A 57,671-nucleotide genomic window follows, 5' to 3' on the forward strand; every position below is an offset into this window, starting at 1 on the left:
TCCTCGCGACGCATCCCATCGACCTCAACTGACCCCCGCTCCTCGCGACGCATCCCATCGACCTCAACTGACCCCCGCTCCTTGAGTAGCCCCGGAGCTTGCGGAGGGGCGTATCGAAAGGACTCGTGACCCGCATCACTCCCGATGCTAAGTTGTGATCGCTTGATCAGGTTCCCGCCGCGTCGACGCGCTGACGTCGTCGCGGCGCATCACACGCGGGGGTGTGCATGGGCAGGTCGTCGAGAAGCGTTCGTCTGCTGGCGGGGGTGATCGCACTCGTCGCGGTGCTGGTCGCGCCGACCGCGGTCGCGGGGGCCGCACCGAGCGGACCCACGGGAGGGGCCGCCGCCGCGCGCTGGGCCGCGGGCCACGACGGCCCGCAACCCTATGCCGGCGTGAACGTCAGCTGGGACGTGCCGATCAGGATGAGTGACGGCACCGTCCTACGCGCCAACGTCTACCGGCCTGCTGATGCCCGCGAACGACCGACGTCGACGAAGACGCCGGTCATCGTCAACATGACCCCGTACACCAAGCTGATCACCACGGTCGGATCCGCGGTCACGCAGCATCCGGTGCTCGAGCCGTTCCTGCTGCAGATCGCCCGGTCCATCAACCTGTCCGGCACGCCGATCGACGGCATCAACGACATCGCGCACACCCTGCGCGACGGGGGCGCCAAGACTTTCCTCGTCGACTTCGACCTCGTCCGCAGCGGCTACACACAGGTCGTCGTCGACGTGCGCGGAACCGGCTTCTCCCAGGGCAAGTGGGACGTCTTCCAGGACCGCGAGCAACGCGACACCATCGAGGTCATCGACTGGGCGTCGAAGCAGCGGTGGTCCAACGGCAAGGTCGGCATGTCCGGTGTCTCCTACTCCGCGATCAACCAGATCCAAGCCGCCAACAAGAACCCGAAGGCACTGAAGGCGATCTTCCCGGTCGAACCGGGCGGTGATCTCATCCGAGACATCGTGGCGCCGGGTGGGGCGTTGGGTGTCGGCTTCCTGCCGCTGTGGCTGACTCTGGTCAACACCACGAAAATGATCCCGAACGTGGCGTCGATGCTCAACGGCACCTTCGACTGGAAGTGGCTGGCCGACCGGATCTCCGACCCGCTGACCTTCTATCCGCAACTCTTCGCAGCACTGCTCACACCCGACGTCGCGTCGGTGCCGCCGGAGCTGAAGGCGTTGCTGGAGAACAACTCCGAACCGCGGTCCGCCTGGCTCGACCGTGCCGAGAACATCACCACGCCGACCCTCATCTACGGCGGCTGGTTCGACCTCTTCACCAACTCCGAAGTCCGTATGTACAACAAGATCCCGCTGCCGCCGGGCCGCAAGCAGCTGATCATGGGCGACGGCTATCACCTGACCATCGGCGGCGGGCAACAGGGACGCGACGGCACGCCGCCGCGACTCGACGTGCTGCAGAAGGCGTGGTTCGACAAGTGGCTCAAGGGAATCGACAACGGCATCGACTCCTATGGTCCGGTGAACCTCAAGCAGGTGGGCGATTCCTGGATCACCGCCCGGCAGTTCCCGCGCGCCGGGATGGAGCGTCAGCGCCTCTATGTGAGCGACCGGCGTAGCGGTACCGCGGCACACGCGGTCCGCGACGGCAGCCTGACCACGAAGGCCCCCCAGTCGCGGGCACGCATGACCATCGCACCCGGGCTCGCACCCATGTGTTCACGCGACGCGGCACAGCAACTGGCCGGTGCGCTGGCGATCTTCCCGTTCTGCGCCGACGATGCCCGCATCTCCGAACGCGCGGCACTGTCGTTCACCACTCCCCCGCTCACGACGACCCGCAGCGTGTCCGGGTACTCCAACATTCGGCTGAACACCGTGCTCGACGCCACCGACGGCTACTGGACGGCCACCCTCAACGACGTCGCGCCCGACGGCACGTCGAAGGTGATCTCGTCGGGACAGGTGATGGCGTCGCTTCGTGGATACGACCGCGCGGCATCGCAATTCGCGCCGAACGGAGACGTGATCGACCCGTTCTACAACCTCACACTGTCCTCACGGCAGCCGGTGGCTCCGGGACGTCCGGTCAGCATAGACATCGGGCTGCTGCCCACCGAGGCGATCGTGAAGCCGGGTCATCGCCTGCGGGTCGACGTCTTCGCTATGAACTTCCCACGCGGTCTGCCGCTACGCCCGTTGCTGAACGAGTCGGGCCTGAAGCCGCAGCACATCCAGCTCGACCCGAGCTGGCCGAGCTTCGTGAACCTGCCGCTGTCGACGCCGGTCGGTGGCTGACACGTCAATCGGTGACTGACACGGCGAGGGTCGCTCGGCGACAGTCGATCTGAGACGGACCAACACACTGACGACACCGCTGGAGCCGTCGACCTCCTGGTCGACGGCTCCAGCGTGTGCGATCTGTGCGGGCGCGGTTTCGCCGACTGCGATGCCGGTGTGCGTCCGCGGTTCAGGCGTCGTTCGGATCAGTACCGACCAGCGTCGTCCTGCGGTTCTGGACTGCCCGACTTCGCCAGGCCTCTCGCGATCATGTACCCGACGGTCAGCCACGTGATGTACTTGAGCGCGTCGGCAGCACCGAACGGATCGACGTCGCCATCTCCGCCGCCCACCACGAGCGCGGTGATCACCACGGCGAGTACGGCGAGCCCATACGCGATCAGTTCACTCGTCTTCGTCGAAGCCTTTGTCTCTACATTTCGGCGGAACCCTACGGGGTTGGGCGTGGCGATCGGGGGCGCAGAATTGCCGGGCGCGGCACCGGGATTGGGCTGCCGGTACGGTTCGGGGTTGGTCATGAGAAGGCCTTTCCTCGAATTGCTCACCCTTCTCCGGTGACCCCGGAGAAGGTGCACCTCTGTGCATCTCAGGGTCCCCCGATCAGGATGCCGCCAAACACCGGGCAAAACAGTCAGGCGTGCCGTGTGCTCGCCCGTATCCGTACCTGACCGCATCGAACAGGCCGCGGCCCGTGACTTTTTCGACCGTGGACCCCGGTAATCGTCAGGAGGTCTCCGCAGCCTCCGCCTCACGTCCGTACCGCGTCGCCAGCCACGAGCAGATGATGAGCTGGATCTGATGGAAGATCATCAGCGGTAGGACGATGAGGCCGACGGTCGAACCGGCGAAGAGCACGGTGGCCATCGGGAGTCCGGTGGCGAGGCTTTTCTTGGTGCCGCAGAACTGGATGGCGATGGTGTCGGCACGGTCGAAGCCGAGCTTCGTGGGCAGCCATCCGGTGACCACGAGCATGACCACGACGAACACCAGCGAGATCAGCGACACGGCGATCACCTGCACTGCGTCGACCGACGACCAGATGCCGTTCTCGACGCCCTCGCTGAAGGCGACGTAGACGACGAGCACGATGGCGCTGCGATCGGCCAGCTTGGTGATGTGGGCGTGGCGTGCGAAGAACGGCCCGACCCACGGTCGTGCCAGCTGACCGACGACGAACGGCACCAGGATCTGCGCCACGATCTTCAGGATCGCCGACGCGTCGATGGTGGCGTCTCCGGTGTTCTGCATCAGTGCGACGACGAGTACCGGGGTGAGGAACACACCCAGGATGTTCGACGCGGAGGCGCTGACGATGGCGCCGGCGACGTTGCCCTTGGCGATGGAGGTGAACGCGATCGACGACTGCACCGTCGAGGGCACCAGACACAGGAACAGCAGCCCGGCATAGAGGTCGTCACCGATCAGCGGCTCGACGACCGGTTTGAGGGCCAGACCGATGATCGGGAACGCGACGAAGGTGAACGCGAGAATCGTCAGGTGCAGCCGCCAGTGCTTGAGGCCGTCGAGAGCCTCGCGCGGGTGCAGCCGCGTGCCGTAGAGGAAGAACAGAGCACCGATCGCGACGACGACGATCCACTCGAATGCGTCCCCGGCGGTCCCGCGGACGGGCAGGAAGGCGGCGACGACGACCGCGGCCACGATCGCGAGGATGAATCCGTCGATCGGCGAACGGTCGAGGAGGTTCTTGAACGCGCGCATATGTCAGAGCTGCCGACGGCGGGTGACGCTCAGGCCTGCGCGGTGTCGTTCGCGCAGACGCCGCGCAGCGAGCACGCACCGCAGCTGCTGGTGCCGCAGTCGGCAGCCGGGTCGGACTCCGCCCCGGCCGGCTTCTCGGCGGAATGCGCGTCGTCATGACCCGAGCAGCAGGAGCAGCCCGCGTCCTCGGCCGGTACGGTCGCAGCCGCGCGCACGCCGATGGCGCTGACCAGGCCGATGATGACAAGCGCGGCCACCAGGGCGACGACACCGAAGAGGATGGACCAACCGCCGTCGACGGCCAGGGTGGCGACCGCACCGAGGACGAGGATCACACTCGCGCCGAGCGTTCCGGGTGCCGCGACGCGGTTCGCGACGCGGAAGGCCTCATCGGAGCGCATGGTCTCGTCGGTGCGAACACCGAGACGGCGGTTGCGGGGAAGAGTGCCGCGGAGACCGCGGACCCCGACCGTGGTCCAGAGCCCGGCCGGTGCGAAGAGCAGGACGGCAACGACGACGGACAGGGCATTCACGACCCACAGCATACGACTGCGTCCGCTGTGCAACCGAATCGAGCGTGCCCGGGTGAACTGCACCTCATGGACGTGCCTGCGCTGGCGGGGTGACGAGCTGACCGGATTTCAGGCTGGTCGGGCACAGGATTTACCCTGGTCGGGTGACTTCAGTCGACACCACCAGCACCAACGGCTCCGCCGGGGCGACCGCTCATCGCTACACCGCGGAGGTCGCGGGTGAGCTCGAGCAGCGCTGGCAGCAGGCCTGGTCCGACGAGCATGCCTACGAGGCACCGAATCCCGTCGGACCGCTCGCCGGTGACCTGAGCGCCTTCGGCGGCGGCAGCGCCGACGCTCCCGACAAGCTGTTCGTCCAGGACATGTTCCCCTACCCCTCGGGTGCGGGTCTGCACGTCGGCCATCCGCTGGGGTTCATCGCCAGCGACGTCTTCGCCCGCTACCAGCGGATGACCGGCAAGAACGTTCTGCACACGATGGGTTTCGACTCCTTCGGTCTGCCGGCCGAGCAGTACGCCGTCCAGACCGGCACCCATCCGCGGACCACGACCGAGCAGAACATCGAGCGCTACCTCGGCCAGATCCGACGACTCGGCCTCGGCCACGACGAGCGTCGTCGCGTCGCGACCACCGACGTCGACTTCTACCGCTGGACGCAGTGGATCTTCCTGCAGATCTACAACGCCTGGTTCGACGCGGATCAGGGCAGGGCCCGGCGCATCTCCGAGCTGGTCGACGAGTTCGCCGCGGGCACCCGCGAACTCGGCGGAGAGCACGCCGGGAAGTCCTGGGCGGATCTGACGCCGGCCGAGCGCACCGGGGTGATCGACGACCATCGCCTCGTGTATCTGAGTGACTCCCTGGTCAATTGGTGCCCCGGCCTGGGCACGGTGCTGGCCAACGAGGAGGTGACCGCCGACGGTCGCAGTGATCGCGGCAATTTCCCGGTCTTCCGCAAGCATCTGCGGCAGTGGATGATGCGGATCACCGCCTACTCCGACCGGCTGCTCGACGACCTGGACCTGCTGGACTGGCCCGAGAAGGTCAAGACCATGCAGCGCAACTGGATCGGCCGTTCGCGGGGTGCGCAGGTCCGGTTCGGTGCGCCCGGTGTCGGCGACATCGAGGTCTTCACGACCCGCCCGGACACCCTCTTCGGTGCCACCTACATGGTGCTGGCCCCCGAGCATCCGCTGGTCGACGCGCTGACCGCCGACGCCTGGCCGGAGGGCACCGACGACCGGTGGACACGCGGCGGCAGCGATCCCGCGACGGCCGTCGCGGAGTACCGCGCGTCGATCGCGGCGAAGTCCGACCTCGAACGCCAGGAGAACAAGGAGAAGACCGGCGTCTTCACCGGGTCCTTCGCGATCAATCCGGTGAACGGACACCAGGTTCCGGTCTTCATCGCCGACTACGTTCTCATGGGTTACGGCACCGGCGCCATCATGGCGGTCCCGGCGCACGACGCCCGCGACCACGAGTTCGCGACCGTGTTCGGCCTGCCGATCATCGAGGTGATCGGCTCGGACACCGACGTGCAGGTCGAGGCCTACATGGGCGACGGCCCGTTGGTGAACTCGGACTTCCTGGACGGCAAGAACGTCGAGGACGCCAAGGCCGCAATCGTCGAACGCCTCGAGGCCGACGGCGTGGGCACCGGCAAGATCCAGTACAAGCTGCGTGACTGGCTCTTCGCCCGCCAGCGTTACTGGGGCGAGCCCTTCCCGATCGTCTACGACGCCGACGGCCAGCCGCACGCGTTGCCCGAATCGATGTTGCCGGTGGAACTCCCGGAGGTCGAGGACTACGCGCCGGTCTCCTTCGACCCCGACGACGCCGACAGCGAGCCGTCGCCCCCGCTGGCCAAGGCCGGCGAGTGGATGACCGTCGAGCTCGATCTCGGAGACGGTCCCAAGACCTACACCCGCGACGCCAACGTCATGCCGCAGTGGGCGGGCAGCTCGTGGTATCAGCTGCGCTACATCGATCCCACCAATCAGGAAACCCTGTGCGACAAGGACAACGAGGCCTACTGGATGGGTCCGCGTCCCGAATTGCATGGTCCGAACGATCCGGGTGGCCTCGACCTCTACATCGGTGGCGTCGAACATGCCGTGCTGCACCTGCTGTATTCGCGGTTCTGGCACAAGGTCCTGTTCGACCTCGGCTACGTCACCAGCCGCGAGCCGTATCGAAAGCTGTTCAACCAGGGCATGATCCAGGCGTACGCGTACACCGACTCGCGCGGTATCTATGTGCCGGCCGAGGAGGTCACCGAGGAGAACGGCAAGTTCTTCTACAACGGTGAAGAGGTGCGCCAGGAGTACGGCAAGATGGGCAAGTCGCTGAAGAACTCGGTGACCCCCGACGACATCTGCCGCGACTACGGTGCCGACACCCTGCGCGTCTACGAGATGTTCATGGGTCCGCTCGACCAGTCACGCCCCTGGGCGACCAAGGACGTCGTCGGTTCGCAGCGGTTCCTGCAGCGCATCTGGCGCCTGGTCGTCGACGAGGAGTCCGGTGAGCTGCGCGTCGCCGACGCCGAGTCCGACGACGACACGAAGCGGTTGCTGCACAAGACGATCGCCGGTGTCCGCGAGGATTACGCGGCACTGCGCAACAACACCGCCGTCGCCAAGCTGACCGTGCTGACCAACCACCTCACCAAGAACTTCGAGAAGGCCGGTGCGCCAAGGGATGCCGTCGAAGCGCTGGTGATCATGCTCGCGCCGCTGGCACCGCACATCGCCGAGGAACTGTGGCATCGCCTGGGCCACGACACCCTCGTCGTCCGCGCGCCGTTCCCGGTCGCCGACGAGGCGTGGCTGGTCGAGGACACGATCGAGATCCCGGTGCAGGTCAAGGGCAAGGTCCGCAGCCGGATCACCGTCGCCGCCGACGCCGACGAGGACACCCTGCGCACCACTGCCCTCGCCGACGAGAAGATCGCCGCACTCCTCGACGGTGCCGAACCGCGCAAGGTGATCGTGGTGCCCGGCCGGATGGTGAACATCGTCCCCTGACGCCTCGCGACTTCGTTACGGTGACGGTCCTGGCTCCCTGATCCAGCCAACCGCTGCTGCCTGAGGTGTGAGGAGCGATAGCGACGAGCCTCGAAGGGCTCGCGACCCGAACTGCGTTGCCGCCAAATGACTTCGCTCACGGTGTGACGATGGCGAACCCGGGATCGGGGTCATCGACCAATCCGGTGATGGTCGAGATCGCGGACGTATCGCCCTCCAAGGTGGCACCACTGGCTGCCGTGCCGGTGAGAAGGCCCAGCAGATCGCGCTTGGTGAGTGTCACGACGAGATCGGCGGGATCCTGTCGCCGCGTCGGGTGGTGGATCAGGACACCGTTCGAGAGCTCCATCCGATAGGTCTCGTCGGTGTCGGTGAAGTGCCATCGGATGGACGTCGACAGGTCCCACGCTCGCGGGCCGTCGATGCGGATGGCGAGACTGTCGAAGAGTTGGGTGATGGTGAGCGCGCTCGCGATTCCGGACCCGCTGACCGGTGCGGGATGCGGCCGGCCGACGAGCTCGTCGGCACCGACCAGGAAGTTGTTGCGCCAGGTGGCGCACTCGGATCCGTATCCCAGTTTCGTGAACACCTGCGCGAGGAGCTTTTTCGCGCCCGCATGGTCCGGCTGGGCGAACACCGCGTGGCCGGCCAGTTCCGCGGCGAATCGAAGATCTCCCTCGTCGGCGAACTCCTGCGCTTTCGCGACCGCTGCCTCGACCCCGCCCAGCGCACGCACGTACCGAGCGGCCGACGCCTCCGGTGGGTGCTGCCACAGATGGGCCGGATTGCCGTCGTACCAACCGAGATACCGCTGATAGATCGCTTTCACGTTGTGGCTGACCGAGCCGTAGAACCCGCGGGCGTGCCAGGCCGCGTCGAGGACCGGCGGCATCGGGAAGTCCTCGGCGATCTCGCTGCCCACGTATCCCTGATTCATTCGCCGAAGCGTCTGATCATGGAGGTAGGCGTACAGATCGCGCTGCTGGGTCAGATAGACGAGCAGTTCGTCGGTGCCCCAGGTGGGCCAATGATGGGAGGCGAAGGCGACATCGGAGTCGTAGGCGAACATCTCGATGGCCTCGGTGAGGTATCGCGACCAGATGCGGGCGTCGCGCACCTGTGCGCCCCTCAATGTCAGCAGGTTGTGGAGATTGTGAGTTGCGTTCTCGGCCAGACACAGTGCTCGGTGATCGGGGAACCAGAAGTTCATCTCCGACGGCGCTTCGGTACCCGGCGTCACCTGGAAGATCATCCGGACACCGTCGAAGGTCTCTTCCTGTCCGGTGTGGGTGATGTCGAGCGTCGGGGCGATCAAACCCACTGTCCCGGTGGATGTGCTGGGACCGAGTCCAGCGCCGAGGGTCCCGGTCGCGCCGACCGGCAGCACGATCCCCGTGTGATACATGCTCCGCCGCAGCATCGCGGTGCCCGCGTAGACGTTCTCGGAGACGGCATGTTCGAGAAAGTGTTCGGGCGCGACGATCGGCACGGTGGTGTCGACATCGACGACGCCGAGAACGCCGCCGAAGTGATCGACATGGGAATGGGTGTAGATGACTGCGCTCACCGGTCGTTCACCGCGATGCCGACGGTAGAGGGCAAGGCCGGCCGCCGCGCATTCCGACGAGACCAGGGGATCGATCACGACCACGCCCGTGTCGCCCTCGACCAACGTCATGTTCGAGAGGTCGTAGCCGCGGATCTGATAGATGCCGTCGGTGACCTCGAATAATCCGTGAACCGACGTGAGCTGGGCCTGCCGCCACAGATTCGGGTTGACGGAGTCGGGACAGTCACCGGCAGTTGCCTCCGCGAAACCCACGGCGTCGTAGACGACACGGCCGTCACCACCGTGGATCATCGCGGGTTCCAGGACCCCGATCAAACCCCGGTTGGCGTTGTCGAAGTCTGTTCGGTCGGAGAAATCGGCAGGCATCGGATCTCCTCTTCCGGCAGGCTCGGCGGACTGCGCGGATCAGATCGATGTTCGGTTCCCGACACCATTGACACCAGTTGCGGTCACAGTATCGCCCACCGGCCGGGCTGTGACAGCAGGATCAGGGAGTTCGTGGGCGGGGCCGACCGCCCCTCACTTCGGCGGCAGCTTCCTGGCGTAGTCGGAGCCGATGGTGACCCAGCGGGTCAGCTGACGATCGCTGGCGATCCCTTCCTCGAAGACGCGGAGCCAGCCGAGGGTCTCGCGCGCCGACATGTACATCGGCGCGGTGTGGGGGTACTCGAGAAGGGTGTTGGTCTCCTCGGGCGGCACGTGCACCATGATCCCGCCCTTGCCGCTCACGGCCACAGCCATGTTGCCGTTGATCAGGAACGCCAGGCCGCCGAACATGGGAACCTCGTCGACGCCGGCCTCCGCCGCGAGCAACGCGCGGATGCGGAAGGCGAGTTCCTCGTCGTAAGCCACGTCCCCAGGCTATCGGCGGGTGTGACGGGGAAGGACTTGGCAACTAACTTACCCAGCAGTAAGGTCATGCCATGGCGATCAACCTGGAGCTCCCGAAGAAGTTCGATTCGACGGTCGAGCGCACCCACCTGGCTGCCGAGCACATCTTCCGGCCGATCTCACGGAAGTATGACAAGGCCGAGCACGAGTACCCCGTCGAACTCGACGACCTCGCGAAACTGGCCAAGCAGGGTCGCGGGTCGGAGCAGTCGGCCGACTCGTCGAGCGGCGACGACGGACCGTCGGTCAACGGCGCCAACATGCGCGGCCTGATCTCGGCGCTCGAGATTAGCTGGGGCGATGTGGGCCTGCTGCTCTCCATTCCCGGCCAGGGTCTGGGCAATGCCGCCATCGCGGCGGTCGCCAACCCCGAACAGCTCGAGAAGTTCTCGGACGTGTGGGCGGCGATGGCCATCACCGAGCCCAGCTTCGGGTCGGACTCGGCAGCCGTCTCCACGACTGCCACCCGCGACGGCGACGACTACCTCATCAACGGGGAGAAGATCTTCGTGACCGCCGGCTCGCGAGCCGATCACGTGGTCGTCTGGGCCACCATCGACAAGAGCGTCGGTCGTGCGGCCATCAAGAGCTTCGTCGTGCCGATGACGACCGAGGGGGTGACGGTCGCCCGGCTCGAGCACAAGCTCGGCATCAAGGCCTCCGACACCGCCGTGATCCGCTTCGAGAACGCCCGCGTGCCCGCCGAGAACCTGCTCGGATCACCGGAGATCGACACCAAGAAGGCGTTCGGCGGGGTCATGCAGACCTTCGACAACACCCGCCCGGTCGTCGCGGCGATGGCGATCGGCCTAGGCCGTGCCGCACTGGAGGAACTGCGCCGGATGCTCGACGAAGCCGGCCACGAGATCGACTACGACCGCCCGGCCTCATCCCAGCATGCGACCGTCGCCGAGTTCATCCGACTCGAATCCGAGTGGGAGGCATCGTGGTTGCACACCCTGCGCGCCGCGTGGATGGCCGACAACAGGCAACCCAACTCCACTGAGGCCTCGATGTCGAAGGCGAAGGCGGGTCGTACGGTCACCGAGATCACCAACAAAGCGGTGGAAATCGGTGCGACAGCTGGCTTCTCGGAGACCTCGCTGCTGGAGAAGTGGGCCCGGGACTCCAAGATCCTCGACATCTTCGAGGGAACCCAGCAGATTCAGCAGCTGATCATCGCGCGCCGCGTCCTCGGGAAGTCCAGCGCCGACCTGAAGTGAGGCGCACCGGGTTGTCCGTCCGGGAAGGATGAAACCGACGCATGCGGACCCTGCCGCGTGTGACGATGGGGTCGGGCCGGAGATCCGGTCCAGACGCCCGCCGTTGGAGGTCGTGGCATGACCACTCCTGTAGACATCCCGATCGACCCTTCGCTCGTCGACCTCTACAAAGACCTCCACAGACACCCGGAACTCGGCTTCCAGGAACAACGGACCGTCGGCTTGGTTGTCGAAAGGCTCGAATCGGCGGGTTTCGATGTCACGACCGGCGTCGGCAGGACCGGAGTGGTCGGCATCCTGCGAAACGGGGACGGTCCGACGATCGCGATGCGCGCCGACATGGATGCCCTACCCGTCCTCGAGGACACCGGACTCGACTACGCCAGCACCGTCACGGCGACCGACGAGAACGGTAAGACGGTCCCGGTCGCCCATGCGTGTGGTCATGATCTGCACACCACATGTCTCCTGGGTGCGGCGGCAATCCTCGCATCCGATGTATCGGGATGGTCGGGCACCGTCGTCGTCATCTTCCAGCCCGCCGAAGAGCTCGGTGCCGGCGCTCAGGCGATGGTGGACGACGGACTGTGGGATCGGTTCCCCAAACCCGACGTCGTGCTCGGTCAGCATGTCTCGCCATTGCCCGCCGGCAAGATCGCCGGGCACCCCGGCGCGTCGTACGCCGGGTCGGACTCACTCCGGGTGCGACTCGTGGGTCGTGGTGCACACGGCTCGATGCCCGAGGCCTCCGTGGATCCCATCGTGCTGGCCGCTGCCACGGTCCTGAGGCTGCAGACCGTCATCTCCCGGGAGATCCCGAGCACCGCCACCGCTGTGCTCACCGTCGGGTCGATCCACGCCGGTGACGCCGCGAACGTGATTCCCGGGGAGGCCGAGATCCAGCTCAACATCCGCAGCTACAACGAGACCGTGCGCGGCAAGATCCTCGACAGCGTCGAGCGAATAGTGCGCGGTGAGGCGGCCGCAGCAGGGGCGCCGGAAGATCCGACCATCACCGAGATCGAACGGTTCCCGGTGGTCACCAATGATCCGGACGCGCTGGGCAAGACGCTGAGCGCCTTCGCGGACTGGTTGGGCGCGTCCAACATCCTCGATCCGGGGGCCGGCGCGGGCAGCGAGGATGTCGGCATCTTGGCCACGAGTTGTGGCGCACCCCTCTCGTACTGGCTGCTCGGCGGAGCCGATCCGTCCCTGTTCACCACCGGTGACATGACGGATCCGGCGCTGCTGAAAGTACCGTCCAACCACTCACCGCACTACGCGCCGGTGATCGATCCGACGCTCGCGACGGGAGTCCGAGCGCTGGTCATCGCGGCCCGTACCTGGTTGGGTTAGCCACTCCGAAAGGGCGAACCGCCGCTCACCGGCCGTATCCCAGCACGCGACCGTCGCCGAGTTCATCCGCCTCGAATCCGATTGGGAAACAGCCCAACTCCACCGAGGCCGCCATGTTGAAGGCCCTCGGGAAGTCCAGCGCCGATCTGAGGTGACCGGCGATCAAACCTGCCTGATCAGCCACCGCGCAACACCTTCGGCGCCACCCGGCTCGGTCGCCACGCCGGCATGCCCGATGAGGCGTTCGTTGTAGGTCACTCGCACCCCGGCTCGCCGATAGGTTTGCACCAGTTCGGATACCAGGGGTTGCGGGGAGACGGTGTCGGTCGTCCCGGCTTCGACTCGCACTGGAAGTCCCGGGGAGAAACGTAGGTGCGCAACGTCGTTGCGATCGAGGATGCTCATCAGATCGGTCTTCAACTGGCTGCCGCGCGGTCCGAGTAGCTGAGCTGGGGCCAGCCCGCCGAAGGAATCGAACCCGGTGAGCCCGACATAGCACCGCTGCTCGACCTGCGGAACGAGACGGCGTGCCGCCGGACTGAGACCGCCGTTGAGCATCAGCTGCCCGAAGTCCGGATCTGCGGCGGCAGCGCCGTAACCGATCAACGCCGCCAGACCCATCAACTCGTTGATGGCCGGACCGGCAACGGGAACGGCGGAGACGGCGTCGAGCATCCGCGCGACCTGGGTGGGCGGTGCCAGCGCCGCGACGCCTCGCAGTTGCAATCCCCGCCATTCGGATTCGGGCCGAGATGCCGCGAAGAGCGCGGCCACCGCACCCTCGGAGTGTCCGGCCACCACCACGTCCCGACCGATCCGTGAGTCCTCGCGTGACGCCGCGACCGCCATGTCGATCGTCGACCGGGCGAGCGAATCGCCGATCAGGTATGGATGCGGTCCGGGACCACCGATTCCCTCGAAATCAGGCCGGACGACGGCGAATCCGGCGTCGAGCAGGTGGGAGACGATGAGGTCACCCGACGTCATCCGCGGGAGTTCGGGATGCCCCGCATGACCGCCGGACGGAGCGCAGGAGTCCGCTGCGCCGACCGTCATGTGATTCCACACCGCAAGCGGCCAGCCGTCACGCGGCGGCGCGGACCGGGGTAGCAGCACGGTCCCGGTCATCTCGGTCGGTGTGCCGCGCACCGACGTCGAGCGGTAGCGAATCCGGGTCGTCGACGACGCGGCGTCGAGTGCAACCACGGAGGTGTGCACGGTCTCGGAGGAGACGATGTGCGGCACCGAGTCCGCGGGTGCCGAGAAAGCGGGGGGCGCCGGCGCCGTACCCCCGATGGTCATCAGGGCCCCGGCGATCAGGGCGCAGAAAATCTTTGCGCGGTGTCGGGCGGATGTTCTCATCGCAACAACCTTTCCCGCAGGAGTGCTTCACGTTCGAGTCGTTCGGCGTCGCGGCGTCGACGTTCGGCCATGATCGCCGACAGCACATCCTCGAACGACGCGCCCTGTGGCGGCGCGGGCGCCACGAACGGCGCCGCGTCGAAGACCAGCCGACGCGCTGCGGCGGCCCGGGGTTCGGGCTTCATGCCGTGGCGGCCGTTGAGGAACTGGCGGATGATCACGGCGAGGCCGTCGGGCAGGGCCGCCATGTCGGCCGCCACCGCCCACGAGACGAGTCCGGCGGGCATTTCGATGGGATGCTGTTCTTCGATCTTGTGCCGGTCCCGGATCACGTAGGTGCCGGCGAGGAGGTCACCGAGCCGCTTGTTCTTCCGCGAGATCGCGGCACTGATGAGCGCGGGCAGACCCAGGCAGGCGTACATCTCGATGAACCCCACCAGCGCCCGGGTGAGCGAATGCCGGAAACCGATGGGCCCGGCGTCATCTCGGACGGTACGCAGGCCGACGACGAGATGACCGACGGTCTTGCCCCCGGTGAGGGTTTCCGCGACGGTGGGCAGGGCGATGACACTGACGATGGGCAGCATCGTGTTGACGGCGCCCCGCCAGGCCTCGTTGAGGTCGATGGCCACCTGGTACGTCAGCCACCAGAGGATCAACCAGAGGGCGATCCCCAGCGCGACGTCGATCATCCCCGACAGAATCCGATAGCCGAGACCGCCCGGCGGCAGCGCCAGTGCCACCGCCTCACCGGAGACCAGATCGTCGCGTCCCACGCCGACCGTGGCCGACGCACCTGCACCCCAGACGGTCGGCGGCGGGCCGGTCGGGACACCCGCCAGTCGCGGGGGTCCTGGCGGCGGCGGTACGGATGGCACGCCTCACCATACGACGCGAACCGCGGCTCGCACCCTCACCCGTGCACAGGGACGACACCCGTCGAATGACACGTCCTGCGTTGACCCGGATGCCGGTTACCCTGGCCGAATGGACCTCGACGCCTATGTCTCCGCGCACCGCGCGACGTGGGAACGTCTCGATGAGTTGTCGCGCCGGCGGCGTCTGACCGGAGCCGAGGCCGACGAGATCATCGACACCTATCAGCGGGTGGCGACGCATCTTTCGGTGATCCGCTCGTCGGCGCCCGACGCATCGCTCGTCGCGTACCTGTCGGCGTTGCTGGCGCGGGCCCGGGGTAGAGCGTCGGGGACGAGGGTGAGTACCTGGTCGACGTTCATCGACTTCTTCGCGGTGTCGTTCCCCGCTGCGCTGTACCGGATGCGGTGGTGGTGGCTGACGGTGATGGGCGTGTGTCTGCTCGCGGCCGCCGTCATGACCTGGTGGGTTCTGGAGCATCCGCGGATCGAGAGCTCGTTCGCCTCGGCGCAGGAGATCGAGCGGCTCGTCACCAACGACTTCGAGAACTACTACAGCGAATACGAGGCGACGTCGTTCGCGGCGCGGGTGTGGACCAACAACTTCTGGCTGGCCGCGATGTGCATCGTTGTCGGCGTCTTCGGCCTGCCGGTGATCTGGATGCTCTACACCAACATCCTGAACCTGGTGGTGATCGCGTCGATCATGATCCGGCACGGTCGCGGAGACCTGTTCTTCGGTCTGCTCCTGCCACACGGCATGCTCGAACTGACCTGCCTGTTCGTCGCCGCGGGAGTCGGACTCCGGATCTTCTGGTCCTGGGTGTCACCCGGGAACCGAACGCGCGCAGCCGCTCTCGGTGAGGAGGGTCGGACCGCCATCGGCGTGGCGCTCGGTCTCGTCGCCGTCCTCCTGCTGTGCGGGGTGATCGAGGCCTTCGTGACCCCTTCGCCGCTGCCGACGTGGGCGCGGATCGGGATCGGGGTGACCGCCTGGTTGCTGTTCATGACCTACGTCTTCGTCGCCGGGCGCCGCGCGCACCGAGCCGGTGAAACCGGCGACCTCGCCGAGCTGGATCGCGGATTGACTGCACCGACCGTGTAGGAATGAACGGGAGTGCAGCTACCCCGAAAGGAACACCAGGATGGCCAAGAACGACAAGTCTCTGGACGCGGTCTCGTTGATCGGAGGAGGTCTGGCGGCGGTCGGTCTGACGCACTTCGTCAAGCCGGAGGTGTTCGCTCCCATCACCGCACCCGTGTTCCCCGAGGACACCACGACGTGGACCTACCGCAACGGTGCCTGCGAGACCGCGATCGGCATCGCGCTGGTGTCACGCCGCACCCGACGCCTCGGCCTGGTCGGCCTGGCCGGCTACCTGGGCTTCCTCGGCTGCCGGGCGGTCCAGGCCAAGAGCTAGTTCGACGCAGCGCTACAGCAGCCCGCGTGATTTCAGCAGCAGATAGTGATCTGCGAGTCGCGCGGGCAGCGTGTCGGGCGGGGCGTCGACGACGTCGACGCCGAGTCGTCCGACGGCAGTGGCCGTCCGGTTGCGCAGGGTGACGGTCCGGGCGGCGGCCGCCGCGTCGTAGACGGCTTCCGGATCTTCCCGGGCGTCGATCATCTCCTCCAGCGCAGGGTCGGCAACGGACCCGATGACCACCTTGTAGCGCTGCGCGAGAACCGACAGCGGGGGCAGCAGTGACTCCTCGACGGCGGCCGGTTCCATCGGGGTCAGCAATACCAGCAGTGCGCGCTGGCGGCTGATCTTCGCGACCTCGGCGCCCAGCATCGGCCAATCCGCCTCCAGCAGTGCCGGTTCGAGGTCGGCCATCGCCGTGACCAGCCTGCTGAGCAGCGTCGTCCGGCCCTCCCCGACCACTCGACGGTGCACGCGTCGGTCACCGGCGATCAGGTCGACCCGGTCGCCCGCATGCGATGCCAACGCCGCCAGCAGCAGGGCGGCGTCCATCGCGGCGTCGAGTCGGGGGACATCGCCGACGCGCCCCGCGGAGGTGCGCGACGTGTCGAGCACGATGACGATGTGTCGGTCCTTCTCCGGTTGCCAGGTCCGCACCACGGTCGACCGGCGTCGTGCGGTCGCCCGCCAGTCGATGCTGCGGACGTCGTCGCCCTCGACGTAGTCCCGGAGAGAGTCGAATTCGGTGCCCTGGCCGCGGATCCGGACCGCCGACCGGCCGTCGAGCTGGCGGAGGTGGGCGAGTCGGGAGGGCAGGAGCCGACGTGACCCGAACGGCGGGAGCGCGCGGACCCGGCCGGGAAGCGGGACACTGCGTTGCCGTCCGGCCAGTCCCAGAGGACCGAGACGGCGCACCGTCACCCGTACGGCGAGTCGGTCGCCACGTCGCGTGGGGGTGAGAGTGGTGGTCACGGTGGTGGTCTCACCGCGCGGCACGATGAGGCGATGGACGGCGCCCGTGGCACCCGCCGAGGGTTGCCAGCTGTCACGCAGGACGCCGCGAAAGGTCCCGGTTCCGGTGTTGGTGACCGTGATCGAACAGGAGGTGCTCTCCCCCAACCGGACCGGTCCGATCACCGACCGTGTCATCGTGATGGTCTTCGTCGATCCGGCGAGCGCGAGGTCGAGGCACATCAGCAGCACACAGAACAGCACCCACAGCACGGGGACGGCGTAGTTCGGCCACACCAGGATCGGCACTGCGCCGAGCAGCACCAGTACCAGAAACCGGCCGGTGAGGAACATCAGCGCGGGACGGGAACCGAGTTGACGGCGGCATCGAGGACCGAGCCCACCGACACGCCTTCGAGTTCGGCCTCCGGCCGCAGCGTCAGCCGGTGCGCCAGCGTCGACTGTGCCAGGGCCTGAACGTCATCGGGGGTCACGAAGTCACGGCCGTTCAGCCACGCCCACGCGCGGCTGGTCCCGAGCAGCGCGGTCGCGCCGCGCGGGCTGACGCCGAGTGCCAGGGACGGCGAGAACCGTGTCGCCCGGGCGATGTCGACGATGTAGGCGGCCACCTGTGGTGCGACACCGACGCGGCGGACCTGCTCGATGCCGGCTTCGACGTCGGCGGCCGAGGCGACCGGTCGAAGTCCGGCGGCGGCGAGATTCCGCGGATCGAACCCGGCCGCATGCCGGGTCAGGACCGTGATCTCGTCCTCACGTGGCGGCACGGGCAGTGTCACCTTCAGCAGGAAACGGTCGAGCTGGGCCTCCGGCAGCGGGTAGGTGCCCTCGTACTCGACGGGGTTCTGCGTTGCCGCCACCAGGAGCGGGCTGGGCAGCGGATGGCCGACGCCGTCGACGGTCACCTGCCGTTCCTCCATCGCCTCCAGCAACGATGCCTGCGTCTTCGGCGGGGTGCGGTTGATCTCGTCGGCCAACAGGAGGTTCGTGAACACCGGTCCCTCGCGGAACGTGAACTCCGAGCTGGCGGAGTCGAACACGAGCGAACCCGTCACGTCCCCGGGCATCAGGTCGGAGGTGAACTGCACGCGTTTGGTCTCGACGTCGAGCGCCGCCGCGACCGATCTGACGAGGAGGGTCTTGGCGACGCCCGGAACGCCTTCGAGCAGGATGTGTCCGCGACACAAGAGTGCGATGAGGATGCCCGCGACCGCCGGGTCTTGCCCGACAACGGCTTTGGCGACCTCGGCACGCACCGCACCGAGTGCCTCGCGTGCCTTGTTCGACGACGGGGCGGGTCCACCGTGCGGATTCTGCGGCGATGGGGCCGCCTTCCCGGACGGACCGGGGCCGAAGGTGCGGGATGGATCGACGGTCATGGTGTGTGCCGGACTTCCTTCTCGAGGGCGGTCAGTTCACTGGTGAAGACGACGAGGCCGGTGTCGGTGGTGGGCAGCGGCCCCGCGAGCAGGGTCCGTACCTGTGGAAGGTCGCGGCCGGTGACGGACACGACGGTGGTGATGATGGCGTGGACGGCGGAGTCGGCGGTCTCCCCCGGTGCCACCATCGTTTCCCAGTCGGGTGCCGCCAACTCGTCGGTGGCCCGACCGGCGTCGTACGGGAGGCCGAGGTAGGAGGCGAGCGAGGTCAGGGTGTGAATGCGCAGCGCGGCGGCCGCGCGGGCGTCGGCGCGAGCCTTGTGGTACATCCGGCCCCGTGCCTGGGTGGTCTCGATCGCCTTGACGACCGCCGGCAGCGGCTCGGTGACCAGCGCGCCGAAACGGCGACCGCGCCAGAGCATCAGGACCAGGACGGCGAACGCAGCCAGCACGACCAGCGGCCCGAGCGCCTCCGGGATGTCGGATTCCTCTTGCGCCGAGGCGACTTCGTCGGTGAAAAGAGGTACATACCAAAGGATGTCGTGCGCTCCGGCGAAGAGACGGGTGGCCACGCCCGCGTTGTCCCGGAGCGCGAGGTTCTCGTTGATCAGCATGTCGCCACTGACGACCACGATCTCCGGGCGGGTCGATGTGGCCGGCACGATCAGCACATTCGACGCGGTGCCGGTGGTGAAGCACGACGTCGCGCCCGGTGCGGATGTGCTGTAGCCGAGCGCGCCGCCGGTGATGGTGTCGTCGTCGGCGATCTCGGTGGTCGTGCACCCGGCGAGCACCGCGGACGGGGCACCGCCGTACTCGAGCCGGACCGGTAGTCGGAGAAGTGACAGAGCGTTGTCCTGTGGCGCGATCAGGATCACCCGGTGTGCGTCGGAGACCCGGTCCAGGAACTGTTGTGCGGTACCGGGGTTCAGTGCTCCGATCGATGACACGACGACCGTCGTGCTGCTCTCGGGGCGCGGCGAATCGGTGAACTCGTCCAGTCCACGGGCCTGATGGAGGTCGCCGCCGTGGTCGTCGATGATCTGGGCGAGGGCACGCGCACCCTGGGGCCGTGGATTGTCGGGGTCGTAGCTGACACCAGGCCCCGGTTCCGCACCGAACACGGTCAGCGCGGAGACACCGAGCAGGCCGATCGCTCCGGTCACCGCGACGACGAGCACCACCACGAGTACCCAGATCCATCGCGGCGTGCCGCGCTTCGGCGGGGCGGGCGCGATCGACGGTGTACGTGCCGTCGTGGTCATCGGGGCACCGCCAGACGACGCGGACCAGATGTGTCCACCCCGGCGGGTCGGGCGGACGACACGGTGCGCTCGAGGTCGAGCACCGCACGGGCCGACCCGGCCGCCGCATGGCGACCGCCGTAGGCGATCGCATCGAACAGGTCTGCGGCGCTCCGGAGTTCGACGCCGTGCTCGTCGAACCGGAACGCCAGTTCGGACGCCACCTCGTGTGCGGTGAGGGACGGCTCGTCGGCCAGCAGACCTCGTTCGATGCCGCGTTGGGCGAGCGCGCGGACGGCGGTGATCACACTGGTGTCGTAATCGCCGGCGGCATAGCGGGTCTCGGCTTCCGCGCGGAGCTCTTTCGCCGAACGCGGGCTTCCGGACAACACCACCTTCGCTGCGGCGTTCTCGGTGGCCTTCGGGACCCGCGGGGTGCGGCGTACGCGGCGGATCACGAGAACGGCGAGTCCGAGCGCCACGAGGATGGCGATCACGATGACGATCGCCCGGATCGTGTCCGACCCGCCGACCAGGTCGAGGACGTTGTCGGCGATCCATCCCCAGACCCGGTCGCTGAACCGGTCCCACCACGACGGTTCCGGCGGTTGGTAGGCGTTCTGGGAGAGTTCGTCCTCGGCCCAGCGGCGGGCTTGCTCGTTGCCGGGATCCAGGGGTGCGGCGAGGATCGGGGTCACCGCGCACCCGACCGCGGGTCGTGCGGTGAGTCGGACATCGTCACGGATACCGGCCTTTCCGCGCTGCTGGGACCTCGACGGACTCGACGGACTCGACGCCCGAGGGGCTCTTGCGGCGAACGTATCAAACAACGGTGTGCAAGCACCGGAAACATCCACCGGTCGACGGACGCGCGTGCTACGGTGCAGAACTAGAACACGTTCTAATTTCTGGAGGATTCATGACCGTGGAGCAAGCCGGCCTCGCCGACCAGATCGACGCGGCGGTGGACGCCTACATCGAGTTGCTGAACTCCGGCACCGCCGAGCAGATCGCCGACCTCTACGCGCCCGACGCGACGGTCGAGGACCCGATCGGCGCCGACATCCGCAGCACCCGCGAACAGCTCGTCGAGTTCTACTCGGTGATCACCGGCATGGACGAGCGCACCGCGACCCTCAAGTGGAAGAAGGTCGCCGGCGACACCGCCGTCTTCGAGTTCACCCTGGTGACCAAGACCTCCGGACTGGCCTTCGAGATCACGCCCGTCGACATCATGGTCTTCAACGCCGACGGCAAGGTGTCGTCGATGCGGGCCGTCTGGCGTCCAGAGGACCTGACGCAGCTCTGACTCCGCTCCGAGCTGCTTACCAACGCCCCGTCGGCCGCAGCACGATGTCCTGCGGATGGGCGTCGACGGGCGTCTGGATGGCGTGTACGACGGCGGCCGCGACGGACTCCGGGCGCAGGAACTGCGAGGCGTCATAGTCCCGGCCCTCGATGGCGACCAGTTCGCGCTGCATGTCGGTGTCGATGCGCCCGGGGTAGACGGACGTGACCCGTAGTGTCGGTTCCTCGGCGCGCAGCGAGTCGGCGAGTGCCCGCAACCCGAACTTGCTCGCCGCATACGGCGCCCAGCGGGGTTTGGCGGTCCGGCCCGCGCCCGAGTTCACGAAGACGACGTGCCCTTCTGCCTGCCGCAGCGCCGGCAGCAGGAGCCGCGTCAGTTCGGCGACGGCGACGAGGTTGATCTCGAGGACGTGATGCCACTCCTCGACGGGGGTGTCGGCCACATGCTCGAGACTGCTGCCGACGCCGGCGTTGTGGACCAGCACGTCGAGTTCGTTGATCGCTTCCACGGCACCGGCGACCTCGTCGTAGTCGGTCAGCTCGACGGCGAAAGTGCTCGCGCCGTCGAGTTCGATGGCGAGGTTGTCGAGTTCGGGCGAGGGGCGTCCACCCAACAACAGGTCGTGGGTGGGCGCGAGCTGTCGGGCGATCTGGGCGCCGAGGCCGCGACTGGCCCCGGTGATCAAAGCGGTGGGCACTCTGCCCACCCTACTGGGCGACCCGGATGCCGAAATCGTCATGCTGACCACCCTCCGCTGGCCGAGTAGCGACGACCCGGATGCCGAAATCGTCACGCCCCCCACCCTCCGCCGACCGAGTAGCGACGACCCGGATGCCGAATCGTCACGCCCCCCACCCTCCGCTGGCCGAGTAGCGACGGCCCGGATGCCGAATCGTCACGCCCCCCACCCTCCGCTGGCCGAGTAGCGACGACCGAACGGAGTGAGGACGACGCGTATCGAGGTCACCTCGATGAGCACACGACGGCGCCGCGGGGCAGAATCGTCGGCGTGGCCCGGTACGGATTCACCCCAACGCAGCTGTCGGCACGTGCCGCGTATCTGCTGCGCGGCAACGACCTGGGCACCATGACCAGTGCGGCACCCAAGCTGTACCCGCACATGTGGAGTTGGGACGCCGCCTTCGTCACCGTCGGTCTCGCACCGCTGTCGGTCGAGCGAGCGGTGATCGAGATGGACACCCTGCTCTCGGCGCAGTGGCGCAACGGCATGATCCCGCACATCGTGTTCGCCAACGGTCGGGACGGGTACTTCCCCGGCCCGGCCCGCTGGGAGTGCGCGCGACTGGCCGAATGCGCCCCCGACTTCCCGGACACCTCGGGGATCACCCAGCCTCCGGTCCACGCGATCGCGGTGCAGCGCATCCTCGACCATTCCCGACGTCACGGCCGGACGACGCGGGCGGTCGCCAACGAGTTCATCGACCGCCGGTGGAGTTCCCTGGTGCGATGGCATCGGTGGCTGGCTCATGCCCGGGATCCCATGGGGCGCGGCCGGATCACCATCTTCCACGGCTGGGAATCCGGTATGGACAACTCGCCGCGCTGGGACTCGGCATACGCGAATGTCGTTCCGGGACTGGACCTGCCGCCGTACTCTCGGGCGGATCTCGACCACGTGTCCGATCTGTCGATGCGGCCGACCGACCTCGAGTACGACCGCTACCTCTGGCTCGTCGAACAGATGAAGCGCGCGAACTACGACGACGACGTGTTGCCGAAGGTCATGAGTTTCGCGGTCGAGGACGTCTTCGTCAGTGCGATCTTCGCCGTCGCCTGCGATGTGCTCGCGACGATCGGTGAGGACTACTCCAAGCCGCTCGCCGACGTCCGCGACCTGCGCGCATGGGCCGACCGTTTCCGTTCCGGCGTCGTGGCCGCAGCCAACGACCGTAACGGCGCCGCAAGGGATTTCGACCTGCGCGCGAACTCGTGGATTCCGACCGAGACGATCGCCGCGTTCGCCCCGTTGATCTGCGGAGGTCTCCCGCGCGACCGGGAACGGGCTCTGCTCCGGCTGTTCGAAGGTCCGCGATTCTGTGGGCACCCCGACCTCCGGTACGCGGTCCCGCCGTCGACGTCGCCGATCTCGGCCGACTTCCGCCCGCGCGAATACTGGCGCGGCCCGGTGTGGCCGGTCATGACCTGGTTGTTCAGCTGGGCGTTCGGACGCCGCGGCTGGACCGAGCGCTCCGCGCGCCTTCGGGAGGAGGGTCTGCGCCAGGCCACCGACGGCTCGTTCGCGGAGTACTACGAACCCTTCACCGGCGAACCCCTGGGCAGCATGCAGCAGAGCTGGACCGCGGCGTCGGTGCTGGACTGGCTCGACTGAGCCCCGCGAGTCGACTACCTGCGAGGTAGTGGCCTTCCTGCGTTCAGGCGCGCAGTCTGGAGTCACGGCGATCCTCACAGGAGGTGTCCGATGACCACTCGACCGATTGCCACTCCACCGATTGCCACTCCACCGATTGCCACTCCACCGATTGCCACTCCACCGATTGCCACGACGATCCGCGTCAGACGCCGACCGGCACCACCGCGACCCGTGGCGTCGACCCCGACGTGGCTGACCGCAGTGATGAAGTGCGACAAGGCGCTGTCGTTCTGGTTCGTCCCGGCCGGCTTCCTCTTCGCGCCGCTCCTGCTGATCCTCGACCCGTGGCCGGTCGCCAGGACCATCGCATTGGTGACGATCTCCCTGTGCGGACTATGGCTGGGCCTGCTCGGGGTTTTATGGCCGTCGGACTCGCGCGCGTGTTGCGTTCCGGCGACGTGCTTCCCGACGAGTACTGGTTCAGATTGCTCGACTACCACCCGCCGCGGACTTGATGAACCGCTCACTCATTCCGTTCCCGCTCACTATAAATGTGAGCGGGAACGGAATCGTTGAGCGAATGTCTCGGTTGCGGATTCGCCGCGTTGCACACCATTACAAAGCCGTCACACTGCTGAAACACGCCACTTGTTTCATAACAGGGGACGGCGTCCACTCCGAAGAGTCACCGCAAACGACGGCTGGCAGCGGAGGACGCCGAGCACCTACCCCGACGAGCGCGTACGCGCCCGAGTGAGACATGGAGGAGCCTCGTGACGATCGAGAGTGCCAAGGCGTTGGAGTTCCGCGTGACCAGCGATGGCTGGAAGGACCTGCCGAAGATGCCGGAGGCCGAGTACCCGGGTACTGCGGGATTCATCGGCGACGTCTATGAAAACCCGGACGGCAGCCCGATGTGCAGCGGATACTTCGAGCTCCGCCACACCGACGAACCGCTCTACTACGAGTACGAATACGACGAGATGAAGGTCGTCCTCGAGGGCGAGTTCCTGTTGGAGAACAAGGAAACCGGACAGAAGACCGTTGCCAAGGCCAAGGATGCGATCTTCTTCCCCAAGGGTTCGAAGATCTACTTCAGCACCCCTGACTATGCGCTCGCCTTCTACACCGGGCAGCGCGACGCCACTCTCCTCTGAGCGACCGCCATGTCGCAGATCGCGTACTCCAGCGTGCCGGTGTGGGCGCGACCTGGTGACCTGGTCGAGACGTCGACTCCCTCGCCGACCGGCAGTTCCTACCTGCTGGTCGGTGTGGGGGACGTCGCCGATGCACTGAGTCGCTGGGAAGCCGACCTCGCGTCGCTGGCCACCACCCGAATCCACGGCGACGCCGACACGGCCGCCGACCTGCTGGCCGACGCGCTTGCCGAGGCCACCGTCGGGGTCCGGGTCTGGATCGTCGCCGACGCCGGCTCGGCACTGCGGCTGCGCGCCGTCGCCGTGAACGCCGGTCTCGAAGACGACGAGATCGAGTTCGGCACAACGGGTTCCGTCGAACCGACCGAGGCAGACGTGTTCTGTTCGCACTGCCGGACGGTCACGCGCGCCCGAGTGGCGATCGACGACGTCATCCCCTGCGCCGGTTGTCGACGCGACCTGCTCGTGTACCACCACGTGTCCCGTCGAACCGGTCAGTTCCTGGGGTTCATGGTCGACGCCGAGACCCAGTCCCTGACCACCGAGGAGATCGAGCTGTGAGCATCACAGTCGCAGAACCTGATTCGGCCGATGTCGGTGCGGCGTCGACGAATCGCCGCGCCGATCGGGCCGTCACGATGCAACTCGTCGTGACCTCGATCGACACGTCCGTCGCGGGTATCCGCGGCATCACCCTCGCCCACCCGGACGGACGTTCGCTGCCCGGCTTCATTCCGGGTAGCCATCTGGTGGTGCATGCCGGCGAGAACACCAACGCCTACAGCTTGACCGGCGACGGCACGCATCCGACGCACTACTCGATCTCGGTCCTCGAGGTCGCGGACGGCAAGGGTGGATCCCGCTGGCTGCACGAGGTGCTCGCGGTCGGTGACCTGCTGACCGTCGGACTCCCCCGCAGCGCGTTCGCGCCCATCGCCCGCGCCCGCAAGCATCTGCTGGTGGCCGGCGGAATCGGGATCACCCCGATGGTGTCCCATCTGCGCGCAGCCGTGCGCTGGGGGCGAGACATCCAGTTGCTCTACGTCTTCCGGAAGGACGCGGCCGCCCACGTGGCTGACGTGGCCGCGCTTGCACGAGCCCGCGCCGAACTGTTCACCGACCGCGTCTCGTTCATCGAACGCCTCGACGAAGCTCTCCGCGCCCAGCCGGTCGGCACTCACCTCTACGTGTGCGGGCCGTCGGCGATGATCGACGCCGTCGTCGACGCGGCGGCGCAGGCCGGGTGGCCCGACTCCCGAGTCCATTTCGAGCGGTTCGGGATCGACGCGCTCGACGCCGGTGATCCCTTCCGCGTCGACCTCGTCGAATCCGGGCGGAGCATCGACGTCCCGTCGGGGACGAGCATGCTCGAGGCCCTGGAACAGGTAGGCGTCGAGGTCCCCAATCTGTGCCGCCAGGGCGTGTGCGGTGAATGCCGCATCCCCCTGGCCGGCGGATCACCCATCCACCGCGACCTCTACCTCAGTGCCGAGGAGAAGGACGCCGGTGACGCCATCATGCCGTGCGTCTCTCGCGCCGCCGACGGCTGCACCCTGGAGGTTCCCCTGTGACGAGCACGATCCAGAACACCACTCCCACAACGCCGGACGACGCCGACCTGGTCGCCGGGTTCCCGTTCCCCTTCCTCGAGGACCGGTATCGCTACAGCACCAACGTCGAACCGGCCGAGCAGCCCGTCACCACACCGGCGGGTCAGTGGGGCACCGCGATCGTCGACATCGACTCCGAATATCGCGCCGAGATCGACCAGCGGGCGGCGATCCTCGCCGCCGACCCGACGAGGCACGCGGTACTCCCCCACATGGTCCCCGCCACCTGGGACGCGATGTTCACCCTCATGCGCGAACTCGATGCCGCCTACCCGGAGCAGATGCAGCTGCGCTCGACGGGTCCCGACGAATGGTTGTGGCGCAACGACATCCTCGGCATCGAACAGCGCTTTTGGTACGGCGACGCCACCACGCTCCCCGACGAACCGCTGCGGTACATCACCTCCCAGGTCCAGGAGGACATCGCGCTCCTGGACCAGCGCAACGGCCAGCTGTTCGTCGACGCCGGTGTGGTGACCTTCGCCGCGGACTGGAGCTTCGGTTTCGACGTCGGCATGAGCTTCCTCGAGATCCACGGACCAGTCCCACGGGTTCGCAGGGAAGGCGTCATCACCCGGGCCCACGAGTTCCTCAAACGGCTGCAACCGCACCAGCCCTACCGGCGGACCAACTGGACACTCACCATCGACCGCCGCCTCGACGTCTCGACCGAGATCTACCCCGAGTGGGGACCCGACCGCGAGGCCATCCTGCTCGTCGACGACGCCGAGTTCGGCCGCCGGGTCCACCTGCGCGTCGAGGTGCAGCACCTCATCCGGCTCCCCGACTCCGGTGCCGTCATGTTCCTCATCCGCACCTACCTGCTCCCCCTCGAGCTGCTGGCCACCGTCGACCCCTGGCGTCGTCGTGCCGCCGAGGTCCTGGCCGAATTGCCCGAGGACATGGCCGATTACAAGGGCATCATCAAGTACCGGGACCGAGCCGCCCGGTGGCTGCGCAACGCCGCTCGACAGTCGGCGCCGACCGGTCCGGGCATGCCGGTCTGGCCCACCACTCCGCCGGACGTCGACACCACCGGGGCGGCCTTCCTCGTCGTCGCGGTCGGCGACGACGCCGAGACCGCTCACGTGTCGCGGAACTGGGTCGCGGCGGCCGAGGCCGTCGGAGCCACCCGACTCCTGGTGCTCGACACCCTCACCGACGAGCAGGATCGCCGGTCCCTGAACGCCGCCCTCGATGCCGCGCTCACCGGCACGCGCATCCTCGTCACCGGCGGTCAGTACGACGTGATGACCGCGCTGGCGATGGCACGTGAGGCCGGAGCGGTTCCCGCGGAGTTGTCGTCATACGTCGTCCACACCCGCGACCTTCCGCTCTATTGTGCGCACTGCCGCACCACCTTCCGGGTGGAAGGCCGTGCGGGCGGGGTCGTCTCCTGTCCGGGCTGCGCTCGTGATCTGGAGGTTCACGAGCATCATTCGCCGACGATGGGCAGCTTCCTCGCCTCAGCGGCGGGCGGTGATGCATGACCGCAGCAGCCATCCCCGCACACCTGCACCCGGGTTACGTGACCTCGGCGCGCCCGATGCGTGTGGTCACGGTTCGTCGGCTGACCGAGGACATCACCCACTTCCGGTTCGCGCCGTTCGACGACGCCCCGCAGGTTCTGACGCCCTATCAACCGGGCAGCCATCTGATCGTCACCGCCGGTGAGCACCGCAATGCCTACTCGCTGGTCGACGACGGCATGTGCCCGAACACCTACGGCATCTCGGTGCTCCGACGCGGCGCCGGCGGCGGCTCGGACTGGTTGCACGACAACCTGTCCGAGGACGCCGTCGTCGAGGTGGAGGGACCCCGGTCGATGTTCGCGCCGGTCCTCGGCCAGCGTGGAGCACTGCTCGTCGCAGGAGGGATCGGCATCACCCCGGTCCTGTCGCACGCGCGTGCGCTGGCGCGTGAGCGGCGTCGTGCCGACATCGTCTACTCGTACCGGCCCGGCTGCGGCGCCCACCTCGACGATCTCCGCGCGCTCGCCCAGCAGCCGAACATCACCCTGCACGAGGTGTCCGGGGCCGACGCCACCGCGGAGTTGCTCGCCGAACGGTTCCGTGCCCAGGCCCTGGGTACCCACGCGTACGCGTGCGGACCGGCATCCCTGCTCGAGACGTACACCGAACTCGCGAAACAGGCCGGGTGGCCCACGGCGCGTGTGCATCTCGAACGATTCGCGGCTCCGGAACAAGACCCTGGCGACCCCTTCACGGTGACGCTGTCCTCGACCGGCGACCGGATCGACGTCCCGGCCGGCGTTTCCCTCCTGCAACGACTCCTCGACCATGGTGTCGAGGTGCCCAACCTGTGCCGCCAGGGTGTGTGCGGCGAATGTCGGATACCGGTGCGCGACGGCATCATCGAGCATCGTGACCTCGTCCTGTCCGAGGAGGAGAAAGCCCTCGGTGACGCGATGTTGTGCTGCGTCTCCCGGGGCCAGAACATCGAGGTGGACCTGTGACCACAGAAGCGATACCGACCGCATCGATCCGGGATTTCCTCACGGGGCCGGTGGACCACCTGTCCAACCTGCCGTGGCCGTTCCCGGACGACCTCGAGGAGTTCACCTACAGCGTCAACGTCGAGCCCGCACGCATCCCGCGGTGCACGCGCGGCGGTGAATGGGGAAGGCACCTGGTCGATCTCGGTGGTGCCGAGTATCCCGAGATCATGGCCGAACGTCGCCGGATCCTGGACAACGACCCCTCACGGGTGCGGGTCCGTGCCGGGATGGAGATCGCGTGCTGGGATCTGCTGCTCTACTACCTGCGCGACCTCGGCATCTCCTACCCCGGCCTCATGCACCTCGACGAGTTCGGCGACGGGCGCTTCCACTGGCGTAACGAGATCCTGGGCACCGACCAGGAATTCGTGCTCGGCGACCCCGACACCCTGCCGTGCGGACCGATGCAGTTCCTGGCCCGTGAGGTGCCCGACGATCTGCTCCTCGTCACCGAACGCGATGGGCATCTGTACTTCGACGCCGGTGTCGTGACCTTCGCCGCGGCCTGGTCGGTCTCCTTCGACGTGGGCATGGACATGTACGAAATCCACGCCCCGGTACCACGCATGCTTCGCGAGGGCATCGTCGCCCGCGCCGAACAATTCCTGCGCAGGCTACCGGCAGATCAGGTGTACCGCAGGGTGAACTGGACTCTGTCGGCGTCGGATTCGCACAAGCTCGACGTGAGTCTCGAAGAGTTGCCGGCATGGGCGGCCGACGTCCCGGCCATGGTTGCCGACGGCGATTTCGCCAGGGCACGCCTGCGAATCGAGCTCGAACACTTCGTCCGGTTGCCGATGTCGGGTGCCGTGACGTTCAATATCCGGACATTCATGGCCTCGCTGGAGGACGTGAAACGAATACCCGAGTGGGCCGATCAGTTGGCGGCCGTCATCGAGTCGCTCGGTGAGGACATCGCCGCCTACAAGGGATTTCTCGACTATCGCGACAACGTCGTCGCGTATCTACGCGGTCAATGACGCCCGTGAGCTGCTGGTGCACCAAACCACCGACCTCTTCAGTCTCCGAACCGAAAGATCGCCCATGGAACCGATACTCGCGGCCAACGCCGACCTCGCCTGGATGCTGGCGGCATTCGTCTTCGTCCTTCTCATGTTCCCCGGCCTCGCCTTCTTCTACGGCGGCATGGTCGGCTCGAAGAACGTGCTGAACATCATGTCGATGGTCATGTCGACCCTCGCCATCACCGCCGTGCTCTACGTCGTCATCGGCTACGGGCTCGTGTCCGGTCCGTCGGTGGGCGGGTGGGGCCTCATCGGCAACCCGACCGATTTCATCGGTCTCACCAACTGGTTGACCGACGACGCCTCCGGCGCGACCCAGACGCTGTACTTCGCGGCGTGGTTCATCCTGTTCGCGGCCATCACCATTGCCATCGTCGCCAGTGGAGCAGCAGGCCGGATGAAGTTCTCCGCCTGGCTGGTCTTCGCGCCGATCTGGCTCCTGGTGGTGTACTTCCCGGTCGCACACTGGGTGTTCTCGGCCGACGTCGATGACAACTACAAGGGCGGCTTCCTGCTGAACAAGCTGGAGATCGTCGACTACGCAGGCGGAACCGCGGTCCACATGAACTCCGGTGTCGCGGCTCTGGCCCTGGCCGTCGTCCTCGGGGCCCGCAAGCGCCGCATGGAGCGTCCGCACAACCTCCCGATGACCATGCTGGGCGGGGGCATCCTGTTCTTCGGCTGGTTCGGTTTCAACGGCAGCTGCGCGCTCGGTGCGAACTTCCTTGCGCAGGCGGTCATCCTGAACACGCTGCTCGCCGGATCCGCCGGCATGATCGGGTTCGCGATCATCGAGCGGTGGCGCGAGGGTCACGTCACGTCGCTCGGCCTGATCACCGGCACCGTCGCGGGCCTGGTCGGCATCACCCCTGCCGCCAGCAGCATGGCGCCGCTGGGTGCACTGTGCGTGGGCATCTTCGCCGCAGCGGTCGTCGCGTTCCTGCTCAGCTTCAAGAGCAGGCTCAAGATCGACGAGACGCTCGACGCCTTCGCCGTCCACGGCATCGGCGGCATCGTCGGCACCATCTGCATCATCCTGTTCGCGACCGAGGCCGCTCCGGCCGGTGTCCAGGGCGTCCTGTTCGGCGGTCCGGTCGACATCGTCTGGCGTGAGCTCGCCGGCATCGCCATCACCTGCACCTACTCGTTCGTGATGACCTGGCTCATCGCGAAGGGACTCGACAAGCTGATCGGGCTGCGCGTCGACGACGAGACCGAGATGGTGGGCCTCGACACCACGCTGCACGCCGAGACCGCGTACGAGATCCCCAGTGCCAGTGTGGGTCGGCCCGGCGGTGGGCTGGCCGGTCTGTCACCGTCGGCAGCTGCCGAATCGGTGGAGAAGTCGATGCCGGCATCGGCACCACCCGCGCAGGTCTGACCGCGCGGAGAAGACGAACAACGGCCCGGGGGTCCACCGTCAGACGGTGGACCCCCGGGTGCTTTCGTCAGGCGGCGAGGGTGGCTCGAAACGACACCGACCGCTCACGGAGCGGAAACAGACTCGAAACAAACGGGCGGTCTACTAACGGTAGACATTGATTCACACGAGTGGACATCCCGACAGGCAACACCTAGAGTCGACCCCCGGAGCGCATCATGACCACCACCAACGAAACCCCCGACACCGGCACTCTCGCCGAGCTGTGTGCGGCGAACGACACCAAGTTCATCCTCGCCATGTTCGTCGATCTCCGCGGAAAGCCGTGCGCCAAGCTGGTGCCGGTCGAGGCGGTCGACGAACTCGCCACGGAGGGAGTCGGTTTCGCCGGTTACGCGGTCGGTGCCATCGGTCAGGAGCCCAAGGACCCCGACCTCATCGCCGTTCCCGACGTCAGCTCCTTCCTCCCCATCCCGTTCATCAAGGAAGGTCTGGCCGTCGTCCAGTGCGATCCGCACGTCGAGGGCAAGCCGTGGCCGTTCGCTCCGCGCAACATCCTCAAGACCCTCATCGCGCAGACCGCCGACGCCGGCTTCGAGCCGTGGGTGGGCGCCGAGGTCGAATACTTCCTGCTCAAGCGCGCCGAGGATGGTTCGCTGGTCACCGCCGACGCCGCCGACGATTCCGACCAGCCGTGCTACGACGTCCGCGGTCTCACCCGGATGTACGAGCACCTCACCACGGTGTCCACTGCCATGAACCAGCTCGGCTGGGGCAACTATGCCAACGACCACGAGGACGGCAACGGGCAGTTCGAGCAGAATTTCAAGTACGCCGACGCGCTGACCACCGCCGATCGGGTCGTAACCCTCCGCTACCTCCTCTCGGCGATGGCCGCCGAGAAGGGCATGATCGCCACGTTCATGCCGAAGCCGTTCGCCGATCGCACCGGTTCGGGACTGCACTTCCACCTCTCCCTCACCAAGGGTGGCGAGCCGGTCTTCCCGCAGGTCAGTGAAGACGATCGCGGGCTGGGGCTCTCCGCGACCGCCTACGGGTTCATCGGGGGCATCCTCGAGCACGCACCGGCTCTGCAGGCCGTCATCGCGCCGACCGTCAACTCCTACAAGCGGACCGGCGCGACCGCCACCCGGTCGGGTGCGTCCTGGGCGCCGCGCAAGGCCACCTACGGCGGCAACGACCGGACCCACTACATCCGGGTTCCCGACGACCAACGCGTCGAACTGCGCGGTGGCGACGGGTCGGCCAACCCGTACCTGGCCGCGGCCGCGTTGCTGGGCGCCGGTCTCGACGGCATCAAGCGAAGCCTCGACCCCGGGGCCGTCGGCGGGGCTCCCAGCCACATCGCGGATCTGCCACTCACCCTGTTGCACGCCGTCGAGGCGTTCGAGTCCGACGCGGTCGTCATGGGCGCGCTCGACGCCGCACTACCCCAGGACTGGCCCGCCGACCAGGGCAAGGTGTCGACCTACTTCTCCAACCTGAAACGCGAGGAGTTCTTCGACTGGCACGCGGCGGTGTCCCCCTGGGAAGTCGACCAGTACCTCACCGCTTTCTGACGCGGCCGGCCCAGGCTGCGTCGACCGAACCACATCCCAACTCCCCTTCGACGTAAAGGATTCGACCATGTGCGGAATCGTCGGATTGCATCTGCGTAATCCCGATCTTCATCCCCGGCTCGGCGCGATGCTCGCCGTGATGCTCGGCGAGATGCAGGATCGCGGTGCGGATTCGGCCGGTATCGCGGTGTACGGCAACCCCGAATGGGCACCTTCCGGCCACGGGTGTGTCTCGCTGCTCGAACTCGATGTCCTGCCCGACGAGGTCTCGGCGACGTTGGGCGCAGCACTCGGTGTGCCGGTCGCCGCCCAGCTCGTCGATGCCACGCTGGTCGCGTCGGCCCCGGTGGGCGCCGAAGAACTCCTCGGCGCGGCCCGCGCCGCCTACCCGGACGCGTTGGTCGCCGGCTTCGGCTCGGACCTGACCGTCCTCAAGGGTGTCGGCGCCCCGCGAGACCTGGCCGAATCCTGGGGTCTGGCAACCGCTTCCGGCTGGCAGGGCGTCGGCCACACCCGGATGGCCACCGAATCGGCCGTGACCCCGTCGGGTGCACATCCCTACGCGGTCGGCCCGGAGCAGTGTCTCGTGCACAACGGGTCGTTCGCCAACCACGCCACCATCCGACGCGAATTGCGCGCGCAGGGTGTGGAATTCGACAGTGAGAACGACACCGAGGTCGGCGCCCGCTTCGTCGCCCACCAGCTCGCCGCCGGCAAGGACGTCGAGACCGCCCTCAAGGAGGTCTGCGCCAACTTCGACGGCTTCTACACCCTCGTGGTCTCCAACCGTGACTCCTTCGCCGTCGTCCGCGACGCCATCGCCTGCAAGCCCGCGGTGATCGCCGAGACCGACGACTGGGTTGCGATCGCCAGCGAGTACCGCGCCCTCGCCAAGCTGCCCGGCGTCGAGAACGCCCGCATCTGGGAGCCCGAGCCGGAAGTGGTCTACGCATGGACGCGATGACGCTCGACTCCACCACCCAGTCCCCCACCGACCCGGCGAAAGCGGAGACGATGAGCCCCAACCACCACTTCGACCTCGCGAACACCGCACTGCGAGAGATCAACTCGCTACTCCACGGCGACATCTCCGGGGAAATCGTCATCGACAACCCGGCGGGTGCGCACAGTGTCGCCGCGGGCGTCAACGCGCCGGTCAAGATCACCGTCAACGGTCATGTCGGCTACTACGCCGCCGGGATGAACCAGCAGGCCGAGGTGACCATCAACGGCAACGCCGGCACCGGTGTCGCCGAGAACATGATGAGCGGCAGCGTCATCGTCAAGGGCAACGCCTCGCAGTCGGCCGGTGCCACCGCTCACGGTGGACTCCTCGTGGTCGAGGGTGACGCGGCGGCCCGCTGCGGCATCTCGATGAAGGGTGTCGACATCGTGATCGGCGGCAACGTCGGACACAACAGTGCCTTCATGGCGCAGGCCGGCCGCCTGGTCATCCGCGGCGACGCCGGCGACGGCCTCGGCGACTCCATCTACGAGACCCGCATCTACGTCCGCGGTGAGGTCGCCTCCCTCGGCGCCGACTGCATCGCCAAGCCGATGCGCGAGGAGCACCTCGAGGAACTCGCCGGTCTGCTCAAGGCCGCCGGTTACGGCGACGACGACCTGACCGCCTACACCCGCTACGGATCGGCCCGCGAGCTCTACCACTTCAAGGTGGACAACGCTTCCGCCTACTGAGCCGCCCGCGAGGAGCGATGGCGATGACCCACGAAGGGCCCCAACCCTCTTCGCGCCACAACATCGAAAGTGACATCACCATGACCGAACACCTCAGCGTCGAGCAGCGCGGACTCCGCGAATCCGCCACCTACGACCGCACCACCATCGCCGCCATCCAGCGCGCCGCCGAGACCGGCATCTACGACATCCGTGGCTGGGGGGCCAAGCGTAAGCTCCCCCACTTCGACGACCTGCTGTTCCTGGGTGCCTCGATGTCGCGCTACCCGCTCGAGGGTTACCGCGAGCGCTGCGACACCGACGTCGTCCTGGGTGGCCGCAACGCGAAGTACCCGCTGCACCTGTCTACCCCGGTCACCATCGCCGGCATGAGTTTCGGTGCACTGTCGGCCGGCGCCAAGGAGGCACTCGGCCGCGGAGCGTCGGAGGTCGGGACGTCGACCACCACCGGTGACGGCGGCATGACTCCCGAGGAGCGCGGACAGTCCAAGCACCTCGTTTACCAGTACCTGCCGTCGCGTTACGGCATGAATCCCGACGACCTGCGCAAGGCCGACGCCATCGAGGTCGTCCTCGGCCAGGGTGCCAAGCCCGGTGGCGGTGGAATGCTGCTGGGGCAGAAGATCTCCGAGCGTGTCGCCGGGATGCGTACCCTCCCCCAGGGCATCGACCAGCGCAGCGCCTGCCGGCACCCCGACTGGACCGGCCCCGACGACCTCGCCATCAAGATCAACGAGCTGCGCGAGATCACCGATTGGGAGAAGCCGATCTACGTGAAGGTCGGCGCGAGCCGCACCTACTACGACGTGAAGCTGGCCGTGCACTCCGGCGCGGACGTCGTCGTGGTCGACGGCATGCAGGGCGGTACCGCCGCCACCCAGGAGGTGTTCATCGAACACGTCGGCATCCCGACCCTCGCCGCGATCCCGCAGGCCGTGCAGGCACTCCAGGAACTCGGTGTGCACCGTGAGGTGCAGCTGATCGTCTCCGGCGGTATTCGCAACGGCGCCGACGTCGCCAAGGCGATGGCACTCGGGGCCGACGCGGTCGCGATCGGCACCGCCGCCCTGATCGCGTTGGGAGACAACGATCCCCGCTATGCCGAGGAGTACGAGGCGCTGGGTTCGGCAGCCGGCTACTACGACGACTTCCAGGACGGGCGTGACCCGGCCGGCATCAGCACGCAGGACCCGGAACTGTCGGCGCGCTTCGACCCGGTCCTCGGTGGCAAGCGCCTCGCCAACTTCCTGCGGGTCATGACGATGGAGGCCCAGACCATCGCCCGTGCCTGCGGCAAGGCGCACCTTCAGCACCTCGAGCCCGAGGACCTCGTCGCCATCACGATCGAGGCCGCGGCGATGGCGCGGGTCCCGATGGCCGGTACCAACTGGATTCCGGGGAGTGGGCTGTGACAGAACAGAATTCGACCGCATCGGTCGTCATCGTCGGCGGCGGCCTCGAAGGTGCTGCCGCCGCGTGGGCCCTCGGGCAGCGGGGGATCACCGACGTCGTCGTGTGCGAACGCGACACCGTCGGCGGCGGGATGACCGGCAAGTCGTCGGGTATCGTCCGGTGCCACTACGGCGTCAGCTCGCTGGCCGCGATGGCGGCGGTGGGGCTGGAGGTGTTCGAGAAGGCCGAGGAGATCTTCGGTACCGACATCGGCTTCCGGCAGACCGGATACGTCGTCGGCGTCGGTGAACCGAATGTCGAGAACCTGCGCAAAAGCCTTGCGGCACAGCGTGAAGTGGGCGTTCAGACCGAGGAGATCGACGTCGCCGAGGTCGCGAGGATGTGGCCGACGGCCGATCTGGAGCCGTTCGCGGCCTTCGGCTGGGAGGAGCGCGGCGGATACGGGGACGCCTACCAGACCGCCCAGGCCTTCGCCGCCGCCGCACGGGCCACCGGCATCAGGATCCGCCAGGGCGCCGCGGTCACCGAGTTGCTGGTGGACGGCGACCGGGTCACCGGCGTCCGGCTCGCCGACGGCTCGACGATCTCGGCCGACACCGTCGTCGTCGCAACCGGCGTGTGGTCCAAGCCGTTCCTCGGCCGGCACGGCATCGACGTCCCGATCTCGGTGCACCGCGAGCAGATCGTGATGATCCACCCGGGTGAGGATCTCGGCGAGGTTCCGGTGTTCTCCGACCTCGTCTCACTCCAGTACGTGCGACCGGACGTCCGAGGCGAGATCCTGTTCGGCAACAGCGATCTCAAGGAACTCCAGATCGCCGACCCGGACAACTACAGCAACCGTGTCGACAGCGACTTCGTCGACCTCACCGTCGACAAGGTCGGTACCCGGTTCCCCGGCTTCACCGAACCCGCGATCACCAGCAGCTACGCCGGTTGCTACGACGTGACGCCGGACTGGAATCCGATCATCTCGGCGGGCCCGCTCGACGGTCTGGTGCTGGCGGTCGGCTTCAGCGGTCACGGGTTCAAGATCTCGCCGGCGGTGGGACGGCTGATCGCCGATCTGGTGGTCGACGGACGCAGTTCGGACCCACGGATCCCGGAGTCCGATTTCCGCTTCACCCGGTTCGCCGAGGGCGATCCGCTGAAGACGAGGTTCCCCTACGTGGGAGCGGGGGAGATGCGCTGAGAGTTCCCGAGCGGTGTGCAGGGGGGGTCAACCGACGAGAGGGCGCGAGAACATGTGTCAACTGACAGTGAACGACCTCGCTCACTATGCTGGCGAGGTGACCGACGACCCATTGATCCGGAACCAGTCTGGCATCGCACGGGAACGCCCCGTCGACCAGTCGGTCGAGGAACTCGAGCTCGAGACCGCGATCGCGCACAATGTGCGTCGGCTGCGGCGCCAGCAGGGACTGTCGGTGGGCGACATGGCGTCCCGCGTCGGCATCTCCAAGGCGATGCTGTCGAAGATCGAGAACGCGCAGACCTCCTGCAGTCTCAGCACCCTCGCCCGCCTGGCCAACGGCTTCGACGTCTCGGTCACGTCGTTGTTCCGCGGCGCGGAGATGGAGCGTTCGGCTGTCTTCGTGAAGGCGGGGGAGGGCAACGAGATCGTCCGTGAGGGTTCACGCGAGGGACATGAGTACGAGTTGCTCGGATCGCTTCGCGGGGAACACAAACGGCTCGAATGTCTGCTCGTGACCCTCACCGAGAAATCGGTGACGCAGCCACTGTTCCAGCACGCCGGTACCGAATTCCTGTATGTCCTCGAGGGCGTGATGGACTACGCGCACAGCCGCTCGGTGTACCGGATGCATCCTGGCGACGCGTTGCAGCTCGACGGAGAAGGAGCGCACGGGCCGGTCGAACTGGTCGAACTGCCGATACGCTTCCTCTCGGTCATCGCGTTTCCGGATTCAGCCGTCTGAGGCCATCGGCGGAGAGATCGAAGTCGTACCGGGAGGTCGGGACCACGTCGAGGTGTCGGTCCGCACCGAACCGCGCGACGCTGTTGAGCATCAGCGTCATTCGACGTTCCAGTTCGGTCTGGTCGCCGTCGCTGCCGTAGAAGGCGTGGATGTCGGTGACAGCTGCCATCGGGAACAGTTCCTCCACGATCGCGTCGACTCGCGGTGTGTCCCCGGTGACTGCCCGCTGGACGATGTTCTGCACGTATCCGAACGTGGCCTGAGTGTCGATCGCGACCCGGGTGTGGTCCTCGAGCCAGCGCCGCAACCATTCCTCGCGGTCCAGCTCGGCTGGGCGTCGTAGGAATGCGATGTTGGACAGCGCGTCGATGCGCGTTCCGTCGGCGGGAAGGTCCGGGTCGAGGGGAGCGCGCGCGGTGACCTCCCAGGCCGCGAACGGCCCCTCGGCACTCTGGGTGACCGCGGGGAGTACGGCGTCGACATCCCCGGCCCAGTACGTCACCACCGCGTCGATCGCCGGATCGAGTTCGTCGATGCGCATCGCGCCGGAGACGGGGTCGTCGTCGATGTTGAGCTGGACGCGTACGGCACCGGCTGCCGCGCATCGTTCGACGAGTGTCTCGGCACCGGCGCGCGCCAGTCCACCACCTCGCACCGCCACGATCACCTTCGAGTACGTCACCTCGCGCACGGTACCGGGACGAGCGGGTGTTCGGGGTCAGAACTCCTCGGCGCCGATCAGCGCGGCGTCGTCGTCGATCTCGTCGTCCGCAACGCCCTGGATGAGTGCGACGGCACCGAGTGCGACGACGCAGTAGGCGGTGGCGAACCACCAGGGAGCGGCATCGGAACCGAACCACTTGGCGAGGTACGCCACGAGCACCGCGGCGATCGCGGCCCCCATCCAGCGCAGGAAGCTGAAGCCCGCGCTGGACACCGAGCGCGGGGTGTCGGTTCCGCCGGAGGACATGGCGAGGTCGGTGAAGAGGGTGTTCAGCACACCCGACGGGAGGCCGGAGAGAACGACTGCGAGTCCGATGAGCCACACCTGATCGCTCACCGTCCCGACGCCGGCCAGGACCATGATCGAACCGTAGGCGAAGATCGCCACCAGCACACCGGCCTTCTCGCCCAGGGCCTTGGCCAACGCGGGTGCCACGAACACGCCCGCGAGTGCGGTGAGCAGACCCCACCCGAAGAAGATGAGTCCCGCGTGGATCGGGCGGAGCCCCATGGCGATCGGCGCCCACGCGATGACGGTGAACAATGCACCGGTGTAGAAGGCCGAACCGATGCCCGAGATCGACAGGGTGCGATTGCGGAGGGCCTTCAGCGGATCGACGATCCGCACCCGGTCGCGGGTGGCGCGAGGCGCGTCGGCGGGGAGCATGAACGCGCACAGGACGGCGCCGAAGAGCATGAGCAGCGCGGTCCCGCCGAACGGCGCGCGCCAGGTCCATTCGCCGAGGGTCGCTCCGAGCAACGGTCCGACCGCGAGGCCGAGACCGAGTGCGGCCTCGTACATCATGATCGCGCCCTGTCGGCTGCCGACAGCGGACGAGACGATGAATGCCAGTGCGGTCGCGAGGAACAGCGCGTTGCCCAGACCCCAGATCACCCGGAAGGCGATCAGCTGGTCGATGTCGTCGGCGAAGGCGGACAGCCCGGCGGCGACGACGATCAGCGCGAGTCCGACGGTGAGTGTGCGTTTGGGGCCGAAACGGTATGCGGCCCAGCCGGTCAGCAGCATCGCGACGCACTGGACACCCACATACACACCGAAGAGCAGGGTGACCTTCTCGGCCGGCGCCTCGAGCGCTTCGGCGATGCTGTGCAGGATCGGGTCCACGAGGCCGATCCCCATGAAGGCGATCGTGGCGGCGAAAGCAGTGATCCACACGGTACGGGGTTGCTCGCGGAACGTGGCGAGCAGCGACTTCTCAGAAGACGCCGTGTCGGTGGTCGGCGTGTTCTCGGTGACTGTCATGAGGTCCTTTTCGATCGCGGAGTGATGACGTGGCCGGGCGCCGTGGACTCAGGCGCTCGGCGGCTGCGTCGGGGTCTCGTCGAGTCGGTCGCGCAGGGCTCGGAGAGCAGGGCCGGCGGCGGCCAGGGCGGCCCGGTCCTCGTCGTTCAGCGCGGCGAGTGCACTGGTGAGGACGACGTCGCGTTCCTCGCGGATCTGCGATACGACGGCGCGGCCGTGGTCGGTCAGTCCGACCAGGACGGCGCGTCTGTCGGCCGGGTCGGGTCTGCGTTCGACCAGTTCGTGCTTGGTGAGTCCGTCGATCACCGATGTCGCGGTCGGCATGCGGATGGACTCACGATCGGCGAGTTCACCCATGCGCATCCACCCGGTGTCGGCGAGGACGTTGAGGGCTGACGTCTGCGCCGCGGTGAGCTCGACCCTCGGCGCGCGCCGGCGAAGCGCCAGGTAGAGCCTGGTGATCGTGGGACGCAGCGTCAGGGCGAGTTGCGCGGGATCGGAAGCGGACACGCTTAGAAAGCCTAATACTTCGAAGTTCGAAGTAATACCGGGCGTGCATGTGACACTGCCGACACATCGCCGCCCCGGCCAATGCGGAATCGCCACCGATCCGCCGGCTGAGCCGGTACCGGTCCCGCCGGCTGAGCTGGTACCGATCCCGCCGGCTGAGCCGGTATCGATCCCGCCGGCACCGACCCCGCCGGTAACGATCCCGCCGGCACCGACCCCGCCGGTAACGATCCCGCCGGCACCGACCCCGCCGGCTGAGCCGGTACCGAGCGTAGCGAGGCACCGCGTCGAAGCCCCACCGCGAATCCGGAGGCGGTCACAACGGGCACGCGCACCTATGCGCCGTGCACGCCGAGACGAGATCGCCGCCGCCACCCGACAAGCGCCGGTCGGACCAGCGCCGGGAGAGGCGGAAGTGGCGATTCTGCAGTGAGGCGTCAGACCCCGATCGGGCTCCCGCCGTCGCGCCAGACCGCGACCACCGACGGCCGCGGCTGGGAGTTCCCGCCGTCGGGCCAGTGCGATGCCGGGTTGTCCGCGGAGTGGTCGTCGAGTTCGCCCGGATGCTGTACCGCGATCAGGATGCGGTTGCTGTCGATGACCGGTCCACACGTCTCGGCACCCTTGGGGACGGTCAGGAACTGTTTCGTCTCGCCGCGGCGGTCACCGTCGAGGGCGACGGCGAACAGGCCGTCGTTGGAGTCGAGGGCGTTGCCGTCGGTGGAGATCCACAGGTTGCCGTGCGGGTCGAAGGCGACGTTGTCGGGACAGGAGATCGGGCTGACCTTGGTCTTGTCGAAGCCGCCGTAGTACGTGTCGGCGGCGGCGGGGTCGCCGCAGACGAGCAGGAGTTCCCAGGTGAACTCCGTGCCGGTGTGGTCGTCGGTCATCTCGAGGATCTGACCGTTCTTGTTCTCTTTGCGGGGGTTCACGAGATCGGCAGCGGCCTTGCCGTCGGTGCCGCGGTCGCTGTTGTTGGTCAGTGCGCAGTACACCTTGCCGGTCTTCGGGTTCGGCTCGATGTCCTCGGGACGGTCCATCTTGGTGGCACCGACGGAATCTGCCGCCGCGCGGGTGAAGACGGCGACCTCGGCCGGCGACATGCCGGCGATGTACGACCGGGCCGTACCGTCGGCGTTGACGGTGAGCAGGGGCTTCCACGACCCCTTGCCCGCGAACTTGCCCGCCGCGGGCAGAGCCCCGGAGCCGTCGACGGGTTCGGCGGTGAACGTTGCGACGTACAGGGTCCCCTCGTCGAGGATGCGCATGTTGTGTTCGCGTGCGGTCTTCGACAGTCCGCTCTTCATCTTGCGGCTCGACACGAACTTGTAGATGTACTCGAACTTCTCGTCGTCACCGCTGTAGGCGACCACCGTACCCTTGTCGGGCCCGGCGTCGACGACATAGATGTTGGCCGACTCGTGCTTGAATCGGCCCATCGAACTGTGTTTGACGGGAACAGCTTTCGGGTCGTGTGGATCGACTTCGACGATGTAGCCGAAGCGGTTGGCCTCGTTGGGCTCGACGGCCAGGTCGAAGCGCTTGTCGAAGCGACCCCAGTGGTGTTCGTCGGCATCGTCTTCGAAGGTGTAGCGCTCGAGACGTTCAGCCGTCTTCGGGTCGGTCACCGTGCTCGCGTTGCTGAAGTAACCGTTGAAATTCTCTTCGCCGGAGAGCATGGTGCCCCACGGGGTGAGCCCGCCCGAGCAGTTGGCCATCGTCCCCAGGACAGTGGTGCCGGCCGGATCGGCGGCCGTCTTCACGAACTCGGTGCCCGCTGCGGGACCGGTCAGCCGGAACGGGCTCGACGCGGTGAGTCGCTGGTTACGCTGGCCGACAACGGGTTTGAGCGCGCCGGAGCCGGGCTGGGCGGTCACCTCGACCACGGCGATACCGACCGAGGCCATCGCGATGCGGGCCTGCTGTTCGGTGGGTTGGCCGTCCTTGTACCCGGTGAACATGAACGGTTCGGTGGGGTACTCGAGATTGGCGACGAGGTAGAAGTGGTCGGGCACGCCGTCGACCGGGATGAGCCCGGCGAAGTCGTTGTTGAAGCCGAACTGCCCGGCCTGGGCCTCGGGGGTCTGGTTGGCGAAGTCGAACTCCGGGGCGCCGGGCAGGACGGGATCGCCCCACCGGATCACGACCTCCTGGCGGTATCCGTCGGGGATCACCACCGCGTCCTCGGTGTTGGCCGGGACAGCCGTGAACTTCATACCCGGCAGCGCATCTCCGGTGGCAGATCCGGTCGTCGAGGTGCCGGTCCCCGATCCGCTCTGGCCACAGGCCGCGAGCACCGATGCCGCCCCGACTGCGACCGCCGTACCCGCCGAGGTCTTGAGGACGCTCCGACGCGACACCGCGGTGCGCACGACGTCGCGGAAGTACGCGTTGTCGCTGCGGTTACCGGGATCGTGACGGCAGGCGTCGCCGCACTTGTAGCGGCACGTCACATATGCGCGCGAGGAACGCCCGGCATCGTGGCCGGCGGAGGTGAACAGCGGCAACTGGATTCGCACCCGCAGGACGCTAGGGGGGCGAAGCGAACCCTTGGGTACTCGAATGTGAACGGACACCCAACGCACGGTGCCTTCTGCTGGTCGAGCCGTGTCGAGACCGCTAGAACCGCCCGCCGGTACCGATGCGTCCCGACGACCCGGAGCCGCCGAACGAGCCCGGGCTCCGTCCGCCGCTGCCGAAGCCACCACCGAAGCCGCCGGGGTATCCACCCCGGTATCCGCCGCGACCGCCGCTGATGGTGCCGCGCAGGAAGCTGTCGACGAGGATGCCACCGAGAACGGCACCCGCGGTCGAGGTGCCGCCGGAGCGCGGCTGCTGCGACTGCTGCCAGTTCACGACATCACCTTGAGCGGCCATGAGCGCCTGGTCGGCGAGAGCGCCGGCTCGCCGCGCCGACGTGGTCGCCGCGGCCGGATCGGTTGCGGCGGCCTGCTGGGCGGTCTGGAGGAGGCGTTGCGCCTCGGCCAGCCGGGTCCGGGCAGTCGACTGCACGGCGCCGCGCCGCGTGCCGATGAAGTCCGACGCAGCGGTCACCTTTGCCGACGCCGACTCGAGGGCCGCGCTCAACACCTGTGCGCGGCGGGTGCGTTCGGCCGCGGAGTCCCGCGCGGCGTCGAGGGCGTCGTCGAGATCCGCATCGGCGTCGACCAGGGCGGTGAAGGTGCCCAGCGGATCGGCGTCGAAGCCGGTACGTCCGGCGTCGAGAGCAGTCTTCGCGGCTTCCGTGGCACTCGCCAGCGCGGGTCCGCCATCAGCGGTCAGTGACGCCGCCTCGGCGAGTTCGGCCTCCACCTCCTCGATCAGTGCCGGCATGCGGGACTGGGCGGCGGTGATGTTCGCGTCCGCGTGATCGATCGCGTCGAGGAGCACGGTGGCCTGCTCGATGGAGCCCTCGGCCGAGCGGATCGCGGCGACCGCGGGACCCTGTTGTCCGACCGGCGCCGCACTCGCGGCGCGACCCTGGTCGGCGGTCGCCTCGGCGAAATCGATCTGCTGCCGGGCGAGTTCGACGTTCGACAGGATCGAGGCGAGTGTCTGTTCGCCGTGTTTCTCGGTCAGCTCGGCGAGCTGCCGCGTCGCCGGGTCGAGGCGGGCGCGCAGGCCGATGAGCTGCTGGGTGATCGCGTCGAACCGCGCATCGGCGTTGATCAGGAGGTTGCGCATCGCATCGAAGGCCTCGACCTGGTCGTCGAGCGTGCCGTCGGCGTCGGTGCAGGACGTGATGATCTCGACGAGCATCGAGCGGCGCTCGTCGTCGGTTTCCGGGACGTCGTCGTCGAGCCGCTGCCGCAGGGTGAAGGACTGTGCGAGAGCAGTTTTCGCGCGCTCGAGTGCCGTGGTGAATGGTTCCGTCTCGGCCTCGCCGAATTCTCCGACGGCCAGGCGCAACTCTTCTTCGCTGGTGCGGACGGCGTTGTCGAGATCGGTGAGGACCTCACGCGACCACGGATCGAGCACGTCGAGCGGCTGCTCCGCGAGCTGATCGACGGTCAGTTCCTGTTCGCGCAGTGTCTCCAGGCCGCCCTCGATCCGACGCTGCTTGCGGCGGCGCGAGTAGAGGTACGCGCCGCCTCCGCCGACCACCACGGCTCCGCCGACGACTGCGGCGGCGATGACGCCGGTGTAGCTGGGATCGAGTTCCGACGAGAGCCCGTTGATCGCCGCGAGTCCGGCGTCGGCCCAGTTGCCCTCGCGCAGTTGCGGCACGACGTCGTCGTTCGCGACGCCCTCGAGGGTCGACTGGTCCAGACCACCGATGTTGTCGGGGGCGAACAGTCGATACGCGCGGTCCTCGGTGGCGACGGCGAGTAGGGCGTCGTGGTCGCCGAGTTCACTGGCCACCGCGGTCTGGTCGGCCCACTGCTCGCTGGTCAGACCCCCGAAATCCCGGACGTAGACGATCCACATCTGGATTCCGTGGTCGTTGTACAGCTTGTCGACGGCGGCCTCCAACTCGGACCGCTGGGCGGGCGAGATCGCGTTGGCCGAGTCGACGACATAGGTGGGGAGGCGCGTGGGCGGTTCGGCGGCGGCGGTGCCGGCTCCGATGCCCGTCAGCAGCAGAGTCATGCCGAGCGCGAGGCCGGCGGCCCCGAGAACTGCCGAGATGCGCCGGGCCACGACGTGCCCCCACCCACCACGAATCGCAGGTAACCGATGCATGATCACGAATCCAATCAGCCGCCGCATTCGGGTGAGTGTATGTCCGTCCCTGACCTCGATCGGTACCGGCACGTCTCAGCGTCGAGCGTCGCGCCACCGGCACAGGGCCTCGACGGCGGTGAGGTCGTAGTCGGGGCCCGTCACGCCGACTGTCAGGAGGGTGACGCCCTCGGCGGCCAGCGCGTCGGCATCGCGGAGCAGCGCGTCGACGTCGCCGCCGAACTGCAGGCCCGACGACCGTTCGATGGTCTCCGGGTCGCGGCCCACTGCTGCACAGTGTTCGGCGAGGACCTTCGACTTGTGGCGGTACTGTTCGAGGTCGTTGAACCCGTGCCAGACATCGCCGTGCTCGGCGATGTAGCGCAGTGTCTTCTTCTCGCCGCTGCCGCCGATGAGGATCGGGATGTCGCGGGTGGGCGCGGGATTGAGCTTGGCCAGCCGTGACTTGATGCGCGGCAGGGCCTCGCCGAAGGCGTTCAGTCGCGACCCTACGGTGCCGAACTCGTAGCCGTACTCGTCGTAGTCCTTCTGGAACCACCCGCCACCGACACCGAGGATGAGTCGGCCGCCGCTGATGTGGTCGACGGTGCGCGCCATGTCGGCCAGCAGTTCGGGGTTGCGGTAGGAGTTGCAGGTCACCAGCGCGCCGATCTCCACCCGCGAGGTCTGTTCCGCCCACGCACCGAGCATCGTCCAGCACTCGAAGTGCTCACCCTCGGGAGCGCCGTAGAGGGGATAGAAGTGGTCCCAGTTGAACGCGACGTCGACGCCCGCATCCTCGGCGCGGCGGACCGCGTCGCGGATCAGGCCGTACTCGGGAGCGTGCTGGGGCTGGATCTGGACACCGATGCGAAGAGGAAACGCCATGGCGACCAGTCTGCCTGCTTCCGGCGACGGCGTCGATGTCATTGCTCCCTGAGGAGCCCGGAGCGTGTGGGCCGTCCGTTTGCTCCCTGAGGAGCCCGGAGCTTGTGGGCCGTCCCTTTGCTCCCTGAGGAGCCCGGAGCTCGTGGGCCGTCTCTTTGCTCCCTGAGGAGCCCGGAGCTTGCGGAGGGCGTCTCGAAGGGTGGTACCAAGGACCGCGTGACACCGAGACCCGCCGCACCGTCGCTCGAGGAACTCCGACGCCGCACCAGCTCGAAGTGGTCCACTCATCCCGACGACGTGTTGCCGCTGTTCATCGCGGAGATGGATTACCAGCTCGCACCTGTGGTCGCGGAGGCGATGATCGACCGTATCCGGGCGTCGGATGTCGGGTATGCCGGTGACTCGGGCGGCGTCGGAACGGCTTTCGCCGGTTTCGCGGATCGGCGATGGAACTGGGAGGTCGGTGCGGACGATGTCGCGCTCACCACCGATGTCAGTGTCGTGATCGTCGAGACGCTGCGCTCGGCGATCGGCCCGGGTGCCGGCGTCATCCTGATGCCGCCGGTGTACCCGCCGTTCTTCGAGCTCATCCCGGAGGCCGGCGGAACCGTCGTCGAGGTGCCGTTGCTCGACGACCTGGTCCGGCGGATGGATCTCGACGGCATCGAGGCGGCACTGAAGTCGGGTGCGCGAGCGGTTCTGCTGTGTCACCCGCACAATCCCGTCGGACTCGTCCACGACGCATCCGATCTGGAACGGCTGGCCGAGCTCGCCGCGTCGTACGGTGCGATCGTGGTCAGCGACGAGATCCACGCACCGCTGGTCCATCCCGGGGTCGGGTTCGTCCCGTTCCTGACGGTGAGCGACACCGCGCGCGAGGTCGGCATCGCGGCGCATTCGGCGAGCAAGGCGTTCAACCTCGCCGGGGCCAAGTGTGCGCTGATGGTCGCCACCTCCGATACGACCCGGACGATCGTCGCAGGCCAGCCCGACGAGGTGCACTATCGAACGTCCATCCTCGGTCGCGCCGCGACCGAAGCGGCCTTCGCTCACGGCGACGACTGGCTCGACGCCACCCTGGAAGTCATCGGCGAGAGCCTGGATCTCCTGGATCAGCTTCTGGCCGAGCATCTTCCGGCTGTCGGCTATGCACGGCCGAGTGCGTCGTACCTGGCGTGGCTCGACTTCCGCGACGCCGGCCTCGGCGACAACCCGGGCCTGCCGATCCTCGAACACGGCCGGGTCGCGCTGCACTACGGCCCCGCGTTCGGCTCGCCGGGTAGGGGTTTCGCGCGGCTGAACGTCGCGTGTTCGCCGGAGGTGCTCACCGAGGCGATCGAGCGGATCGCCCGAGTCGTCGACAACTCGCCCGTTTCATAGCTCGAACCCGCGCCTGCCGCGGTGAAGTGCTATGAATCGGGAATGGGAAACGAGCGGGCCGCCGAGTGGGACGAGCGATACGGCAACGCGGAGCGGTTGTGGACCGCGGACGTCAATCCGGCGCTGATCACCGAGACCGAGGGGTTGGCGCCCGGCACCGCGCTCGACGTCGGGTCGGGGGAGGGCGCCGACGCCCGCTGGCTGGCGAAACGCGGCTGGCAGGTGACCGCCGTCGACATCTCGCAGGTGGCACTCGACCGAGCACGCGAGATCAGCGGCGACCTGCCGATCACCTGGACCCGTGCCGACCTCGTTGTCGATCCCGTCCCCGGTGACGACTTCGGTCTGGTCGCGCTGCACTACTTCCCGATCCCCGTCGCGGAGATCGAGGTCGCGCGCAAGCTCGTCGCCGCGGTCGGCCCGGGCGGATCCCTGCTGGTGGTCGCACATGCGCCGGAGGGTGTGCGGGCGCACGGCTTCGATCCCGACGATTTCGTGCAGCCGGGCGGTTTCGCGACACTTCTCGACGACGACTGGGAGATCGTCACCGACGAGACGCGCGAACGCGGCAAGGCCGCCGGCGGCGGTCACCACACGCATGACGTCGTGTTCCGGGCACGACGCCGGTGATCCCTAGCCGCCGAACAGCAGATACAGCCCGAGGAACGTGTAGCAGACCATCGTCACCATCATGGTGAGCTGTCCGGTCAGCTGATGTCGTCGCGGCAGGAGCCGCAGTGAGGCGTCGTGCGCGGCGGCCACTCCCAGCATGTGTCCGCCGACCACGAACACGACCTTGAGCGTCACCGTGACGGTCGGGTGATCCGACATGATGTACACCGGGTGGGCATCGCTGAGCCACAACAAGTTCCATCCCCGGCCCAGCGGATCGCCCAGGGCCAGGATGGCTTCCTGCCCCTGCTCGACGAGCGACTGCAGATAGTGGGCGAGGATGTAGCCGATGACGATCGGGACGAGTGAGTGTGCCATCAGGCCCGGTAGCCGACGGCGCAGATCGGGTTGCACACCGCCGACGGCGCGTGCCGCCGACCAGAACGTCACCGCGACAACGCCGACGAACACCAGCAGCCCGGCGGTCGAGAGCAGGGTGGCGATCGCCTGGTTGCCGTCGGCTCCGTCGCCACCGGCCTGCTCGGCGACGAAGTCCTGCCACTGGGGGAAGGCCGAGAAGCTGTCGAATGCGGTGGACCCGAGCAGGATTGCGAGCACGGTGACGGTGCCGGGCCGGATCGGCAGGGTGGTCAGCGAGTTCATCGGACTGCGCACGATCACGCGACCGTCGGGGTTCTTCGCGAACGGGGAGAGGCGGGAGGCGACCGTGCTGTAGACCGCGAACGGATCGGCATCCTCGGTCCAGCGAAGCCCGCAGATGATGCCGCCCACGAGGGTGATCGCGAGATAGCAGAGCAGCCAGATCCGCACCGATGAGACCGAATTCGGTTCCGGGGAGGCCAGTTCGAGCCAGACGAAGGCGAAGAGTCCGAACGCAGCCGGCCACCAGCCGAGGCGTCGGGGATAGTCCGTCAGGCCGACGACCCGGGACCCGAAGATCCCGCGCGCGATCCGCAGCACGGTGCGGATCGGTGACAGCAGTCGCCACACCGGGCCGATCAGCACCGACAGCACGATCATGCCCACCCACAGCAGTACGTAGAACGAGCCCGGCAGGGGGTTGTCGTGGGACGGCCCGAACGCGGCCACCACCAGCCACGCGGTGAGTATCAGTGCGGCACCGGCGAGTACCCCACGAAGCCATCGGTTGTCGACGGTCGAGGTCACCCACCCGGGGAGCTCGCGCCCGGCGTCGGATCGCCCGTATCGCGGAGTGCGCCAGGCGAAGGCGATCACCGCGAAGGAGATGGTCAGCGCCCACGCACCGCCGATCAGGACCGCGGTCAGCGGGACGGGCAGGAACTCCGAGCCGCCCAGCCCGTGGGCGAGCAGAGTCTCAGTCGGCCTCGCGGTCGGGGTCATCGGCCTCGTTCCAGGTCGGTGCGTCGGTGGGGTTCTCGGTGCGATCTCCGGTGGAATCCTCGATGGGGTCCTCGTCGTCATCTCCTCGACGACGATCGGCGATCGCGATCGCGATGATGACGCCCACCAGGATGAACGCGGGGATCACCGCGGGCAGCGCCAGTATCAGGGGATGCGTGGCGAGGTGGTGGACCACCGGGTCCGGTGCGGCGGCGATCATTGTTGGGGCTGCAATTCGGGTTTCCGCGCGCCCGAGGTCGCCTCACGGGAGTTGACCCGGCCGGCTCCCCACGACAGCGCGGCGATGAGCAACAGTGAACAGACCAGCACCACCACGGCTGCGGCGCCGAACAGCCACGACGGATAGTCGAAGGTGCGCTCGCGCTGGAGGATCGAGATCTCCGAGACGAACGGTTTCGTCGACGTCTGCTGGGCCGGCTCACCCTCCGCACCGATCGCGGGGTCCGCCGGCAGATACACCGGCACACCGGCCATGGTGGTGCCGTCCTGCACACGCAGGATGGTCTTCCACGACCCCGACACCGGGATCGGTTCGGTGGACCGGAACTGGTTGGGGCCTACCCGCTCGAGCCGGTCGATGACGATGCCGCGATCGTTGTCGACCCCGCCCTGCCAGGACATCAGCGTCACCCACTCGGGGTCACCGCTGATCGCGTCGGCCGGATCGAGGAAAACTTCGGCCGTGACGTTCTGCTCGGCGGCATCGTTCGGTCCGGCGGGGGTCAGGACGACCCGGGCGGTCATGTCGGCGGGTACGGAGACCCGCAGGCCGTTTGCGACCGCCCCGCCTATCACCACCACCGAGAGCACGACGGCGGTGATGCTGATCCAGCGTCGCGGCAGTCGCTCACCGACCGAGACGAGGCCCAGCAGGCCGCCGCACAGACCCGCCACCACGCCGACCGGGACGGCCATCGCCAGCGCTTCGCCCCACATGCCGGTGACCCAGGGGAACGGATATGCCGCGGCGATCCACCAGGATTCGATCCAGAGTCCGATCGTCGCGACCCCCAGGCCCGCCACCGCACCGAAGAGCACGCGGCGCTTGATGAGCGGCGTCAACGCGAGCAACTCGACGACCACGGCCGCGCCGAGGTAGAGGGGGAACACGTTGATCGGCGCGCCGAGCGCCGGCCCGACCACGACCGCGACGACGCCACGCAGCAGGATCGCGAACACCGCTGCGACCAGGGCACTACCCGGCCCGAGGCTGATCCGCGCGGCGACGAGGGCGAACGCACCGGCACCGGCGATCATCATCGGCTGCAGCACGAGCCGGAACTGCTCGACACCGAAGTCGTACTCGATCTGGAAGACCGACATGCCGATCACCAGGCCACCGAACGCCAGGCAGCGGACCAGCCACTGCCCGCGCCCGTCCGGCGGGAGGTCGGGGCCCATCGCGGCCCTGCCCTCGCGGTCGAGGATGACGACCGCGATGAGCGACAGTCCCGCGCCCCCGATCAGCATCAGGTGCGTCGGACCCCAGAGCGTGACGTCCTGACCGAAGATACGGTGCCAGACGTCGTCCAGCGGGAAGCCCACCAGGGCATAGAAGCCGCAGCCCGCCAACAGGATTCCGCCGACCGGCGCGTACCAGTGGCGGGTGATCCGGACGGCCGCGCGGCCGGGCTTGTCGAAGGGCAGGAAGACCGACAGCATGCCGGAGATGAACAGCAGGAACAGGCCCACCAGGATGAAGTAGTGCGCCGGGTTGGCGAGCGGTCCCTCGTCGCGGCCGTCACCGATGTGCAGGCTGACGTCCCAGAGGAAGCCGAACAGGGCGCAGATGATCGTGCTGGTGAACAGGAAGATCGGCAGCGCCGCCCACGGGGGTCGGTTGACGCGGCGCGCCGCCCAGTCGGCCAGGGTGGTCAGCCACGTGATCTTGCGCGTGCGGTGTAGGTATCCGATCCAGAGCAGACCGATCGACACGACTGCGGCTGCCGCGGACATCAGGAACACCTGGTCGAGCGCCGCACCGCCGCCCTCGGCGGCGAGATGGAGTGACGTGCCATCGCTTGTTGTCATGGACGAAGTATGCACATCTTGGTCATGTCCCGGGAGGCGGTCGGTCAAACTCCGACTTTGGGACACGGACGGGTGATGTCGTCGCGACGCGCAGGCGGAAACTAGGTTGTGCACAATTAAGTTGTGCACTACTGTTCTGGAACGTGCCCACCAATCCGGAGCCCCTCGACCGACAGCTCTGTTTCTCGTTGTATGCCGCCACCCGGGCTGTCACCGGCCTCTACCGAGAGGTGCTGTCCGAGTTCGGGCTCACGTTTCCCCAGTACCTCGTGCTGCTCGCCCTCTGGGAACAGGACGGGCTCACCGTGCGGGAACTGGGCGAGCGGCTCCAGCTCGACAGCGGCACGTTGTCGCCGCTACTCCGTCGTCTCGAGCGGGCCGGGTACATCGCCCGCGAACCTTCGGCCGAGGATGCCCGTGTGGTTCATGTCCACCTGACCCGGGAAGGGGATGCGCTGCGTAGCCAGGGCGGCCGGATCCAAGGATGCCTGGTGGACAACCTGGACCTCACCTACGACGAGGCGTCGACCCTGCATGCGCTGGCGCACAAGGTCACCGATCAGGCGCGCGGCCGGCTGCCGCGTAACTGATCAAGGGAGTCAAGTCATCGCCAACCAGTTGAAGGAGACAATCATGAACACCCTCTACACCGCAGAAGCCCTGGCCACCGGCGCGGGGCGCAACGGCCACGTCCGCACCACCGACGGCTTCGTCGACACCGACCTCGCCATTCCGCGCGAGATGGGTGGTGCCGGCGGTGCCGCCAACCCCGAGCTGCTCTTCGCCGCGGGTTATGCCGCCTGCTTCCACTCCGCCCTGCAGGCGGTGGCGCGCGAGGCCAAGGCCACGCTGGGCGATTCGAGCGTCGGTGCCAAGGTCGGCATCGGCGCCGACGAGCAGGGCGGCTTCCAGCTCGCTGTCACTCTCGAGGTCGTCATCCCCGACCTTCCCCAGGACCAGGCGCAGGCTCTCGCCGACCGTGCGCATCAGGTCTGCCCCTACTCCAACGCCACCCGCGGCAACATCGACGTCAACGTCATCGTCGTCGACGACTGATCGAGCCTCGCCGGTAGAGCAGCTCCGCAGGGGGCCGTCAGCGGCAGACGGCTCCCTGCGAAGCGGACGTGACCAGCTTCGAGTACTTCGCCAGGACGCCACGCGTGTACCGGGGTGGCAGGGGAGTGAACTCCTTTGCGCGAGCCTCGAGTTCGGCGTCGTCGACGAGAAGGTCGAGGAGGCCGCGACCCACGTCGAGGCGGATGCGATCCCCGTCGCGGACCAGGGCGATGGGGCCACCGTCGACGGCCTCCGGTGCAACGTGGCCCACGCACAGACCAGTGGTGCCGCCCGAGAACCGGCCGTCGGTCATCAGGAGGACGTCCTTGCCGAGGCCCGCGCCCTTGATGGCGCCGGTGATGGCCAGCATCTCGCGCATCCCCGGTCCGCCCTTGGGGCCTTCGTAGCGGATGACGACGACGTCGCCGGCGGTGATCGTGCCGTCCTCGAGTGCATCCATGGCGGCGCGCTCGCGGTCGAAAACCCGTGCGGTGCCCTCGAATACGTCGGAGTCGAAGCCCGCCGACTTCACCACGGCCCCTTCCGGAGCCAGCGATCCCTTGAGGATGGTGATGCCCCCGGTCGGGTGGATGGGCGACTTGGTGGCGCGCAGGACCTGTCCGTCGGGGTCGGGCGGGGCGATGTGCGCGAGGTTCTCCGCGACCGTCTTGCCGGTCACCGTCAGGCAGTCGCCGTGCAGCAGCCCGGCGTCGAGGAGGGCCTTCATCACCACCGGCACACCACCGATGCGGTCGACGTCGGTCATCACGTGCCGCCCGAACGGTTTGACGTCGGCGAGGTGAGGGACGCGGGCGCCCACGCGGATGAAATCGTCGAGCGACAACTCGACCTCGGCCTCGTTGGCGATGGCGAGCAGGTGGAGCACCGCGTTGGTGGACCCGCCGAACGCCATCACGACGGCGATCGCGTTCTCGAAGGCCTCGCGGGTCATGATGTCGCGCGCGGTGATTCCGCGGCGCAGCATCTCGACGACGGCCACTCCGCTCTGCCGGGCGAACTGGTCCCGTCGCTTGTCCGGAGCCGGGGGAGCAGCGCTGCCGGGTAGGGACATCCCGAGTGCCTCGGCGGCGCTGGCCATCGTGTTGGCCGTGTACATGCCGCCGCACGCACCCTCACCCGGGCAGATGGCGCGTTCGATGGTGTCGACGTCCTCGCGGCTCATGAGCCCGCGGGCGCATGCGCCCACCGCCTCGAAGGCGTCGATGATGGTGACCTGACGTTCTTCGCCGTCGGACAGCGTGGCGTATCCGGGCAGCGTCGACCCGGCGTAGAGGAACACCGACGCGAGATCGAGCCGGGCGGCGGCCATGAGCATGCCGGGCAGGGACTTGTCGCAGCCGGCGAGCAGCACCGAACCGTCGAGCCGTTCGGCACTCATCACGGTTTCCACGCTGTCGGCGATCACCTCGCGGGAGACCAACGAGAAGTGCATGCCCTCGTGACCCATCGAGATGCCGTCGGAGACCGAGATGGTGCCGAATTCGAGGGGATAACCGCCGCCCTCGTGGACGCCGCCCTTGACGGCCTTGGCCAGCCGGTCGAGCGAGAGGTTGCACGGGGTGATCTCGTTCCACGACGACCCCACTCCGATCTGGGGTTTCGCCCAGTCGTCGTCGCCCATGCCCACCGCGCGGAGCATGCCACGGGCGGCGGTCTTCTCCAGGCCGTCCGTGACGTCGCGACTGCGCGGCTTGATGTCGGCTTCGACGCCCGTCTCTGTTCGGTTGGTCATGAACCCACCGTAGTGGCCCGCGAAAGTGATCAGGTTGCGTTTGATCCCGGAGTGCGGGCACAAACGCAACCTGATCTGGTCGGACAGCGGATCTCTAGGCGCGCAGCTCCCGCTTGAGCAGCTTGCCGCTCTGGTTGCGCGGCAGTTCCTCGACGAACTTCACCAGCTTCGGGACCTTGAACGGCGCGAGCTGTTGCTTGACGTGGTCGATCAGCTCGGCCTCGGTGACCGCAGCCTCGGCGCGCAGCACGACGACCGCGGTGATCGCCTCGATCCACTTGTCGTCCGGGGTGCCGATCACCGCGACCTCCGCCACGGCGTCGTGGGTGTAGATCGCATCCTCGACCTCGCGTGAGGCGACGAGGATGCCACCGGTGTTGATGACGTCCTTGATGCGGTCGACGACGGTGACGTAACCCTCCTCGTCGCGCGTGACGAGGTCACCGGAGTGGAACCAGCCGCCCCGGAAGGCCTCGTCGGTCGCGGCCGGGTTGTCCCAGTAGCCCTGGCACAGCTGCGGTGAGCGGTACAGGATCTCACCCGGCTCACCGACGGGTACGTCGTTGCCGTCGGCGTCGACGACGCGGGTCTCGACGAAGAACACCGGCCGGCCGCACGAGGCGGGTCGGGCGTCGTGCTCCTCGGGGCGGAGAACCGTTGCCAGCGGACCGATCTCGGACTGGCCGAAGCAGTTGTAGAAGCCCAGATCGGGGTAGCGCTCGCGGAGGCGCTGCAGGACGGTGACCGGCATGATCGACGCACCGTACTGCGCCTTCCGCAACGACGACAGGTCGCGGGTCTCGAGGTCGGGATGCGCGGCCAGCGGCACCCACACCGTGGGTGCCAGGAACAGCGAACCGATCTTGTATTCCTCGACGAGGCGCAGGATCTCGGGGATGTCCGGTGCCGGCATCAGCCGGACCGTGGCGCCCACCGCCAGATAAGGAACCATGAAGACGTGCATTCCCGCCGAGTGGTAGAGCGGCATACAGATCAGCGGGTTGTCGTCGGAGTCGAGATCCAGGGCGATGATCGACGAGGTGTACTCGTGGATGAGCGCGCGGTGGGTCATCATGGCGCCCTTGGGCTTCGACGTCGTGCCCGAGGTGTAGAGGAACTGGACCAGGTCGGTGTCCTCCACCGCGACGTCCAGTGCGGGCACGTCTCCCGCGGTGGCGATGGCGATCAGCGAATCATCGGCGTCGCGCAGGGGGAGCACGAACTCGGCCGGCACGACGTCGATGACGGCGTCGAGGTTGTCGGTGAGACCCGGGTCGACGAGCACGGCGCGCGCACCGGACTGCTCGAGGAGGTAGCTCAGCTCGCCGCCGCGCAACGCGTAGTTGATCGGCACGTGCACGAGTCCGGCACGCGCCGCGGCGAGGTAGCCGATGACGTAGGCGTGCGAGTTGGTGCCGTAGCCGGCCACGCGATCACCCTTGGCCAGGCCGAGGGAGAGGAGGTGCGCGGCGGCGCGGGTCACCGCGTCGTCGAGTTCGCGGTAGGTGAGGGTGTCGTCGCCGAAATGCAGGGCGGCGCGGTCGGGGAATCTCGCGGCAGTGCGGCGCAGCACTCCGTCGACGGTGTTCGAAGTGGGGGTCATCACCTCATCAGAATGACTGCTGCAATCCCGGCGGTGGCACACACCCCCTGCCGCGTCCGGCACCTGCGCAGGGCGTCTGTCACAGTCGAAGGACAGCACGAATCGGAGATCGACGCGATGGAGATGTGGCCCATGGGAAAAGACCGAGATCGGGATCCCGACGGTCGCGCCCGACAGGCTCGGCCGCGTGACGAACTGGGTCGCCCGCTGCCGTACGGTGCGCCGGGCGTCGAGCCGGTGCCCGAGGAGCCGTTGCCACCGCACGAGACGATCGCATTCGCGTGGCGGCTGCTCGAGGACGGCCGGCCGTTCTCCGCCCACGAGGTGTTCGAGACGCGATGGAAGTCCTGTCCGGCCGAGGAACGTCCCCTGTGGCAGGGGCTCGCCCAGCTCTGCGTGGCGCTGACGCATCATCGACGCGGAAACACTGTCGGTGCCCGACGCCTCTACGATCGGGCGGCCGCGCGACTCGTCGAGTACGAGAACGCCGGCGGAGTGAGGTACGAGATGGATCTGACGGCGATCCGCGACTGCGTGCTCGACGAGATCGACGAGGCCGAACCGACCTGAGGTGGTCCGGCCGAGTGTCATCGCCGGTAGGGCCGAGTTGTCGCACCGGTATGCGAACATATGTTCTATGCGGATCGAGCGGCGGGAGCGGCAGGAGGCAACGATCCTGCATGCCGATCTCGACTCCTTCTACGCATCGGTCGAGCAACGGGACGACCCGACCCTGCGGGGACGCCCCGTGCTGGTGGGCGGAGGAGTTGTGCTGGCCGCGAGCTACGAGGCCAAGGCCAGGGGAGTGCGGTCGCCGATGCCCGGTCACGAGGCTCGGGCGCTCTGCCCTGATGCCGTGGTCGTCCGGCCCCGGTTCGACGCCTACATGGAGGCCAGCCGCGAGGTCTTCAACATCTTCCATGACACCACTCCGGTGGTCGAGGGCATCTCGGTCGACGAGGCATTCCTCGACGTCGGCGGCCTGGGCCGGATCAGCGGGACCCCGCACGACATCGCCTCGACGATCCGGGTTCGAGTGCGTGAGGAGGTCGGCCTGCCGATCACCGTCGGTGGTGCGCGCAGCAAGTTCCTGGCGAAGGTGGCCAGCGCCGTCGGCAAGCCCGACGGTCTGCTGATCGTCGCGCCCGGCACCGAGCTCGCGTTTCTCCATCCCCTGCCGGTGCGTCGGCTGTGGGGCGTCGGGCCGGTGACGGAGTCCAAGCTGCACGACGCCGGAGTCGAGACCGTCGGTCAGCTGGCCGCGATGGGTGAGCGATCGCTACGCGCGGTCGTCGGATCGGGCGCGGGACGGCACCTGTTCGCCCTCTCGATGGCGCAGGACCCGCGTCGGGTCGAGACCGGTAAGCGCCGATCCTCGATCGGTTCGCAACGCGCGCTCGGGCGTCGGCCAAAGTCCGAGGCCGACCTCGAGGCGACCATCGTGGCGATCGTCGAACGCCTCGGTAAGCGGTTGCGGACGGCCGAGAGGGTCTGTCGCACAGTCGTTCTGCGGCTGCGTTTCGATGACTTCGCCCGCGCGACCCGCTCCCGCACCCTCCCTGAGCCCACCGACCGCACCGACCTCATCATGGCGTCGGCGCGTGGCCTCCTCGCCGACGCGATGCCGATCATCCGGGAGCGCGGCTGCACTCTCGTCGGATTGTCGCTGACCAACCTCGACGACCACGACAACATCCAGCTGACCCTGCCGTTCGACACCGATCATGCCGAACAGCTCGACGCCACGATGGATCTTCTGCGTGACCGGTTCGGCCGGGATTCGGTCACCCGCGCCGTGCTGATCGGCCGTCACCACGGCGACGACGCCCCGATGCTCCCCGATTAGGGATTTCGCAGAGGTAGCGCGCGCCAGGTCACCACTTCTTCTACCGATCGTCGATGCCGTCCTCGCCAGGACCATCGACCCCCCAAATCGTGACCTGAGAATGCCACGGCCGGGGTACGTCACAGGCCGCGC

51 protein-coding genes and 1 pseudogene are annotated in these 57,671 nt (G+C 67.7%); 28 read left to right on the top strand and 24 right to left on the bottom strand.

The window, feature by feature from the left end; all coding sequences use genetic code 11:
- Nucleotides 1-227: 227 nt before the first annotated feature.
- Nucleotides 228-2,273, top strand: a complete 2,046-nt coding sequence (locus BPODLACK_RS02340) for a CocE/NonD family hydrolase (RefSeq protein WP_159404629.1) — start codon at nt 228-230, stop codon at nt 2,271-2,273.
- Nucleotides 2,274-2,461: 188 nt separating this feature from the next.
- Here the strand turns inward: BPODLACK_RS02340 and BPODLACK_RS02345 are convergent, their stop codons facing one another.
- The 3 genes from BPODLACK_RS02345 to BPODLACK_RS02355 all read right to left on the bottom strand — a co-directional run bounded on the left by BPODLACK_RS02345 (nt 2,462) and on the right by BPODLACK_RS02355 (nt 4,540).
- Nucleotides 2,462-2,794 carry a hypothetical protein gene (locus tag BPODLACK_RS02345; RefSeq protein ID WP_159404630.1) on the bottom strand — a complete coding sequence of 111 codons (333 nt, stop codon included), beginning with the start codon at nt 2,792-2,794 and terminating at the stop codon, nt 2,462-2,464.
- Between the two features lie 205 nt (nt 2,795-2,999).
- The gene (locus tag BPODLACK_RS02350) at nt 3,000-3,995 is read right to left on the bottom strand and encodes a bile acid:sodium symporter family protein (protein WP_159404631.1); all 996 of its coding nucleotides are present in this window, start codon (nt 3,993-3,995) and stop codon (nt 3,000-3,002) included.
- A gap of 29 nt (nt 3,996-4,024) precedes the next feature.
- A complete protein-coding gene (locus BPODLACK_RS02355; RefSeq protein WP_159404632.1) occupies nt 4,025-4,540 on the bottom strand; it encodes an SdpI family protein in 516 nt (171 codons plus the stop codon).
- 131 nt (nt 4,541-4,671) lie between these two features.
- On the opposite strand from BPODLACK_RS02355, the gene leuS reads away from it, so the two are divergent.
- Nucleotides 4,672-7,557: a leucine--tRNA ligase gene (gene leuS / locus BPODLACK_RS02360; protein ID WP_159404633.1), complete on the top strand. Its 2,886-nt coding sequence runs from the start codon at nt 4,672-4,674 to the stop codon at nt 7,555-7,557.
- Nucleotides 7,558-7,693: 136 nt separating this feature from the next.
- Here leuS and BPODLACK_RS02365 read toward each other — a convergent pair whose 3' ends face one another.
- Together BPODLACK_RS02365 and BPODLACK_RS02370 are read right to left on the bottom strand one after the other, a co-directional pair.
- The gene (locus tag BPODLACK_RS02365) at nt 7,694-9,493 is read right to left on the bottom strand and encodes an alkyl/aryl-sulfatase (RefSeq protein WP_159404634.1); all 1,800 of its coding nucleotides are present in this window, start codon (nt 9,491-9,493) and stop codon (nt 7,694-7,696) included.
- A gap of 153 nt (nt 9,494-9,646) precedes the next feature.
- Entirely contained in the window at nt 9,647-9,979 is a 333-nt protein-coding gene (locus BPODLACK_RS02370) for a TfoX/Sxy family protein (RefSeq protein ID WP_024499041.1), read from the bottom strand.
- Between the two features lie 71 nt (nt 9,980-10,050).
- Between BPODLACK_RS02370 and BPODLACK_RS02375 the strand changes: the two genes are divergently transcribed.
- A complete protein-coding gene (locus BPODLACK_RS02375; RefSeq protein ID WP_159404635.1) occupies nt 10,051-11,241 on the top strand; it encodes an acyl-CoA dehydrogenase family protein in 1,191 nt (396 codons plus the stop codon).
- 117 nt (nt 11,242-11,358) lie between these two features.
- Nucleotides 11,359-12,597, top strand: a complete 1,239-nt coding sequence (locus tag BPODLACK_RS02380) for an amidohydrolase (RefSeq protein ID WP_159404636.1) — start codon at nt 11,359-11,361, stop codon at nt 12,595-12,597.
- Nucleotides 12,598-12,622: 25 nt separating this feature from the next.
- Here BPODLACK_RS02380 and BPODLACK_RS02385 read toward each other — a convergent pair whose 3' ends face one another.
- Genes BPODLACK_RS02385 through BPODLACK_RS02395 form a run of 3 tightly spaced genes read right to left on the bottom strand, consistent with a single transcriptional unit; the run spans nt 12,623 to nt 14,837 of the window.
- Nucleotides 12,623-12,781, bottom strand: coding sequence for a hypothetical protein (locus BPODLACK_RS02385; RefSeq protein WP_157753411.1), 159 nt, complete (start codon nt 12,779-12,781; stop codon nt 12,623-12,625).
- Nucleotides 12,760-13,959, bottom strand: a complete 1,200-nt coding sequence (locus BPODLACK_RS02390) for a lipase family protein (protein WP_201450581.1) — start codon at nt 13,957-13,959, stop codon at nt 12,760-12,762. The genes BPODLACK_RS02385 and BPODLACK_RS02390 overlap by 22 nt, the downstream gene beginning before the upstream one ends.
- Complete coding sequence (locus BPODLACK_RS02395) at nt 13,956-14,837, bottom strand: RDD family protein (RefSeq protein WP_394854761.1); 882 nt, start codon at nt 14,835-14,837, stop codon at nt 13,956-13,958. The genes BPODLACK_RS02390 and BPODLACK_RS02395 overlap by 4 nt, the downstream gene beginning before the upstream one ends.
- 109 nt (nt 14,838-14,946) lie before the next feature.
- On the opposite strand from BPODLACK_RS02395, the gene BPODLACK_RS02400 reads away from it, so the two are divergent.
- Together BPODLACK_RS02400 and BPODLACK_RS02405 are read left to right on the top strand one after the other, a co-directional pair.
- Nucleotides 14,947-15,939 carry a stage II sporulation protein M gene (locus tag BPODLACK_RS02400; RefSeq protein WP_024499046.1) on the top strand — a complete coding sequence of 331 codons (993 nt, stop codon included), beginning with the start codon at nt 14,947-14,949 and terminating at the stop codon, nt 15,937-15,939.
- Nucleotides 15,940-15,979: 40 nt separating this feature from the next.
- The gene (locus BPODLACK_RS02405; RefSeq protein WP_159404637.1) at nt 15,980-16,255 is read left to right on the top strand and encodes a hypothetical protein; all 276 of its coding nucleotides are present in this window, start codon (nt 15,980-15,982) and stop codon (nt 16,253-16,255) included.
- A 12-nt stretch (nt 16,256-16,267) separates the two neighbouring features.
- Here the strand turns inward: BPODLACK_RS02405 and BPODLACK_RS02410 are convergent, their stop codons facing one another.
- The 4 genes from BPODLACK_RS02410 to BPODLACK_RS02425 are packed head-to-tail and all read right to left on the bottom strand — an operon-like array spanning nt 16,268 to nt 20,545.
- Complete coding sequence (locus tag BPODLACK_RS02410) at nt 16,268-17,560, bottom strand: DUF58 domain-containing protein (protein WP_024499048.1); 1,293 nt, start codon at nt 17,558-17,560, stop codon at nt 16,268-16,270.
- Nucleotides 17,560-18,603 (bottom strand): AAA family ATPase, encoded by a 1,044-nt coding sequence (locus tag BPODLACK_RS02415; RefSeq protein ID WP_159404638.1) that lies wholly within the window; start codon nt 18,601-18,603, stop codon nt 17,560-17,562. Before BPODLACK_RS02415 ends, BPODLACK_RS02410 begins: the two co-directional genes overlap by 1 nt.
- The gene (locus BPODLACK_RS02420) at nt 18,600-19,868 is read right to left on the bottom strand and encodes a DUF4350 domain-containing protein (protein ID WP_024499050.1); all 1,269 of its coding nucleotides are present in this window, start codon (nt 19,866-19,868) and stop codon (nt 18,600-18,602) included. The genes BPODLACK_RS02415 and BPODLACK_RS02420 overlap by 4 nt, the downstream gene beginning before the upstream one ends.
- Nucleotides 19,865-20,545: a DUF4129 domain-containing protein gene (locus BPODLACK_RS02425; RefSeq protein WP_024499051.1), complete on the bottom strand. Its 681-nt coding sequence runs from the start codon at nt 20,543-20,545 to the stop codon at nt 19,865-19,867. Before BPODLACK_RS02425 ends, BPODLACK_RS02420 begins: the two co-directional genes overlap by 4 nt.
- A gap of 221 nt (nt 20,546-20,766) precedes the next feature.
- On the opposite strand from BPODLACK_RS02425, the gene BPODLACK_RS02430 reads away from it, so the two are divergent.
- Nucleotides 20,767-21,156: a nuclear transport factor 2 family protein gene (locus tag BPODLACK_RS02430; protein ID WP_096274858.1), complete on the top strand. Its 390-nt coding sequence runs from the start codon at nt 20,767-20,769 to the stop codon at nt 21,154-21,156.
- Nucleotides 21,157-21,172: 16 nt separating this feature from the next.
- Here the strand turns inward: BPODLACK_RS02430 and BPODLACK_RS02435 are convergent, their stop codons facing one another.
- The gene (locus BPODLACK_RS02435; RefSeq protein ID WP_096274857.1) at nt 21,173-21,853 is read right to left on the bottom strand and encodes an SDR family oxidoreductase; all 681 of its coding nucleotides are present in this window, start codon (nt 21,851-21,853) and stop codon (nt 21,173-21,175) included.
- A gap of 312 nt (nt 21,854-22,165) precedes the next feature.
- Here BPODLACK_RS02435 and ggh point away from each other — a divergent pair, with 312 nt between their 5' ends.
- From ggh to BPODLACK_RS02505, 15 genes and pseudogenes are all read left to right on the top strand, one after another.
- Nucleotides 22,166-23,506 carry a glucosylglycerate hydrolase gene (gene ggh / locus BPODLACK_RS02440; protein ID WP_096274856.1) on the top strand — a complete coding sequence of 447 codons (1,341 nt, stop codon included), beginning with the start codon at nt 22,166-22,168 and terminating at the stop codon, nt 23,504-23,506.
- A 246-nt stretch (nt 23,507-23,752) separates the two neighbouring features.
- A pseudogene (locus BPODLACK_RS23400) lies at nt 23,753-24,003 on the top strand (hypothetical protein).
- A 258-nt stretch (nt 24,004-24,261) separates the two neighbouring features.
- The gene (locus BPODLACK_RS02445) at nt 24,262-24,645 is read left to right on the top strand and encodes a cupin domain-containing protein (RefSeq protein ID WP_006438059.1); all 384 of its coding nucleotides are present in this window, start codon (nt 24,262-24,264) and stop codon (nt 24,643-24,645) included.
- A 9-nt stretch (nt 24,646-24,654) separates the two neighbouring features.
- Nucleotides 24,655-25,206, top strand: a complete 552-nt coding sequence (locus BPODLACK_RS02450; RefSeq protein WP_159404639.1) for a dimethylamine monooxygenase subunit DmmA family protein — start codon at nt 24,655-24,657, stop codon at nt 25,204-25,206.
- Nucleotides 25,203-26,216, top strand: a complete 1,014-nt coding sequence (locus BPODLACK_RS02455; RefSeq protein WP_159404640.1) for a PDR/VanB family oxidoreductase — start codon at nt 25,203-25,205, stop codon at nt 26,214-26,216. Before BPODLACK_RS02450 ends, BPODLACK_RS02455 begins: the two co-directional genes overlap by 4 nt.
- Nucleotides 26,213-27,745 (top strand): heme-dependent oxidative N-demethylase family protein, encoded by a 1,533-nt coding sequence (locus BPODLACK_RS02460; RefSeq protein WP_159404641.1) that lies wholly within the window; start codon nt 26,213-26,215, stop codon nt 27,743-27,745. The genes BPODLACK_RS02455 and BPODLACK_RS02460 overlap by 4 nt, the downstream gene beginning before the upstream one ends.
- Nucleotides 27,742-28,731, top strand: coding sequence for a PDR/VanB family oxidoreductase (locus BPODLACK_RS02465; RefSeq protein ID WP_159404642.1), 990 nt, complete (start codon nt 27,742-27,744; stop codon nt 28,729-28,731). Before BPODLACK_RS02460 ends, BPODLACK_RS02465 begins: the two co-directional genes overlap by 4 nt.
- Nucleotides 28,728-29,753 (top strand): heme-dependent oxidative N-demethylase family protein, encoded by a 1,026-nt coding sequence (locus BPODLACK_RS02470; RefSeq protein WP_159404643.1) that lies wholly within the window; start codon nt 28,728-28,730, stop codon nt 29,751-29,753. Before BPODLACK_RS02465 ends, BPODLACK_RS02470 begins: the two co-directional genes overlap by 4 nt.
- Before the next feature lie 64 nt (nt 29,754-29,817).
- Nucleotides 29,818-31,179 (top strand): ammonium transporter, encoded by a 1,362-nt coding sequence (locus BPODLACK_RS02475; RefSeq protein ID WP_159404644.1) that lies wholly within the window; start codon nt 29,818-29,820, stop codon nt 31,177-31,179.
- Nucleotides 31,180-31,397: 218 nt separating this feature from the next.
- Nucleotides 31,398-32,759: a type III glutamate--ammonia ligase gene (glnT, locus tag BPODLACK_RS02480; RefSeq protein ID WP_159404645.1), complete on the top strand. Its 1,362-nt coding sequence runs from the start codon at nt 31,398-31,400 to the stop codon at nt 32,757-32,759.
- 67 nt (nt 32,760-32,826) lie between these two features.
- Nucleotides 32,827-33,723 carry a glutamine amidotransferase gene (locus BPODLACK_RS02485; protein WP_006438067.1) on the top strand — a complete coding sequence of 299 codons (897 nt, stop codon included), beginning with the start codon at nt 32,827-32,829 and terminating at the stop codon, nt 33,721-33,723.
- The gene (locus BPODLACK_RS02490) at nt 33,711-34,457 is read left to right on the top strand and encodes a protein glxC (protein WP_159404646.1); all 747 of its coding nucleotides are present in this window, start codon (nt 33,711-33,713) and stop codon (nt 34,455-34,457) included. Before BPODLACK_RS02485 ends, BPODLACK_RS02490 begins: the two co-directional genes overlap by 13 nt.
- An 80-nt stretch (nt 34,458-34,537) precedes the next feature.
- Nucleotides 34,538-35,869 carry an FMN-binding glutamate synthase family protein gene (locus BPODLACK_RS02495; protein WP_159404647.1) on the top strand — a complete coding sequence of 444 codons (1,332 nt, stop codon included), beginning with the start codon at nt 34,538-34,540 and terminating at the stop codon, nt 35,867-35,869.
- The gene (locus BPODLACK_RS02500) at nt 35,866-37,062 is read left to right on the top strand and encodes an NAD(P)/FAD-dependent oxidoreductase (RefSeq protein ID WP_159404648.1); all 1,197 of its coding nucleotides are present in this window, start codon (nt 35,866-35,868) and stop codon (nt 37,060-37,062) included. Before BPODLACK_RS02495 ends, BPODLACK_RS02500 begins: the two co-directional genes overlap by 4 nt.
- A gap of 52 nt (nt 37,063-37,114) precedes the next feature.
- On the top strand, nt 37,115-37,807 hold the full coding sequence (locus BPODLACK_RS02505) for a helix-turn-helix domain-containing protein (protein WP_024499059.1): 693 nt from the start codon (nt 37,115-37,117) through the stop codon (nt 37,805-37,807).
- Here the strand turns inward: BPODLACK_RS02505 and BPODLACK_RS02510 are convergent.
- From BPODLACK_RS02510 to BPODLACK_RS02535, 6 genes are all read right to left on the bottom strand, one after another.
- On the bottom strand, nt 37,779-38,498 hold the full coding sequence (locus BPODLACK_RS02510; RefSeq protein WP_159404649.1) for an EthD domain-containing protein: 720 nt from the start codon (nt 38,496-38,498) through the stop codon (nt 37,779-37,781). The two genes, BPODLACK_RS02505 and BPODLACK_RS02510, sit on opposite strands and share 29 nt — an antisense overlap.
- 27 nt (nt 38,499-38,525) lie before the next feature.
- Nucleotides 38,526-39,794, bottom strand: coding sequence for an MFS transporter (locus tag BPODLACK_RS02515; RefSeq protein ID WP_024499061.1), 1,269 nt, complete (start codon nt 39,792-39,794; stop codon nt 38,526-38,528).
- A gap of 48 nt (nt 39,795-39,842) precedes the next feature.
- Complete coding sequence (locus BPODLACK_RS02520) at nt 39,843-40,304, bottom strand: MarR family winged helix-turn-helix transcriptional regulator (protein ID WP_024499062.1); 462 nt, start codon at nt 40,302-40,304, stop codon at nt 39,843-39,845.
- A 437-nt stretch (nt 40,305-40,741) separates the two neighbouring features.
- Nucleotides 40,742-42,823, bottom strand: coding sequence for a PhoX family protein (locus BPODLACK_RS02525; RefSeq protein WP_159404650.1), 2,082 nt, complete (start codon nt 42,821-42,823; stop codon nt 40,742-40,744).
- 100 nt (nt 42,824-42,923) lie between these two features.
- A complete protein-coding gene (locus BPODLACK_RS02530) occupies nt 42,924-44,894 on the bottom strand; it encodes a TPM domain-containing protein (RefSeq protein ID WP_442903255.1) in 1,971 nt (656 codons plus the stop codon).
- 168 nt (nt 44,895-45,062) lie between these two features.
- A complete protein-coding gene (locus BPODLACK_RS02535) occupies nt 45,063-45,854 on the bottom strand; it encodes an LLM class F420-dependent oxidoreductase (protein ID WP_024499065.1) in 792 nt (263 codons plus the stop codon).
- Between the two features lie 216 nt (nt 45,855-46,070).
- On the opposite strand from BPODLACK_RS02535, the gene BPODLACK_RS02540 reads away from it, so the two are divergent.
- Together BPODLACK_RS02540 and BPODLACK_RS02545 are read left to right on the top strand one after the other, a co-directional pair.
- The gene (locus BPODLACK_RS02540; protein ID WP_024499066.1) at nt 46,071-47,234 is read left to right on the top strand and encodes a MalY/PatB family protein; all 1,164 of its coding nucleotides are present in this window, start codon (nt 46,071-46,073) and stop codon (nt 47,232-47,234) included.
- Between the two features lie 42 nt (nt 47,235-47,276).
- Complete coding sequence (locus BPODLACK_RS02545) at nt 47,277-47,864, top strand: class I SAM-dependent methyltransferase (protein ID WP_024499067.1); 588 nt, start codon at nt 47,277-47,279, stop codon at nt 47,862-47,864.
- A gap of 3 nt (nt 47,865-47,867) precedes the next feature.
- On the opposite strand, the gene BPODLACK_RS02550 is transcribed toward BPODLACK_RS02545, so the two are convergent.
- Genes BPODLACK_RS02550 through BPODLACK_RS02560 form a run of 3 tightly spaced genes read right to left on the bottom strand, consistent with a single transcriptional unit; the run spans nt 47,868 to nt 51,281 of the window.
- Nucleotides 47,868-49,229, bottom strand: a complete 1,362-nt coding sequence (locus BPODLACK_RS02550; protein ID WP_024499068.1) for a hypothetical protein — start codon at nt 49,227-49,229, stop codon at nt 47,868-47,870.
- The gene (locus tag BPODLACK_RS02555; RefSeq protein WP_035760547.1) at nt 49,204-49,449 is read right to left on the bottom strand and encodes a hypothetical protein; all 246 of its coding nucleotides are present in this window, start codon (nt 49,447-49,449) and stop codon (nt 49,204-49,206) included. The genes BPODLACK_RS02550 and BPODLACK_RS02555 overlap by 26 nt, the downstream gene beginning before the upstream one ends.
- Nucleotides 49,446-51,281, bottom strand: a complete 1,836-nt coding sequence (locus tag BPODLACK_RS02560) for a hypothetical protein (protein WP_024499070.1) — start codon at nt 51,279-51,281, stop codon at nt 49,446-49,448. The genes BPODLACK_RS02555 and BPODLACK_RS02560 overlap by 4 nt, the downstream gene beginning before the upstream one ends.
- Before the next feature lie 143 nt (nt 51,282-51,424).
- On the opposite strand from BPODLACK_RS02560, the gene BPODLACK_RS02565 reads away from it, so the two are divergent.
- Nucleotides 51,425-51,871 (top strand): MarR family winged helix-turn-helix transcriptional regulator, encoded by a 447-nt coding sequence (locus BPODLACK_RS02565; RefSeq protein WP_024499071.1) that lies wholly within the window; start codon nt 51,425-51,427, stop codon nt 51,869-51,871.
- Between the two features lie 43 nt (nt 51,872-51,914).
- On the top strand, nt 51,915-52,337 hold the full coding sequence (locus tag BPODLACK_RS02570) for an organic hydroperoxide resistance protein (protein ID WP_024499072.1): 423 nt from the start codon (nt 51,915-51,917) through the stop codon (nt 52,335-52,337).
- 37 nt (nt 52,338-52,374) lie between these two features.
- Here the strand turns inward: BPODLACK_RS02570 and ilvD are convergent, their stop codons facing one another.
- On the bottom strand, nt 52,375-54,090 hold the full coding sequence (gene ilvD / locus BPODLACK_RS02575) for a dihydroxy-acid dehydratase (protein WP_024499073.1): 1,716 nt from the start codon (nt 54,088-54,090) through the stop codon (nt 52,375-52,377).
- 94 nt (nt 54,091-54,184) lie between these two features.
- A complete protein-coding gene (locus BPODLACK_RS02580) occupies nt 54,185-55,693 on the bottom strand; it encodes an acyl-CoA synthetase (RefSeq protein WP_159404651.1) in 1,509 nt (502 codons plus the stop codon).
- Between the two features lie 132 nt (nt 55,694-55,825).
- Here BPODLACK_RS02580 and BPODLACK_RS02585 point away from each other — a divergent pair, with 132 nt between their 5' ends.
- A complete protein-coding gene (locus BPODLACK_RS02585; protein ID WP_159404707.1) occupies nt 55,826-56,263 on the top strand; it encodes a DUF309 domain-containing protein in 438 nt (145 codons plus the stop codon).
- Nucleotides 56,264-56,330: 67 nt separating this feature from the next.
- Entirely contained in the window at nt 56,331-57,539 is a 1,209-nt protein-coding gene (dinB, locus tag BPODLACK_RS02590; protein WP_159404652.1) for a DNA polymerase IV, read from the top strand.
- The last annotated feature ends 132 nt before the right edge of the window (nt 57,540-57,671 follow it).

The organism is Gordonia sp. YY1, assembly GCF_009872315.1.
In the GTDB taxonomy this organism is placed as follows: domain Bacteria; phylum Actinomycetota; class Actinomycetes; order Mycobacteriales; family Mycobacteriaceae; genus Gordonia; species Gordonia amicalis.

Excerpts from the sequence above, each read along its gene's own strand:
- BPODLACK_RS02490 (WP_159404646.1), top strand. The coding sequence starts at position 33,711 with ATGGACGCGATGACGCTCGACTCCACCACCCAGTCCCCCACCGACCCG.
- BPODLACK_RS02485 (WP_006438067.1), top strand. The coding sequence starts at position 32,827 with ATGTGCGGAATCGTCGGATTGCATCTGCGTAATCCCGATCTTCATCCC.
- BPODLACK_RS02545 (WP_024499067.1), top strand. The coding sequence starts at position 47,277 with ATGGGAAACGAGCGGGCCGCCGAGTGGGACGAGCGATACGGCAACGCG.
- BPODLACK_RS02550 (WP_024499068.1), bottom strand. The coding sequence starts at position 49,229 with ATGACCCCGACCGCGAGGCCGACTGAGACTCTGCTCGCCCACGGGCTG.
- BPODLACK_RS02410 (WP_024499048.1), bottom strand. The coding sequence starts at position 17,560 with ATGTTCCTCACCGGCCGGTTTCTGGTACTGGTGCTGCTCGGCGCAGTG.
- BPODLACK_RS02405 (WP_159404637.1), top strand. The coding sequence starts at position 15,980 with ATGGCCAAGAACGACAAGTCTCTGGACGCGGTCTCGTTGATCGGAGGA.
- BPODLACK_RS02340 (WP_159404629.1), top strand. The coding sequence starts at position 228 with ATGGGCAGGTCGTCGAGAAGCGTTCGTCTGCTGGCGGGGGTGATCGCA.
- BPODLACK_RS02580 (WP_159404651.1), bottom strand. The coding sequence starts at position 55,693 with ATGACCCCCACTTCGAACACCGTCGACGGAGTGCTGCGCCGCACTGCC.
- BPODLACK_RS02515 (WP_024499061.1), bottom strand. The coding sequence starts at position 39,794 with ATGACAGTCACCGAGAACACGCCGACCACCGACACGGCGTCTTCTGAG.
- BPODLACK_RS02450 (WP_159404639.1), top strand. The coding sequence starts at position 24,655 with ATGTCGCAGATCGCGTACTCCAGCGTGCCGGTGTGGGCGCGACCTGGT.
- BPODLACK_RS02365 (WP_159404634.1), bottom strand. The coding sequence starts at position 9,493 with ATGCCTGCCGATTTCTCCGACCGAACAGACTTCGACAACGCCAACCGG.
- BPODLACK_RS02375 (WP_159404635.1), top strand. The coding sequence starts at position 10,051 with ATGGCGATCAACCTGGAGCTCCCGAAGAAGTTCGATTCGACGGTCGAG.
- BPODLACK_RS02475 (WP_159404644.1), top strand. The coding sequence starts at position 29,818 with ATGGAACCGATACTCGCGGCCAACGCCGACCTCGCCTGGATGCTGGCG.
- BPODLACK_RS02465 (WP_159404642.1), top strand. The coding sequence starts at position 27,742 with ATGACCGCAGCAGCCATCCCCGCACACCTGCACCCGGGTTACGTGACC.
- BPODLACK_RS02585 (WP_159404707.1), top strand. The coding sequence starts at position 55,826 with ATGGGAAAAGACCGAGATCGGGATCCCGACGGTCGCGCCCGACAGGCT.
- BPODLACK_RS02415 (WP_159404638.1), bottom strand. The coding sequence starts at position 18,603 with ATGACCGTCGATCCATCCCGCACCTTCGGCCCCGGTCCGTCCGGGAAG.
- BPODLACK_RS02350 (WP_159404631.1), bottom strand. The coding sequence starts at position 3,995 with ATGCGCGCGTTCAAGAACCTCCTCGACCGTTCGCCGATCGACGGATTC.
- BPODLACK_RS02530 (WP_442903255.1), bottom strand. The coding sequence starts at position 44,894 with ATGACTCTGCTGCTGACGGGCATCGGAGCCGGCACCGCCGCCGCCGAA.
- BPODLACK_RS02345 (WP_159404630.1), bottom strand. The coding sequence starts at position 2,794 with ATGACCAACCCCGAACCGTACCGGCAGCCCAATCCCGGTGCCGCGCCC.
- BPODLACK_RS02430 (WP_096274858.1), top strand. The coding sequence starts at position 20,767 with ATGACCGTGGAGCAAGCCGGCCTCGCCGACCAGATCGACGCGGCGGTG.
- ilvD (WP_024499073.1), bottom strand. The coding sequence starts at position 54,090 with ATGACCAACCGAACAGAGACGGGCGTCGAAGCCGACATCAAGCCGCGC.
- dinB (WP_159404652.1), top strand. The coding sequence starts at position 56,331 with ATGCGGATCGAGCGGCGGGAGCGGCAGGAGGCAACGATCCTGCATGCC.
- glnT (WP_159404645.1), top strand. The coding sequence starts at position 31,398 with ATGACCACCACCAACGAAACCCCCGACACCGGCACTCTCGCCGAGCTG.
- BPODLACK_RS02390 (WP_201450581.1), bottom strand. The coding sequence starts at position 13,959 with ATGAGAACATCCGCCCGACACCGCGCAAAGATTTTCTGCGCCCTGATC.
- BPODLACK_RS02535 (WP_024499065.1), bottom strand. The coding sequence starts at position 45,854 with ATGGCGTTTCCTCTTCGCATCGGTGTCCAGATCCAGCCCCAGCACGCT.
- BPODLACK_RS02380 (WP_159404636.1), top strand. The coding sequence starts at position 11,359 with ATGACCACTCCTGTAGACATCCCGATCGACCCTTCGCTCGTCGACCTC.
- BPODLACK_RS02495 (WP_159404647.1), top strand. The coding sequence starts at position 34,538 with ATGACCGAACACCTCAGCGTCGAGCAGCGCGGACTCCGCGAATCCGCC.
- BPODLACK_RS02505 (WP_024499059.1), top strand. The coding sequence starts at position 37,115 with ATGTGTCAACTGACAGTGAACGACCTCGCTCACTATGCTGGCGAGGTG.
- BPODLACK_RS02555 (WP_035760547.1), bottom strand. The coding sequence starts at position 49,449 with ATGATCGCCGCCGCACCGGACCCGGTGGTCCACCACCTCGCCACGCAT.
- BPODLACK_RS02400 (WP_024499046.1), top strand. The coding sequence starts at position 14,947 with ATGGACCTCGACGCCTATGTCTCCGCGCACCGCGCGACGTGGGAACGT.
- BPODLACK_RS02560 (WP_024499070.1), bottom strand. The coding sequence starts at position 51,281 with ATGACAACAAGCGATGGCACGTCACTCCATCTCGCCGCCGAGGGCGGC.
- BPODLACK_RS02420 (WP_024499050.1), bottom strand. The coding sequence starts at position 19,868 with ATGACCACGACGGCACGTACACCGTCGATCGCGCCCGCCCCGCCGAAG.
- BPODLACK_RS02570 (WP_024499072.1), top strand. The coding sequence starts at position 51,915 with ATGAACACCCTCTACACCGCAGAAGCCCTGGCCACCGGCGCGGGGCGC.
- BPODLACK_RS02355 (WP_159404632.1), bottom strand. The coding sequence starts at position 4,540 with ATGCTGTGGGTCGTGAATGCCCTGTCCGTCGTCGTTGCCGTCCTGCTC.